The 57,176-nt window shown below is 73.0% G+C and carries 48 protein-coding genes and 1 pseudogene (1 of these 49 cut by a window edge); 28 read left to right on the top strand and 21 right to left on the bottom strand.

Going from position 1 to position 57,176, the window contains the following annotated elements:
- Positions 1–260 carry the final stretch of an alpha/beta fold hydrolase gene (locus tag ACFQ79_RS09995; RefSeq protein ID WP_383580925.1) on the top strand. 613 nt of this gene lie to the left of the window's left edge, so only the last 260 of its 873 coding nucleotides appear in the window; its start codon lies off the left edge, out of view; its stop codon occupies positions 258–260.
- Between the two features lie 12 nt (positions 261–272).
- Here ACFQ79_RS09995 and ACFQ79_RS09990 read toward each other — a convergent pair whose 3' ends face one another.
- The 6 genes and pseudogenes from ACFQ79_RS09990 to ACFQ79_RS09965 form a co-directional block, all read right to left on the bottom strand.
- Positions 273–1,031: an anti-sigma factor domain-containing protein gene (locus tag ACFQ79_RS09990; protein WP_383580923.1), complete on the bottom strand. Its 759-nt coding sequence runs from the start codon at positions 1,029–1,031 to the stop codon at positions 273–275.
- Positions 1,028–1,174 (bottom strand): annotated as a pseudogene (locus tag ACFQ79_RS09985) (sigma factor-like helix-turn-helix DNA-binding protein); the annotation flags it as partial. The pseudogene ACFQ79_RS09985 and the gene ACFQ79_RS09990, both read right to left, overlap by 4 nt.
- An 8-nt stretch (positions 1,175–1,182) precedes the next feature.
- The gene (locus tag ACFQ79_RS09980; protein WP_383580920.1) at positions 1,183–1,665 is read right to left on the bottom strand and encodes a helix-turn-helix domain-containing protein; all 483 of its coding nucleotides are present in this window, start codon (positions 1,663–1,665) and stop codon (positions 1,183–1,185) included.
- 86 nt (positions 1,666–1,751) lie between these two features.
- A complete protein-coding gene (locus ACFQ79_RS09975) occupies positions 1,752–2,111 on the bottom strand; it encodes an Asp23/Gls24 family envelope stress response protein (RefSeq protein WP_383580917.1) in 360 nt (119 codons plus the stop codon).
- Positions 2,108–2,782 (bottom strand): hypothetical protein, encoded by a 675-nt coding sequence (locus ACFQ79_RS09970; RefSeq protein WP_383580915.1) that lies wholly within the window; start codon positions 2,780–2,782, stop codon positions 2,108–2,110. Before ACFQ79_RS09970 ends, ACFQ79_RS09975 begins: the two co-directional genes overlap by 4 nt.
- Complete coding sequence (locus tag ACFQ79_RS09965; RefSeq protein ID WP_383580912.1) at positions 2,773–3,360, bottom strand: RNA polymerase sigma factor; 588 nt, start codon at positions 3,358–3,360, stop codon at positions 2,773–2,775. Before ACFQ79_RS09965 ends, ACFQ79_RS09970 begins: the two co-directional genes overlap by 10 nt.
- A gap of 306 nt (positions 3,361–3,666) precedes the next feature.
- Between ACFQ79_RS09965 and ACFQ79_RS09960 the strand changes: the two genes are divergently transcribed.
- The 4 genes from ACFQ79_RS09960 (at position 3,667) to ACFQ79_RS09945 (ending at position 6,017) form a co-directional block, all read left to right on the top strand.
- Positions 3,667–4,128, top strand: a complete 462-nt coding sequence (locus tag ACFQ79_RS09960) for an Asp23/Gls24 family envelope stress response protein (protein ID WP_383580970.1) — start codon at positions 3,667–3,669, stop codon at positions 4,126–4,128.
- Between the two features lie 73 nt (positions 4,129–4,201).
- Positions 4,202–4,387, top strand: coding sequence for a hypothetical protein (locus tag ACFQ79_RS09955; protein WP_383580909.1), 186 nt, complete (start codon positions 4,202–4,204; stop codon positions 4,385–4,387).
- The gene (locus ACFQ79_RS09950) at positions 4,384–5,469 is read left to right on the top strand and encodes a DUF6286 domain-containing Asp23/Gls24 family envelope stress response protein (protein WP_383580906.1); all 1,086 of its coding nucleotides are present in this window, start codon (positions 4,384–4,386) and stop codon (positions 5,467–5,469) included. Before ACFQ79_RS09955 ends, ACFQ79_RS09950 begins: the two co-directional genes overlap by 4 nt.
- Positions 5,466–6,017, top strand: a complete 552-nt coding sequence (locus ACFQ79_RS09945) for a hypothetical protein (protein ID WP_383580903.1) — start codon at positions 5,466–5,468, stop codon at positions 6,015–6,017. The genes ACFQ79_RS09950 and ACFQ79_RS09945 overlap by 4 nt, the downstream gene beginning before the upstream one ends.
- A gap of 86 nt (positions 6,018–6,103) precedes the next feature.
- Here ACFQ79_RS09945 and ACFQ79_RS09940 read toward each other — a convergent pair whose 3' ends face one another.
- The 3 genes from ACFQ79_RS09940 to sigK all read right to left on the bottom strand — a co-directional run bounded on the left by ACFQ79_RS09940 (position 6,104) and on the right by sigK (position 8,849).
- Positions 6,104–7,378: a class I SAM-dependent methyltransferase gene (locus tag ACFQ79_RS09940; RefSeq protein WP_383580900.1), complete on the bottom strand. Its 1,275-nt coding sequence runs from the start codon at positions 7,376–7,378 to the stop codon at positions 6,104–6,106.
- Between the two features lie 131 nt (positions 7,379–7,509).
- On the bottom strand, positions 7,510–8,259 hold the full coding sequence (locus ACFQ79_RS09935) for an anti-sigma factor domain-containing protein (RefSeq protein WP_383580897.1): 750 nt from the start codon (positions 8,257–8,259) through the stop codon (positions 7,510–7,512).
- The gene (sigK, locus tag ACFQ79_RS09930; protein WP_383580895.1) at positions 8,256–8,849 is read right to left on the bottom strand and encodes an ECF RNA polymerase sigma factor SigK; all 594 of its coding nucleotides are present in this window, start codon (positions 8,847–8,849) and stop codon (positions 8,256–8,258) included. Before sigK ends, ACFQ79_RS09935 begins: the two co-directional genes overlap by 4 nt.
- A gap of 372 nt (positions 8,850–9,221) precedes the next feature.
- Here sigK and ACFQ79_RS09925 point away from each other — a divergent pair, with 372 nt between their 5' ends.
- From ACFQ79_RS09925 to ACFQ79_RS09915, 3 genes are all read left to right on the top strand, one after another.
- On the top strand, positions 9,222–9,461 hold the full coding sequence (locus tag ACFQ79_RS09925) for a chaplin (protein WP_383580893.1): 240 nt from the start codon (positions 9,222–9,224) through the stop codon (positions 9,459–9,461).
- A 333-nt stretch (positions 9,462–9,794) separates the two neighbouring features.
- A complete protein-coding gene (locus ACFQ79_RS09920) occupies positions 9,795–11,378 on the top strand; it encodes a sulfite oxidase (protein ID WP_383580968.1) in 1,584 nt (527 codons plus the stop codon).
- Positions 11,379–11,463: 85 nt separating this feature from the next.
- Positions 11,464–12,111 (top strand): fasciclin domain-containing protein, encoded by a 648-nt coding sequence (locus ACFQ79_RS09915; protein WP_383580890.1) that lies wholly within the window; start codon positions 11,464–11,466, stop codon positions 12,109–12,111.
- A 156-nt stretch (positions 12,112–12,267) separates the two neighbouring features.
- Here the strand turns inward: ACFQ79_RS09915 and ACFQ79_RS09910 are convergent, their stop codons facing one another.
- Complete coding sequence (locus tag ACFQ79_RS09910; protein WP_383580887.1) at positions 12,268–13,137, bottom strand: DUF4394 domain-containing protein; 870 nt, start codon at positions 13,135–13,137, stop codon at positions 12,268–12,270.
- 436 nt (positions 13,138–13,573) lie between these two features.
- Between ACFQ79_RS09910 and ACFQ79_RS09905 the strand changes: the two genes are divergently transcribed.
- The 15 genes from ACFQ79_RS09905 to hypE all read left to right on the top strand — a co-directional run bounded on the left by ACFQ79_RS09905 (position 13,574) and on the right by hypE (position 28,474).
- On the top strand, positions 13,574–15,295 hold the full coding sequence (locus ACFQ79_RS09905) for a hydrogenase maturation protein (protein WP_383580885.1): 1,722 nt from the start codon (positions 13,574–13,576) through the stop codon (positions 15,293–15,295).
- 34 nt (positions 15,296–15,329) lie between these two features.
- Positions 15,330–16,412: a hydrogenase expression protein HypE gene (locus ACFQ79_RS09900; protein ID WP_383580883.1), complete on the top strand. Its 1,083-nt coding sequence runs from the start codon at positions 15,330–15,332 to the stop codon at positions 16,410–16,412.
- Positions 16,413–16,502: 90 nt separating this feature from the next.
- Positions 16,503–18,287 (top strand): nickel-dependent hydrogenase large subunit, encoded by a 1,785-nt coding sequence (locus ACFQ79_RS09895; protein ID WP_229315070.1) that lies wholly within the window; start codon positions 16,503–16,505, stop codon positions 18,285–18,287.
- Complete coding sequence (locus tag ACFQ79_RS09890) at positions 18,284–18,841, top strand: hypothetical protein (RefSeq protein ID WP_383580880.1); 558 nt, start codon at positions 18,284–18,286, stop codon at positions 18,839–18,841. Before ACFQ79_RS09895 ends, ACFQ79_RS09890 begins: the two co-directional genes overlap by 4 nt.
- Entirely contained in the window at positions 18,838–19,497 is a 660-nt protein-coding gene (locus ACFQ79_RS09885) for a DUF5947 family protein (RefSeq protein WP_383580878.1), read from the top strand. Before ACFQ79_RS09890 ends, ACFQ79_RS09885 begins: the two co-directional genes overlap by 4 nt.
- The gene (locus ACFQ79_RS09880; protein ID WP_383580875.1) at positions 19,494–20,132 is read left to right on the top strand and encodes a DUF6084 family protein; all 639 of its coding nucleotides are present in this window, start codon (positions 19,494–19,496) and stop codon (positions 20,130–20,132) included. The genes ACFQ79_RS09885 and ACFQ79_RS09880 overlap by 4 nt, the downstream gene beginning before the upstream one ends.
- Positions 20,129–21,526, top strand: a complete 1,398-nt coding sequence (locus ACFQ79_RS09875; RefSeq protein WP_383580872.1) for a hypothetical protein — start codon at positions 20,129–20,131, stop codon at positions 21,524–21,526. The genes ACFQ79_RS09880 and ACFQ79_RS09875 overlap by 4 nt, the downstream gene beginning before the upstream one ends.
- Positions 21,523–22,053 carry a hydrogenase maturation protease gene (locus ACFQ79_RS09870; protein ID WP_383580869.1) on the top strand — a complete coding sequence of 177 codons (531 nt, stop codon included), beginning with the start codon at positions 21,523–21,525 and terminating at the stop codon, positions 22,051–22,053. The genes ACFQ79_RS09875 and ACFQ79_RS09870 overlap by 4 nt, the downstream gene beginning before the upstream one ends.
- A complete protein-coding gene (locus tag ACFQ79_RS09865) occupies positions 22,050–22,190 on the top strand; it encodes a DUF6893 family small protein (protein ID WP_383580866.1) in 141 nt (46 codons plus the stop codon). The genes ACFQ79_RS09870 and ACFQ79_RS09865 overlap by 4 nt, the downstream gene beginning before the upstream one ends.
- Before the next feature lie 138 nt (positions 22,191–22,328).
- Positions 22,329–22,724: a hydrogenase maturation nickel metallochaperone HypA gene (locus ACFQ79_RS09860; RefSeq protein WP_383580863.1), complete on the top strand. Its 396-nt coding sequence runs from the start codon at positions 22,329–22,331 to the stop codon at positions 22,722–22,724.
- Between the two features lie 2 nt (positions 22,725–22,726).
- Entirely contained in the window at positions 22,727–23,422 is a 696-nt protein-coding gene (gene hypB, locus ACFQ79_RS09855) for a hydrogenase nickel incorporation protein HypB (RefSeq protein ID WP_383580860.1), read from the top strand.
- Positions 23,419–25,866, top strand: coding sequence for a carbamoyltransferase HypF (hypF, locus tag ACFQ79_RS09850; protein WP_383580857.1), 2,448 nt, complete (start codon positions 23,419–23,421; stop codon positions 25,864–25,866). Before hypB ends, hypF begins: the two co-directional genes overlap by 4 nt.
- Before the next feature lie 10 nt (positions 25,867–25,876).
- On the top strand, positions 25,877–26,194 hold the full coding sequence (locus tag ACFQ79_RS09845; RefSeq protein WP_383580854.1) for a HypC/HybG/HupF family hydrogenase formation chaperone: 318 nt from the start codon (positions 25,877–25,879) through the stop codon (positions 26,192–26,194).
- Positions 26,191–27,375 carry a hydrogenase formation protein HypD gene (hypD, locus tag ACFQ79_RS09840; RefSeq protein WP_383580848.1) on the top strand — a complete coding sequence of 395 codons (1,185 nt, stop codon included), beginning with the start codon at positions 26,191–26,193 and terminating at the stop codon, positions 27,373–27,375. Before ACFQ79_RS09845 ends, hypD begins: the two co-directional genes overlap by 4 nt.
- 58 nt (positions 27,376–27,433) lie before the next feature.
- Positions 27,434–28,474: a hydrogenase expression/formation protein HypE gene (hypE, locus tag ACFQ79_RS09835; RefSeq protein WP_383580966.1), complete on the top strand. Its 1,041-nt coding sequence runs from the start codon at positions 27,434–27,436 to the stop codon at positions 28,472–28,474.
- 216 nt (positions 28,475–28,690) lie between these two features.
- Here hypE and ACFQ79_RS09830 read toward each other — a convergent pair whose 3' ends face one another.
- Both ACFQ79_RS09830 and ACFQ79_RS09825 read right to left on the bottom strand, forming a co-directional pair.
- A complete protein-coding gene (locus ACFQ79_RS09830) occupies positions 28,691–28,948 on the bottom strand; it encodes a DUF6400 family protein (RefSeq protein ID WP_383580844.1) in 258 nt (85 codons plus the stop codon).
- A 277-nt stretch (positions 28,949–29,225) separates the two neighbouring features.
- Complete coding sequence (locus ACFQ79_RS09825; RefSeq protein WP_383580842.1) at positions 29,226–30,128, bottom strand: UbiA family prenyltransferase; 903 nt, start codon at positions 30,126–30,128, stop codon at positions 29,226–29,228.
- Between the two features lie 6 nt (positions 30,129–30,134).
- Here ACFQ79_RS09825 and ACFQ79_RS09820 point away from each other — a divergent pair, with 6 nt between their 5' ends.
- The 3 genes from ACFQ79_RS09820 to ACFQ79_RS09810 are packed head-to-tail and all read left to right on the top strand — an operon-like array spanning position 30,135 to position 32,849.
- Positions 30,135–31,292 (top strand): type III polyketide synthase, encoded by a 1,158-nt coding sequence (locus tag ACFQ79_RS09820; protein ID WP_383580840.1) that lies wholly within the window; start codon positions 30,135–30,137, stop codon positions 31,290–31,292.
- Between the two features lie 13 nt (positions 31,293–31,305).
- Complete coding sequence (locus ACFQ79_RS09815) at positions 31,306–31,821, top strand: isoprenylcysteine carboxyl methyltransferase family protein (RefSeq protein WP_383580838.1); 516 nt, start codon at positions 31,306–31,308, stop codon at positions 31,819–31,821.
- A complete protein-coding gene (locus tag ACFQ79_RS09810) occupies positions 31,818–32,849 on the top strand; it encodes an NAD(P)/FAD-dependent oxidoreductase (RefSeq protein WP_383580836.1) in 1,032 nt (343 codons plus the stop codon). The genes ACFQ79_RS09815 and ACFQ79_RS09810 overlap by 4 nt, the downstream gene beginning before the upstream one ends.
- A gap of 61 nt (positions 32,850–32,910) precedes the next feature.
- Here ACFQ79_RS09810 and ACFQ79_RS09805 read toward each other — a convergent pair whose 3' ends face one another.
- From ACFQ79_RS09805 to ACFQ79_RS09775, 7 genes are all read right to left on the bottom strand, one after another.
- Positions 32,911–34,533 carry a sulfatase-like hydrolase/transferase gene (locus ACFQ79_RS09805; protein ID WP_383580834.1) on the bottom strand — a complete coding sequence of 541 codons (1,623 nt, stop codon included), beginning with the start codon at positions 34,531–34,533 and terminating at the stop codon, positions 32,911–32,913.
- A 249-nt stretch (positions 34,534–34,782) separates the two neighbouring features.
- Positions 34,783–36,150 carry a pyridoxal phosphate-dependent decarboxylase family protein gene (locus ACFQ79_RS09800; RefSeq protein ID WP_383580832.1) on the bottom strand — a complete coding sequence of 456 codons (1,368 nt, stop codon included), beginning with the start codon at positions 36,148–36,150 and terminating at the stop codon, positions 34,783–34,785.
- A 154-nt stretch (positions 36,151–36,304) separates the two neighbouring features.
- The gene (locus ACFQ79_RS09795) at positions 36,305–37,453 is read right to left on the bottom strand and encodes a hypothetical protein (protein ID WP_383580830.1); all 1,149 of its coding nucleotides are present in this window, start codon (positions 37,451–37,453) and stop codon (positions 36,305–36,307) included.
- Positions 37,454–37,745: 292 nt separating this feature from the next.
- Complete coding sequence (locus ACFQ79_RS09790) at positions 37,746–38,345, bottom strand: pentapeptide repeat-containing protein (RefSeq protein ID WP_383580828.1); 600 nt, start codon at positions 38,343–38,345, stop codon at positions 37,746–37,748.
- Positions 38,346–38,373: 28 nt separating this feature from the next.
- A complete protein-coding gene (locus tag ACFQ79_RS09785; protein WP_383580826.1) occupies positions 38,374–43,086 on the bottom strand; it encodes a putative T7SS-secreted protein in 4,713 nt (1,570 codons plus the stop codon).
- 2 nt (positions 43,087–43,088) lie between these two features.
- Positions 43,089–43,733 (bottom strand): hypothetical protein, encoded by a 645-nt coding sequence (locus ACFQ79_RS09780; RefSeq protein WP_383580823.1) that lies wholly within the window; start codon positions 43,731–43,733, stop codon positions 43,089–43,091.
- Complete coding sequence (locus ACFQ79_RS09775; protein WP_383580821.1) at positions 43,730–44,218, bottom strand: hypothetical protein; 489 nt, start codon at positions 44,216–44,218, stop codon at positions 43,730–43,732. Before ACFQ79_RS09775 ends, ACFQ79_RS09780 begins: the two co-directional genes overlap by 4 nt.
- Positions 44,219–44,514: 296 nt before the next feature.
- On the opposite strand from ACFQ79_RS09775, the gene ACFQ79_RS09770 reads away from it, so the two are divergent.
- Positions 44,515–47,301 carry a DUF6603 domain-containing protein gene (locus ACFQ79_RS09770; RefSeq protein WP_383580819.1) on the top strand — a complete coding sequence of 929 codons (2,787 nt, stop codon included), beginning with the start codon at positions 44,515–44,517 and terminating at the stop codon, positions 47,299–47,301.
- On the top strand, positions 47,298–50,201 hold the full coding sequence (locus tag ACFQ79_RS09765; protein ID WP_383580817.1) for a hypothetical protein: 2,904 nt from the start codon (positions 47,298–47,300) through the stop codon (positions 50,199–50,201). Before ACFQ79_RS09770 ends, ACFQ79_RS09765 begins: the two co-directional genes overlap by 4 nt.
- A 134-nt stretch (positions 50,202–50,335) precedes the next feature.
- Here the strand turns inward: ACFQ79_RS09765 and ACFQ79_RS09760 are convergent, their stop codons facing one another.
- On the bottom strand, positions 50,336–51,946 hold the full coding sequence (locus ACFQ79_RS09760; RefSeq protein ID WP_383580815.1) for a hypothetical protein: 1,611 nt from the start codon (positions 51,944–51,946) through the stop codon (positions 50,336–50,338).
- Between the two features lie 3 nt (positions 51,947–51,949).
- Positions 51,950–57,121 carry a hypothetical protein gene (locus ACFQ79_RS09755; protein ID WP_383580813.1) on the bottom strand — a complete coding sequence of 1,724 codons (5,172 nt, stop codon included), beginning with the start codon at positions 57,119–57,121 and terminating at the stop codon, positions 51,950–51,952.
- Between the last annotated feature and the right edge of the window lie 55 nt (positions 57,122–57,176).

Here is a 57,176-nt window from a genome sequence, read left to right as displayed (position 1 = left end):
AGCACGACGCCTTCACCACCCCGGCGCAGTGTCGTCGCATGGCCGTGGCGTGCGGCAAGGGGTGGTTCGCGGAAGTCGCCGAGAGCGACCACATGCTCTTCCTGGAACGGCCGACGGAGATCATCGACCTGGTCACCCGCTTCCTGGCCGACGAGCCGCTGCACGGGCTGCCCTACTGCACGCGGGTCGAGCAGCTCTGGTCGAGCTCCCTCCCGGCGCCCCGGGCCGTGGGCCCGGGGCCAGTCGGGAGGACCGGCTGAGCGGACCGCGCGTCAGGCCGCCGGGAACGCGGCCAGCGCGATCGGCGGGCTGGTGGGCCGGGACGAGCCACCGGCCGGCTCGATCGTGATCCCCATGCCGGTCGCCCCGTCCACCGGCCCGTCCATGAGCGTCGCGGTCGTGGTGCGGTCCGGGTCGATCAGGCCGGCCGGGCGCATCGTCCCCCGGTCGTCGAACCACAGTTGGTAGACCTTGCCGTGGGGCGGCACGGTCAGGTCCGAGGCCGTGAAGACCGCCTGGTCGAGGCTCCTGGAGACGACGACGGCGCCTGTCGCACCCTGCGGAAGAGCCGTGGCCGTGAGCCGGGCGTCAGGCGCCGCCAGCACCGCGGCCACCTCGCCGGCCGCCTGCTGGACCCGCTGGGTCTCCCGCTCCGCGTCCTGTGCCAGTTGGTGCTGCACGACTGCCGTCCCGCCCAGCAGGACGGCGGAGGCGATGCTCGCGGCCAGGGCCCACAGCAGACCCCGACGGGCCCGGACGCCGGACGGCGCGGCCCGGGCGGGCGCGGTGGGGTCCGCCGGCGGAGCCTGCCGCACCTGGGTGATCCGGCGCAGCACGTCCTCCCTGAGCGACGGCGGGACGGGAGCCGACGCCGCGAGGCCGAGCCTCGCCGCGGTCTCCGAGAGCTCTGCCACCTCCTCGGCGCAGGACGCGCAGTCGGCCAGGTGCCGCTCGTACTCCCGGCGCTCCTCGTCGCTCAGCGCGTCCAAGGCGTAGGCGCCGGAAAGCATGTGCAGATCGTCGGTGTTCATGCTGTCACCCCCAGGCGGTTGCGCGACCGCATCAGACCCTCCCGCAACCGGGACTCGACCGTGCCCAGTGGCTCCGCGAGGTGCTCGGCCACCTCACGGTAGGTCAGCCCTTCGTAGGAGGCGAGCGTCACGGACCTGCCCTGCGACGCTCTCAGCCCGCGACGGGGACGGTGAGCAGGAGGTGGAGGACCAGGGACCAGCAGCCCCAGGCCGCGGCCGCGCTGCGCCACCTGCGGCGGCGGAGCCGCGATACCGGGTCGGGGCGGTGAGGCCCCACGGGCAGGCCGCTGGGCAGGGCCCGGATCACGCGCGGTGGCGGGGCGGCGGCCACGCGTGCCGGGGGCGGGACGACCGGGGCGGCGGGGGCCCGGCCCGGGCGCGGGACGGCGGGGGCGGAGGCGGCGAGGCCGGCCAGGAAGGCCGCGTAGGCCCGGCGGCGGGCACCGCGCGGCGACCTGCGGCCCGATTCCCAGGCGCCCACCGTGGCACTGGTGACCCCGAACGCCGCCGCGACCTGAGCGCGGGACAGACCCCAGGCCTCGCGGAGCCCGAGGCGTGTCTCCGGAGCGGGCAACTCGGGGACGCGGCGGGGCCGGAGGACGGGCGGGTGCGGAGTGGCGACAGAGAGGCTCATGCCCTGTATGACCATCACCTCGTGGGATCGTCATGTGACGGATCCGAATCTCACCCGGACGGCCGTTCCGGCCCGCTCCAGCCCCCTCAGACGATGCCGGTCACGATCACCGTCGCCGACACCTGGCCGCCGCCCGTTCCCTCCTCTCCTTCGACGAGCGGCCGCGTCGCCCCCTCGACCGCGAGGCGCACGGCGCGCGTGACATCCACCGCCCGGTGACCGCGCCGGACCGTGAGCCTGAGTTCCACGTCCCATGAGCCGTCCGCCGAGTTCCGGAGGGCCCGTACGCCCTCCGGAGGGGACGCGTACCGCGAACCCGTGGCCGACGTGGCCGCCGCACGCAGCAGACCGGTCAGGCCAGGCCGGAGGAAGGCGACTCCGGCGGTGGCGCGGGCGGCTGCGGCAGCCGCCCGTTCGAGCTCGGACCGGGCGATCCTCTCCGTCATCCCGCGCCCCCTTCCGGACCGTGGCCGCTACCGGTGCTCCTGCTGGTGCCGTCCGTGCCCACGTCCTCCTGCAGCACGTCGACGACGCGCACATCGATCTCCCTGACGTCCATGCCCAGCACCCGGTCGGCGACGGCGAACAGCGCACCGCGCACCGCTTCGGCGGCCGCGGGCAGCGCCTCCAACGTCGCCGCCACCTCCACGTGCACCCCCAGCGGACCACGTCCCCGGCCGACCTCACCCGCACCGCCGCCCAGCGGCCGGACACGGCAGCTCCCGGCGCGGATGCCCGGCAGACCGTCGGCCGCGGCCCGCAGTTCACGCGCGGCCGCCGCTTCGAAGATCCAGCCCGTGTCGTCGGGCCCCGAGCCCAGCGGCAGGGCGCGCCCCGGTCGCAGCTCCAGCCGTACGACATCCATGACGCGCGCGGTCAGGGCCTCGGCGCCGCCGGGCGGGTCGAGTTCGCGCGCTGCCGTCACCAACGCGTCGAGCGTGCGCAGGTCCGCGAGCGCCGCCGAGCAATGGGGGCAGGTCGCACGGTGCGCGGCCTCCGCCGCCGGGCTCCGCCCGCGCTCGACGGCACCGTCCCACACGGCCTCCAGGGATCGGCCACAGGGCAGCAGGCCGTCGTCCGCGCCGTCGACGGGCTGCCGGTCCGCGTTCAACGCCATTCGCTCATCGCCTCCGTCAAAAAGCGCCGGGCCCGAAAGATCCTGCCGCGTACCGCCGCGGGGCCGATCCCGACGGCCTCGGCGATCTCCTCGTACGACAGCAGGTGCAACTCCCGCAGCACCCAGCATGCTCGCTGCTCGGGCGAGAGCTCGGCCAGGGCCGCGGTCAGGTCCGCGAGGGCCGCGCTGGACTCGGCCGCGCGGGCGGGCGACCCCTCCTGCGGGGGAGCCGCGGGCTCGGGGAGGGCGTCGAGGTCCGTCGTGGGACGACGGGCGCGCAGCCGGTTCAAGCAACGGTTGGTGACGATCCTGTACATCCAGGTGAGGAACGCCGCGTCGCCCCGGAACTCCGGGAGCCGACGCCAGGCACTCACGAAGGCGTCCTGCACCGCGTCCTCCGCCTCCGCCGGGTCGCCCAGCATCCGGCTCGCGAGCCCCAGCAGGGTCGGCCCGTGCCGGCGGACCAACGCCGCGAAGGCCTCCTCGTCGCCCTCACGGGCCCGTGCCGACAGCAGGGCGTCGTCCGGCTCCGCCCTGCTCCCACTGAGCCCGGGGGCTCGGCTGTCAAGCCCTGGCACTCGCTGCTCCTTCCATGCGGGGCTCCGCGACCCCTGCGCCGCGCGCACCGTCGCCCTCGCGACGACGGATGCGGGAGTCCACCCACCGAGCGTTGGACACCGTGGCGGTCCGAACGTCACGCGATCGCGGCGTCGGGGGAGCCCTCTCCACGATTCCGGGTGTCCCGCCGACGACTTCGTGAGGAGGCCGTGACGAATCCCCGCTGCCCGTGTCCAACGAAGTGAGCCCGCACTTGTGTCGAGTACGAAGAGGGAATTTCCATGACGCAGACGACCGTGATCGACGAGACGAGCACCAGGGCACCGATGGAGACGAGGAAGAACCGCGAGAACTCCACGACGCTGACCGCGGGAGGCAGCGGCGTCACCGAGCCGGCGGGCAGCCGGGGCAGGACGTCCATCGCGGATCTGGTGGTGGTGAAGGTCGCCGGCATGGCGGCGCGGGAGATCCCTGGCGTGCACGACATGGGCGGGGGACTGTCGCGGACGATCGGGGCGGTCCGGGACCGTGTTCCGGGCGGGCGCCCGAACGTCGGCCGGGGCGTGAAGGTGGAGGTCGGCGAGCGCCAGACGGCCATCGACATCGACCTGGTCGTCGAGTACGGGGTTCCGATCACCGATGTCGCCCGCGACGTGCGGGAGAACGTCATCGCGGCGGTGGAGCGGACCACCGGGCTGGAGGTCGTCGAGGTCAACGTCGTGGTGAACGACGTGCACCTGCCCGACGAGGCGCCGGAACACCAGGCGGGCGAAGGCCGCGTCGAGTGACGGTCGAGGAGAGGCGTCCCCGGACGGGGCCGTAGCGATTTTCCGAGCGGGTCGCCCCCGAGTGAGGTGTGTGATGAGCAGATCCCTGGCAGGACTGGCAGTCGGCATGGCGTTGGGGTTCGCCGCGTGGTTCGGCGGGTTCGCCGCCTTCCTCCTCGTCGCGGCGCTGGGCGCGCTCGGTGGCGTGGTGGGTCACCTGTGGGACGAGCGAACAGACCCGAGGGATCTCGTCGCGCGCTGGACCAGGGAGCGGCGATGACCGTTCCGAGGCCCGCCTCCGCGACGCCCCGTGCCGAACGGGGAACCGTCACCGTCGCCGACCGGACGGTCCGCCGCATCGTCCGCCAGGCGGCCACCGAGGCCCTGGGCAGCGCGGGGACGGCGCGGGAGGTGTCCGTCGCTCGCAGGGGAGCGCGCGAAGCCCGGGTCCGCGTCGCGCTCGAACTCGCCTATCCCACCGACCTCGTGGCTCGGAGCGAACGGGTCCGGCGCCATGTGATGCACCGCGCAACGGCGTTGTCGGGCCTGGACATCTCCCGGGCGGACATCGCGATCACGAGCCTTTCGGCGGCCCACGGGAACGCTTCGGGCGTCCACGGCACCGCTTCGGACACCTCCGGCACGGCCCCGGGCACCCCCGGCACAGCCCCGGACCCTCCCGGCACAGCCCCGGACCCTCCCGGCACAGCCCCGGACCCTCCCGGCTCACGCGATGCCCCCGGTGGGCACGGGCCGCCGGTCGGCTCCGAGGAGGCGGTGACGGACGAGGGAGTGCCCGTCGAAGGAACCCCGGTGCCCCGTGGGCGGAGGCCGTGGTCCGGCCGACGCGTGTCCGCGGCCGCGACGGCCCTCGTCGTGGCCACGGCCGCCGGCGCGCTCCTGGTCCGGGTCGCGCGCGGTGGGCTCACCCCGCCCGCCGCGCTGCGGGGCGTACCCCTCACCGACGCGCGATGGATCGGGGCGGGAGCGGCGGTCGCGCTGCTCGGGGTGGTTCTGGTCGTGCTTGCCCTCATGCCCGGAATGCGCCGGTGGCTGCCGCTGGTCCGGCCGGACGGGGACACCCGGGCCGCCATCGACCGCTCGTCCGTCGGCCTGCTGCTGCGCGACGCCGCCATGAGCGTCGACGGTGTGAGCGGGGTCAAGGTGCGGTCCGGGCGCCGGCGGTTCCGGGTGCGCGTCTTCGTCGCCTACGGACCGGCCGACGGCGCGAGGCAGGCCGCCGAGTGGAGCGCGTCCGCCGCACTCGGCGGGATCGGGCTCGGACGCCCGGGCCGACTCTCCGTCACATCCGTTCCCGAGAAGCATTGGAGACCACCGACGCGCGAGGAGACCACGCCGTGACGGCCGCACGATCGAAGACGAACCGCTGCACCTTGGCCCTGGTAGGCGGTGCGGCCGTCCTGGCAGGGGGATGGACCGCCCTGACCGGTCTCGCCCGGCGCGGCACCGTGTCCTGGGCGCCGCCCGGTCACCCCGAGGAATGGCTGAGGCGGCACGAACCGTCGACGGCCTTCACCATGGGCCTGCTGGCGGCGGTGACGGCGGCGGCGCTGTGGTGGTGCCTGGCCCAGCTCCGCACCACCGGACCGTCCACCCTTGGACTGCCTGGCGCGGGAACGCGCGTCGGCCGCCGGAGCCTGGCCCGCGCCATCGCCGCCGACCTCGCCATGGTGCCGGGCGTCGACACGGCCCGGGTCGTCCTCCGGGGCACCACGGCGGACCTCCGGGCCACGGTCGGAATCAGACTGGCGACACACGCCGAACCCGCCGAAGTCGTCCGCCTCGTCACCCAGGGCCCTCTGTGCCGTGCGCGCACGGCGACAGGCTTCCGCCTCAGCGCAGACCTCCGTCTGACCACGCCCTCCCACCGTGCACGTCGGGCGCGCTGAACCGCGGTCGACACGACCGCTCTTCGGCCGGACCCCGCATCCGGGCCGGCCGAAGAGAACTCCAGGCGGTTCCGTTCACGCCGGGCTCACGGGGCGTACCAGTCGGCGGGGGTGGACGGCATGGCTGACGCGCCTTCGCGGGTGGGGCGTACGGCGAGGATCTGGTCGACGCCCATGCGGCGTTCGGAGAAGGCGAGCGAGGCACCGGCCAGGTACAGGCGCCACACCCGGGCGGTGGTGCGCCCGACCTGGTTCTCGATGGCGCTCCAGCGTCGTTCGAGGTTGGAACGCCAGGCGTCGATGGTGGCCGTGTAGTGCTCGCGGAGCGATTCGACGGAGCGGGCCTCCAGGCCCGCGGCCTCCAGCAGGTCCACGGTGCGGCCGACGGGGCGCATGTGCATGTCGGGGGCGATGTACGTCTCGATGAAGGCGCCTCCGCCGGGCGCGTGGGTGCCGCGGGACATCTGCTGGATGAGGAGCCGGCCTTCGGGGCGGAGCGCGCCGTGCAGCTTGGTGGCGAAGGCGGGGTACTCGGCGTCGCCGACGTGTTCGCCCATCTCGACGGCGGAGGCCGCGTCGTAGCCGCCTCCGTCGATGTCCCGCCAGTGCCGCAGCTGGACGTCCACGAGGTCGGTCAGTCCCTCGCGTACGGCACGTTCGGTGACGTGGTCGTGCTGCGCGCGGGAGAGGGTGACGGCGGTGACGCGGGCCTTGTGCTCGCGTGCCGCGTGGAGGGTGAGGGAGCCCCAGCCGCATCCGACGTCGAGGAGCCGGTCTCCCGGGCCGAGGGCGAGTTTGCGGCAGATCAGCTCGAGTTTGTCGTGCTGGGCGTCGGCCAGGGTGTACGTGGGGTCGTCGGGCCGGGTCCAGTAGGCGCAGGAGTACGCCATCGACGCGTCCAGGAGGAGGGCGTAGAAGTCATTGGAGAGGTCGTAGTGGTGGCTGATCCCCGCACGGTCCCGGGAGATGCTGTGCGGGCTGCCGGTCAGCCGCGCCCGCCCGTCGGGGCGCTTCGGGGGTGGGCCGACGACACCCAGGCGTACCGCGAGAGCGGTGGCCGCGGCCAGGCCCGCCGGTCCGGGGCGTGCCGAGGGCCGGTCGCGGACGCTTCGGCCGGCTTGGGAGAGCGCGCCGGCCACGTCGCCCTCGACGTCGAGGTCTCCGGTGACGTATGCCTCGGCGAGCCCGAGCTCGCCCGGCTGCCAGAGCAGGCGGCGCAGGGCGTCGGGCGCGCGGAGGACCACCAGGGGGGCGTCATGGGGGCCCGTCTCGCTGCCGTCCCAGGCGCGGATGCGGACGGGGAGCGGGCCGGGTAGAAAGTGGCCGAGGAGCTGTGCGAGTCGGTCGGCGGCGGGCTTCATCGGGGGGTTCCCTTCGGTGAGGAGGAGCCGGCGGACGTCCGGGTGGCGGGAGCGGATCCGGCTTCGGCCGCCGGGGTACGAGCACGGTGGCGCGGCGCGTCCAGGGGTGCCCTGCGGGTCCGGGTGCCCGGTCAGGCGGGAAGGGCCATCAAGAGCAGCGGGTCGGTGGTGGGTTGGGGGGATCCTCCGGTGGGTTCGAGGGTGAGGCCGACGGCTCCCGCGTCTGCGGGGTTGCCGGTGAGGACCACGGTGCCGTTGTGGTCGATGAGACCGGCCGGGCGCATGGTGCCGTTGTGGTCGAGCCACAGCTGGTAGGTCTTCCCGGCACCGGGTGCGGGCAGGTTGGCGGCGGTGAAAACCGCCGTGTCCCGCTGGTCGGAGGAGACGACAGTGGTCAGCGCTCCGTTGGCGGCCTTGCCGTGGACGGTGCGCGCATCCGGGGCCGCCAGCACGGCGCTGACCGCGTCGAGCTGCTGCCGGGCCTGGCGGGCCTCCTGCCGGAGGTCCTGTCCGTTCTGTGTCTGCCACACCGCCACGCCGCCCAGCGCGGCCGCGGCCACACTCGCGGCCAGCGCCAGAGATGCCGTCCGTCGGCGCAGGATGCCTCCGAGGGCGGGCGCCTGGCTGGGCGCGGGGATGCGCGGAGGCAGCTGGCGCACCCCGTCGATCGCGGCCAGCACCTGTGCCTTGGCTGCCGCCGGGGGCGTCTGGGAGACGGCCGCGGCGAGACGTGCCGTGGTGGCCTCGAACTCGGCTGCCTCCTGCCGGCATGCCTCGCACGACTGGAGGTGGGCGTCGAAGTCCTTGCGCTCGGCGTCGTCGAGTGCGCCGAGGGCGTAGGCGGCGGCGAGGGTGTGGGCGTCGGTGGCGTGGTGTTTCATGTGGTCACCCCCATGCAGTCGCGGAGCCGGATGAGCCCGTCGCGCATGCGTGTCTTGATGGTGGGAAGCGGTGTGCGCAGGGATGCGGCGACTTCTCGGTAGGTCAGTCCCTGGTAGTAGGCCAGGGTCACGGCCTGGCGCTGGAGTTCGGTCAGGCCGCGCAGGCAGCGGCGTACCTGCTCGGACTCCAGGCGCGTCTCGACCTGTTCGGCCACCTCGTCGAAGGCGGTGGTGTGCTCACGGGCGGCCTGGGCGTGCTCGCGGTCGGTGGCGGCCTGTGCGGAGCGGACCCGGTCCACGGCCCGACGGTGGGCGACGGTCGCGGCCCACGCGGTGACGGAGCCGGCGTCGGGGCGGTAGCGGGCGGCCTGACGCCACAGTTCGATCATGACCTCCTGGGCGACCTCCTCGGACTGCGCACGGTCGCGTACGACCTTGAGCACGATGCCGAAGACCAGGGGTGCGAGGGCGTCGTAGAGGGCGGAGAACGCCTCTTTGTCGCCGTGGGCGACCTGCTGCATGACGTCCGCGATGTCGTTGCGGTCGGTGTCGGCGGGGCGGCCGACGCCGAAGGGGATCGGTCGGTTCACGTGCGCCGCTCCGGCCGTGGGCAGAAGGTGAAGGGCCGGCCTGGGGCGGCCGTCGGGGGGCGGGGCGTCCATCGCATGCCGCTCCTTGTTTCGTCGTTCGTACGGGGCCGGGCGTTCCGGAGACGGTCCGGCGTGGGGAACCTGTTCGTGTGTCGGCTGTTCTTCGGAGCGGACGGGCCTGTGGATGGGAGGACTCTTCGTCAGCCTTGCCACCGGTGGTTGACCCCTTCGAGGGAATCGGCGGACCGGGGCCGAGCCGGTGGGCGACCAGTCACGAAGACGACGTGCGAGGGAGCTCCTCATCGGGAGGTTCCTCGTCGGTCGCGCGGGTCTTCCGGGCGGCCGGCCATCCTCACAGGAGGTAGTGAAGACATGGTTCTCGTACGACGAGGTCTGGCTGTGGCCCTGGCGGCCGGCGCGGTCGTGGTGGCGGGTGCGGCGGTCGCGTCCGCCGACGCCGGCGCCCAGGGCGTGGCCGCGTACTCGCCGGGCGTGGGCTCGGGCAACCTCATTCAGGTGCCCGTCCACATCCCGGTCAACGCCTGCGGCAACACCGTCAGTGTCATCGGGCTGCTCAACCCGTCCTTCGGCAACACCTGCGTCAACGCCTGACCGTCCGCCGCGGGAAGACCCCGGTCCGCCGCCGAGAAGTCGGGGCGGCGGGGGCCGGTGACCCGTCGGCCTCGCGGGAGGCGTCGACCGTGTCTCCCTCCGGCCGGGCGGGGGTGGTGGGGGGGGGGGGGGGCCGGGCCCCCCTCGGCCACGCGGGTGGCTTCGACCTGTACGCCCCCCGGCGGGGGGGTACGGCTGGGGGTGGCGGCGGCCCCCCACCCGCAGCACCCCGCCCAGAGCGCGGCCCCTGCGTGCCCACGCCATGACGGCGACACGGGCGAGCCGTTGAGTTCTTTCGGAGCTCGGACCAATCCGCCGGGCGAAGGTCGCCGAATACCGGGTGTGAGCAGCTTCCGCAGCAGACTCGTCCGCGCCGCACTCGGCGCCACGGCCGGCCTCCTGGCCGCCTTCACCGCTCTGGCCGTGGCCGAACTGGTGGCCGGACTGGTGAGGCCTGCGGCAGGGCCTGTGACCGTCGTGGGCGGTGCGGTGATCGACCGCACTCCAGCCGCCGTCAAGGACTTCGCGATCCGCACCTTCGGTGCGAACGACAAGACCGTCCTGCAGCTCGGGATCCTCGCGGTCCTCGCCCTCTTCGCCGTCGCCCTGGGCATCCTCGCCCTGTCCCATCGGCGCGCGGGCGCCGCCGGCGTGCTGCTGTTCGGGATCGTGGGGGCTTCAACCGCCCTCGGCCGGCCCGACACCAACGGCATCGGCGACGTACTTCCCTCTGCCGTCGGGGCAGTTGCGGGAGCCGTCGTCCTGTACGTCCTGGCGCGCCAAGCCGTACCGATGCCTGCCCCCTCCGGCCAGGACGGCGCCGGCGGCTGGAGCCGGCGCGGCTTCCTCACCGCGGCCGGTGTGACCGCCGTGGCGGCGACCTCAGCCGGTGCACTCGGCCGGTTCTTCAGCGCCAGGCAAGGGCAGGGCGCCGTCGCCTCCCGCGAGGGCCTGGTACTTCCGGCGCCTTCGTCACCGGCCCCGGCACTCCCGGCCGGCGTTCAGCTCAAGGCCCCCGGGATCACCACCTTCACCACCCCCAACTCCGACTTCTACCGCGTCGACACCGCACTGACCGTCCCCAGGATCGACGCCGGAACCTGGCGGCTGCGGATCCACGGCGAAGGGGTCGCCCAGCCGCGCACCTACACCCTCGACCAGCTCCTGGCCCGCCCCCTGATCGAACGCGACATCACCCTGACGTGTGTGTCGAACGAGGTGGGCGGCCCCTACGTCGGGAACGCCCGCTGGCTGGGCGTCCCCCTCGCCGACCTCCTCAAGGAAGCGGGCGTCCGGCCCCCTTCGAAGGGTGGCGGCGCCGACCAGCTGGTGGCGCGCTCGGTGGACGGCATGACGCTCGGCTCCCCGGTCGAGGACGTCATGGACGGCCGCGACGCGATGCTCGCCGTCGGCATGAACGGCGAGCCGCTCCCCTTCGACCACGGCTTCCCCGTCCGAATGATCGTCCCCGGCCTGTACGGCTACGTGTCGGCCTGCAAGTGGATCGAGTCCATCGAGCTCACCACCTTCGACGCCTACGACCCTTACTGGGTGAAGCGCAGGTGGGCCCGCAAGGCGCCGATCAAGACCCAGGCCCGCATCGACACCCCCAAACCCTTCGCCCGCCCGGCCGCCGGCACCGTCACCGTCGCCGGGGTCGCCTGGGCCCAGCGCCGCGGCATCACCCGCGTGCAGATCCGCATCGACGACGGGCCGTGGCAGGACGCCGACCTCGCCGCGCAGGCCGGCACGGACACCTGGCGCCAGTGGTCGTACCGCTGGAATGCCACCCCCGGCGGACACGACGTCACCGTCCGCGCCACCGACGGCACCGGCCAGGTCCAGACCGAACAGCGCGCCCGGACCATCCCCGACGGAGCGAGCGGCCGGCACGGCGTCTTCGTGACCGTCACCTAGACCACCCGGACGGCAGCAGGCCCCACCGGGCAGCACCACCACCACCATGCCGACACCCCGAGAAAACCCTTCCAAGGAGCCACTCATGACCAGCATGAAGATCCGTCGCACCGCCCTCGCCGTCGCCGCGGCAGCCCTGCTGCCGTTCTCGCTGGCCGCGTGCTCCGACTCCGACAGCGGCTCCAAGGCCGCCCCGTCCAGCGCGGCGGATGACGAGGCGAAGACCGGCGCGACGCCCACCGAGGACGCGATGACCGGCGACCAGCCCTTCGGCCCCGCGTGTTCCGGCGTACCGAAGGAGGGGGCGGGCTCCTTCGACGGCATGGCCAAGGACCCGGTCGCGACCGCCGCGTCCCACAACCCGGCCCTGTCGACCCTGGTCACCGCCGTCAAGAAGGCCGGCCTCGTCGACACCCTCAACAACGCGCAGAACATCACGGTGTTCGCGCCGACCAACGAGGCCTTCGCGAAGATCCCGAAGGCCGACCTCGACAAGGTCCTGGCCGACAAGGCCACGCTCACCAAGATCCTCACCTACCACGTGGTCGGCCAGAAGCTGACCCCGAAGCAGCTGGAGAACGGCAGCTTCGAGACCCTCCAGAAGGGCATGGTCACCACCAGCGGCTCCGGCGAGTCCTACAAGGTCAACGACACCACGAGCGTGGTCTGCGGCAACGTCAGGACCGCCAACGCCAACGTGTACATCGTCGACACCGTGCTCATGCCCAAGTAGCGCGGCCCTCCTGCCCGGCAACGGCCGTCGGCCCCGTGCCCCCTTCACGAGGAAGGGAGCACGGGGCCGACGCGATGACCGCACCTCGCCCGGGGCGGCACGCACCGGACCCGAGCCCGCGCGCCAGGACCGGGCGCGGGCTCGGCGAGGACGGGGCTACTTCTGGTCGATGGGCAGGGCCAGGTCGGTGACCTGGTACCTGGTGGGGAAGGCGCCCCTGCTCGTGGCCCTGCCCGTCAGCAGGTCGACGGAGTAGAGACGGTACGAGCCGCCGGCGGCGATGGTCGCGAAGCCGTGGTTCATGCCGGTGGCGGGGTCGTAGGAGATGTCGAAGCCGGCGTCCCTGGCGGCGTCCACTCCGAGGTTGCCCGTGGGCGCGAGGGTCCCGGCGTTGGCGGGTGACTGCAGGGAGATCCGGTCGGCCATCGTGTCCAGGTCGAACAGGGTCGTCGCGGTGGCGGCGTTCAGGTCGTTGTTCGTGTAGGCGGCGCCGGTGACGCCCATGGCGGTCGACGGCGGCATGGTCGGGTTGGTGAGGGTGCCGTCGACGGTCGTGGTCAGGGGAGCGGCCGCGTCGTCGATGTTGTGGCGCAGGTTCTGGCCGGTGTCGGAGATGACGCGGAGCCGGTTGGCGGCGGGGTTGAAGTCCACGCCGAACGCACTGCCGGCCAGTGCCACGGTCAGCTGGGAGACCTTCATGGCCCGGGCGTCGGTGGTGTTCAGGGTGTAGACGCCGCCCCTGTCCCCGACGCCGTACAGCTTCTCGTTCTGGACGCGGAAGTCGATCCCGACGAGCTTCGTGTCGCCGGACAGCCCGGAGACCCTGCCCAGCGACCACGTCTTGTTCGGCTTGTTCACGTCGAACTCGACGAGCCGCTGGTCGCCGGTCAGGCCGATCGCGTGCAGGGCCTTGTGGTGGGTCGCGGGCCGCGTCTGCGGTGCGGTACCGGGCGCGGCCAGCGCGGGCGCCGCGCACAGGGCGGCGAGCACGGCTGCGGATGCTGCGGTCATGGTGCGGTTGCGCATGTTCACTCCACTACCAGTGCCTCGGCCGAGGCGGCCGAGGGCTTGTGGGGGCTTCGTCACCACCGCCGCAGCGGACCGGTCCCCCCAGCGGATACCACCCGCATGGCGCAGCAGACGTCGCCCTCGTGCCGTTGGCAGGGGTTCCGTTCCTCCACGAGCCGCGTGGCGGGCCGCCTGGGCCCCGCTCCGCTCGGACCCGGGCCTCCTGGGCCTCCCTCCGCTCGGAGCGCCGCCTGGGCCCCGCTCCGCTCGGACGGGCCGCCGGCGGCGCGCCGTCCACGGGACGGGCAGCCAATCGGTCGGACGCGCGCCTCTAACGGGTGAGGTGAGGGCCCCGTCGCCCTCCTTCCCCGCCTGCGGTGTCCGAGGATCGCAGGCGGTCGGTGGACCGCCCTGCCAGGGCCGCTCCATCCACCGCAACCCGGAGGGTCCGTCCATGCGCATCCTGCTCGTCGCGAGCAGCTTCAACAGCCTGACCCAGCGCGTCCTGGCCGAGCTGGGCGACCGCGGGCACACCGTTCCCGTAGAGGTCACCCCCGACGGGGCCGCCGTGCGCGAGGCCGTGGCGCGGCAAGCGCCCGACCTGGTCGTGGCCCCCCTGCTGAAGGCCGTCGTGCCCCGTGACGTGTGGACGGCGCACCGTTGTCTGATCGTGCACCCGGGGCCCGTGGGCGACCGGGGCCCGTCCTCGCTGGACCACGCGATCCACGACGGGGCCGAGGAGTGGGGCGTCACCGTCCTCCAGGCCGACGAGGAGATGGACGCGGGCGACGTCTGGGCGACCGCCACCTTCCGTGTCCCCGAGGTCGGCAAGAGCGATCTGTACCGCAACGAGCTGTCCGACGCCGCCGTGGCCGCCGTGCTGCTGGCCGTCGAGAGGGTCGCCGCCGGGGCGACACCGCGGCCGCAGACCGGCGAGGTCCGCGTCCGTCCCGCGGTCCGCCAGGAGGAGCGTCGGATCTCGTGGGGCGAGGACACCACCGAGACCGTGCTGCGCATCCTGCGGGCCGCCGACTCGCAGCCCGGTGTGCCGGACCGGCTGCTCGGCGCCGAGTGGTTCCTGCACGGCGGCCACGCGGAGGACGGTCTGCACGGGCGGCCCGGTGCCCTGCTCGCGACCCGGGCGGGCGCGGTCTGCCGCGCCACCGTGGACGGCGCGGTGTGGATCCCCGAGCTCCGCGCCCGCACCGGCCGCGGCAGGCCGCGTGCCTGCAAGCTCCCGGCAACCCTGGCCCTCGCCGGCCGGCTGCCGGAGCTCCCCGAACTGCCGGCGCCCGCCGACCCGGCGCCGGGTCGGCGGACCTGGTCCGACATCCGGTACCGCGAGCAGGGACCGGTCGGCGTCCTGTCCTTCGCGTTCCCCGGCGGGGCGATGAGCACCGACCAGTGCCGCCGCCTGCTGGGCGCGTACGAGACCGCGCGCGGGCGTCCCACTTCCGTCCTGGTACTCGGCGGGCAGCGCGACTTCTTCTCCAACGGCATCCATCTGAACGTCATCGAGGCGGCCGCCGACCCTGCCGCAGAGTCCTGGGCCAACATCAACGCCATGAACGACCTGGTCGAGGCGGTTCTCACCACGACCGACCGGCTGGTCGTGAGCGCCATCGGCGGCAACGCCGCCGCCGGCGGGGTGATGCTCGCCCTCGCCGCCGACGAGGTCTGGTGCCGTTCGGGGTCGGTGCTCAATCCGCACTACCGGCGCATGGGTCTGTACGGATCGGAGTACTGGACTCGCACCCTGCCCGGAAAGGTGGGCGAGGCCCTGGCCGCGCGCCTCACCGAAGAGGCGCTGCCGGTGTCCGCCGCGGCCTCGCTGGACATGGGCCTGGTCGACCGGGTCGTCGACTGCGGACCCGGGGAGTTCACCGCCGAGATCACCCGATTGGCCCTTCGCACGGCATCCGGTAGCGGCCTTCAGCAGCGGATCGCGGCGAAGAAGGCGGAGCACGAGCGCCTGGAGTCCGTCGTTCCGCTCGCGGCCTGCCGTGAGCAGGAGCTCTCCCGGATGCGGTCGATCTTCGACGATCCCGCCGCGGGCTACCACGCACGGCGCCGGGCCTTCGTCCGGAAGGAGGCCCCCGGGGAGAGCTCGCGGACGGCCCGGGTGCGGGCGCGGGCGGATCGGCCGACTGTTGAGCAAGACCCAGGCCTGACATGAGGCCTTCGCCCCATCCCTCCTCAGGAGGCGACTCATGAGCGCAGTGAAGCCGGTCCCGGTCGAAGACCAGGGGCCCGCGCCCGGCAGTGAAGAGAAGCCGATCCACATCCTCTGGATCAACGCGGGTCTGAGCTGCGACGGCGACTCGGTGGCCCTGACCGCCGCCATGCAGCCCAGCATCGAGGAGATCGCCCTCGCGGGGCTGCCCGGGCTGCCCAGGATCGCGGTCCACTGGCCGCTGATCGACTTCGAGTGCGGTCCGGTGGGCGGCGCCGACACGTTCATCGAGTGGTTCTTCAAGGGGGAGCGGGGCGAGATCGACCCGTTCGTGCTGGTCGTCGAGGGATCCATCCCGAACGAGGCCATCAAGCAGGAGGGCTACTGGAGCGGCTTCGGCGACAACCCGGAGACCGGTCAGCCCATCACGACCAGCGAGTGGATCGACCGGCTGGCACCCAAGGCCCTCGCCGTGGTCGCGATCGGCACCTGCGCCACGTACGGCGGCATCCACGCCATGGCGGGCAACCCGACCGGTGCGATGGGCCTCCCGGACTATCTCGGCTGGGAATGGAAGTCGCAGGCCGGCATCCCCATCGTGTGCGTGCCCGGCTGCCCCATCCAGCCGGACAACTTCGCGGAGACGCTGACCTACCTGCTCTATCAGGCGGTCGGCTCCGCGCCCATGATCCCGCTGGACGACAAGCTCCGTCCGACCTGGTTGTTCGGGGCGACCGTGCACGAGGGCTGCGACCGGGCCGGCTACTACGAGCAGGGCCAGTTCGCCTCGACGTACGACTCACCCAAGTGCCTGGTCAAGCTCGGTTGCTGGGGCCCGGTCGTCAAGTGCAACGTCCCCAAGCGCGGCTGGATGAACGGCATCGGCGGCTGCCCGAACGTCGGCGGCATCTGCATCGCGTGCACGATGCCCGGATTCCCGGACAAGTTCATGCCGTTCATGGACGAACCTCCCGGCGGCAAGGTCTCCAGCACCGCCAGTGGCGTGTACGGCTCCGTCATCCGCCGGCTGCGGACCATCACGGCCAAGACCGTGGACAAGGAGCCGAAGTGGCGGCACACCGGCGAGCGCATCACCACCGGCTACCGGCCGCCCTGGTGACCGTGACGCCATCGCACCACTCCCGCAGGACCCCCCATCCAACCCACTGTTCGCGAAGTCGAAGAGTTGACGAAGGGCACCACAGCGACCATGGCATCTCCGGCGAAGACGACGGGTGACGGCTCCGGCCTCGTGGAGATGGCCTGGGATCCCATCACCCGGATCGTGGGCAGCCTCGGCATCCACACGAAGATCGATTTCAAGCAGAAGCGCGTCGCGGAGTGCTACAGCACGTCCTCCGTGTTCCGCGGCTACAGCGTCTTCATGCGGGGCAAGGACCCCCGCGACGCGCACTTCATCACCAGCCGCATCTGCGGCATCTGCGGTGACAACCACGCGACCTGCTCCGTGTACGCGCAGAACATGGCGTACGGCGTGAAGCCCCCGCACCTCGGTGAGTGGATCATCAACCTCGGCGAGTCCGCGGAGTACATGTTCGACCACAACATCTTCCAGGAGAACCTGGTCGGGGTCGACTACTGCGAGAAGATGGTCCGCGAGACCAACCCCGGCGTCCTGGAACTGGCCGAGCGCACCGAGGCGCCGCACGCCGCCGAGCACGGCTACCGGACGATCGCGGACATCATGCGCTCCCTCAACCCCCTCGAAGGGGAGTTCTACCGGGAGGCGCTCCAGGTCAGCCGCTACACCCGGGAGATGTTCTGTCTCATGGAGGGGCGGCACGTCCACCCCTCCACCCTCTACCCCGGCGGTGTCGGCACGGTCGCGTCCGTGCAGCTGTTCACCGACTACATGAGCCGCCTCATGCGGTACGTGGAGTTCATGAAGCGGGTCGTCCCGCTCCACGACGACCTCTTCGACTTCTTCTACGAGGCGCTGCCCGGCTACGAGGAGGTCGGCCGCCGCCGTGTGCTGCTCGGCTGCTGGGGTGCCCTCAACGACCCCGAGCACTGCGACTTCACCTACGCCAACATGAGCGACTGGGGCCGGCGGATGTTCGTCACCCCCGGTGTCGTCGTCGACGGCAAACTGGTGACCAACGACCTCACCGAGATCAACCTCGGCATCCGCATCCTGCTCGGCAGCTCGTACTACGAGGACTGGCAGGGCCAGGAACAGTTCGTCACCCACGATCCCCTCGGCAACCCGGTCGACCCGCGCCACCCGTGGAACCAGCACACGATCCCGGCCCCGCAGAAGCGGAACTTCGACGACAAGTACAGCTGGGTCATGTCCCCGCGCTGGTTCGACGGCAAGGACCACCTGGCACTGGACACCGGGGGCGGCCCCCTCGCGCGCCTGTGGTCCACCGCCCTCTCCGGCCTCGTCGACATCGGCTACATCAAGGCCACCGGGCACAGCGTCGTCATCAACCTCCCGAGGACGATGACGAAGCCGGAGACCACCTTCGAGTGGAACATCCCGAAGTGGAGCAACGCCCTGGAGCGCAACCGCGCCCGGACCTACTTCCAGGCGTACGCGGCCGCCGTCGCCCTGCACTGCGCCGAGAAGGGCCTGGAAGAGGTCCGCGCCGGACGCACGCAGACGTGGGAGAAGTTCGAAGTGCCGGACGAGTCCATCGGCGTCGGCTTCACCGAGGCCGTACGAGGCGTCCTCTCGCACCACATGGTCATCAGGGACGGAAAGATCGCCAACTACCACCCCTATCCGCCGACGCCGTGGAACGCCTCCACACGGGACACGTTCGGGACCCCCGGCCCGTACGAGGACGCGGTGCAGAACACCCCGATCTTCGAGGAGAACACGCCCGAGAACTTCAAGGGCATCGACATCATGCGCGCCGTGCGCAGCTTCGACCCCTGCCTGCCGTGCGGCGTCCACATGTACACGGGCAACGGCAGGACCGTGAAGCAGATGCACGTGCCCACCGGCCTGAGCGGTCTGGCCGGATGAGCACGACCACCGCCGAAGAGGCGGGCCGACGCGTCGAGGAGGTCCTGGACCGGCTGGCCGGGAACGGCGACGCCGCAGCCTCCGCGGCCGCGGAGGAAGTCGTCCGCGTCCTCATGGAGTTCTACGGCAGCGGCATCGCCCGCGTGGTCGAGCTCCTCGGCAGTCCCGCCGCCCGCCCGCCGGCCGACCCCCTGGACCCGCTGCTCGCGGACGAACTCGTCGCGAGCCTGCTGAACCTGCACGGACTGCACCCCGAGGACGCGCCGACCCGTATCGGCCGCGCCCTGTCCGCCCTGCCGCAGCCCGTGGAGAACACCGGGTTCGACCCGGCGACCGGCGTGCTGCGGTTGCGGGTCACCGCGTCGACCGGCTGCGGCTGCTCCGGCACCCAGGAGTCCGTCCGGCAGGCGGCCGTGGACGCCCTCGCCTGCTTCGCCCCCGAGGTCACCGGGGTGGAGCTGGAGACCGGCGCCCCGCGCGAACCGGCGCTGCTCCAGATCGGCACCCGTCCCTCCCTCGCCGGCGCGGACGGCCGCTCCTCGGCGGCCCGGTGAACGGGCCGCCGAACGGCGCCGTCCGGCCCCCGCGGCCCACGGGCCTGCGCCGGTTCACCACCCCGCGTCCGCCCCGCGAGGAACGGTGCGAACTGTGCGGGGCGGCACTTGCGGCCGAGGCGCGTCACCCGCACCTCGTCGACACGGACAAGCGGGCCCTGGTCTGCGCGTGCGGCCCGTGCGCGCAGCTGATGGACCGCTCCGCCGCCTCCCCGGGCCGCTTCCGGACGGTGCCCGGCCGCTTCCTGAGCGACCCGGGGCACCGGATCGACGACCAGGCGTGGGAGTCGCTGCGGATTCCGGTCTCCGTCGCGTTCTTCTTCCGCAACTCCGCCCTCGACCGTCCGGTGGCGCTCTACCCGAGCCCCGCCGGCGCCACCGAGAGCGAGCTGGAGGAGGACGCCTGGCGGTCCGTCCTCGACGCCACCCGGCTGGCCGCCCACCTCGAACCCGACGTGGAGGCCCTGCTGCTCCGCCGCCACGAGGGCCGTACCGAGTGCTTCCTCGTACCGATCGACCTCTGCTACGAACTGGTGGGCCGCATGCGACTGCGTTGGCAGGGGTTCGACGGGGGCGCGGAGGCGCGGGCCGACCTCGACGCCCTCTTCACGCACGTGCGCGGCCTGGCACGCGAGCCGCAGGGGAGCCGGCCGTGACCGAGTTCTCCTTCAGCTGCACCGACGTCCGCGCCGATCCCTACGCGGCCGGACCCACGCTCGTGTTCCGGCTGCGGATCACCGCCACCGGCGGCACCCGGGTCCACGCCATGGCCCTGCGCTGCCAGATGCGCGTCGAACCCGCCCGGCGCGGCTACGACGACCACGAGGCAGCGGCCCTGGGCGACCTCTTCGGCGAACGCTCCCGGTGGGGCAGCAGCCTCAACCCGGTGCAGTTCGCCCAGGCCTCCGTCATGGTGCCGGGCTTCACCGGCGAGATCGAGACCGACCTCGTCGTGCCGTGCACCTACGACACCGACATCGCCGCCTCCAGGTACTTCCGGGCGCTCTCCGACGGTGACGTCCCGCTGCTCCTGCTCTTCTCCGGCACCGCGTTCACCGGCGCCGGAGGCTTCCACGTCGAGCCCGTCCCCTGGGACAAGGAGGTCTCCCACCGCATGCCCGTGAAGGTGTGGCGCGAGATGATCGACCAGCACTTCCCCGGCTGCGGTTGGATCCGGCTCCCGGGCGACGCGATGGACGCCCTGCTCGCCTACCGCTCGCGCCGGGCCCTCCCGTCGTGGGAGGCCACCGTCGAGTCCCTGCTCGAAGCGGCGGGGGAGAGGACAGCATGACCACCGTCGCCTTCACTCCCGGCACCGAGGCCCGGTTCGCCGTCGCCCGGCACGTCGCCGACGCCGTCCTCTTCGAGGGGTACGTCCTCTACCCGTACCGTGCGTCCGCCGCGAAGAACCGGCTCCGCTGGCAGTTCGGCGTCCTGGTGCCGCCGTCCTGGAGCGCCGCCGCCGAGGAGCACGACTTCCAGCTCACCGAGTGCCTCATGGAGCCCAGGACCGGCGCCGAACTCGCCGTGGAGGTCCGCTTCCTGCGCGCCCAGCGGCGTACCGTCGAGGAGCTGCGCGGGGACGGGACCTTCGCTCCGACCGGCGAACTCCACCTGCCCGACCGGGTTCTGATGGCCTGGGACGAGGGCGTCGAGGAGCGCGTCACCCTCGTCGTCCCCGTCGCCGGACTGCGGGGCGACGGCCTCGCGCTGCCCTTCGCCCGCCCTGCCGCCGAGGAGACGGAGGAGGTCGCCGACCCCGACGGACGCGTCCTCGGCCGACTCGTACGCCGCCGCGAGGAGATCAGCGGCACGGTACGGATCTCGGCGGCCGAACTCGACGGCCCGTACCGCGTCGAACGCCTCTCGGTCACGGTGGAGAACACCAGCACCTGGACCGCCGAGCCGGACACCGACCGTCATGCGGCACTGCCGTACTCCCTCGTCGCCACCCACACCCTGCTCCGCCTCGACGGAGGTGCGTTCCTGTCGATGACCGACCCGCCGGAATGGGCCAGGGGCGCCGTCGCCGCCTGCCGCAACCTGCACACCTGGCCCGTCCTGGCCGGTGAACCCGGCCGTGACGACCTGATGCTGTCCTCGCCGATCATCCTGGAGGACCATCCGGCCATCGCGCCCGAGAGCCCCGGCGCCCTCTACGACGCGACCGAGATCGACGAGATCCTCGCCCTGCGCACGGCGGCCCTCACCGACGAGGAGAAGCGCGAGGCCAGAGGGACCGACGCCCGCGCGGCGGCGGTGATCGAACTGGCGGACACCATGCCGCCCGAAGTCCTCGAACGTCTGCATGGAGCGGTCCGGAGCCTCCAGAGCGTCACCGGGTCCCCGAAGCCGGCCGGCAACGTCCTCCAACCGGACACGCCCTGGTGGGACCCGGGCGGCGACACCGGCGTCGACCCGGGCAGCGACCATGTGCTCGTCGACGGGCGCGCCGTCCGCGCGGGCAGCAGGGTCGTCCTGCGCCCGCGGCTCCGCCGCACGGACGCCCAGGACCTGTTCCTCGACGGGCGCAGCGCTCTGGTCGAGGCGGTCCTCCACGACGTCGACGGCGGAGTCCACATCGCGGTCACCGTCGAGGACGACCCGGGAGCCGACATCCGCCGCGAACAGGGCCGGTTCCTCTACTTCCAGCCCGACGAGGTCGAAGCCCTGGAGGACAGGTGAACGGCCCGGCGCACGAGGCCCCGGTGCCCGGTACGGCCCGCACCCTCGTGGCCGGGGTGGGCAACATCTTCCTCGGCGACGACGGATTCGGCGTGGAGACCCTGAAGCGGCTCACCCGCGAGGAACTCCCCGCCTCCGTCGAGCTGGCCGACGTCGGCGTCCGGGGCGTCCACCTCGCCTACGAACTCCTCGACGGCTGGGACACCCTCGTCCTCCTCGACGTCACGGCCCGCGGCGGTGCACCGGGGACGCTCTATCTGATCGACGCCTCGGCGGCCGGCGACCGGGGCAGCGGTACGGGGCCCGCGCCGCTCGACGGCCACCGGATGACGCCCGACGCCGTCCTCGCCCTGCTCGACACCCTGTGCGCGGGAACCGGAGCCGCGCCACCACGGCGGATCCTCGTCGTCGGCTGCGAACCGGCCTGCCTCGACGAGGGCATCGGGCTCAGCCCGCAGGTCGCCGCGGCCGTTCCCGAGGCCGTGCGCATGGTGAGCGAACTGGTCCGTCAGGAAGCCGTCGTATGAAGACCGAAACGGAGAGCACCATGCCCAGGAACGTCCTCGGCGCCGCAGCCGCCGCCATCGCCGCCCTGGCCGTCGCGGCCGTCGTCGTCGGAGTCCTCCCCGACCTCCGGCGCTACCTGCGCATCAGCCGCATGTGACCCGCCGCCCGCTCGGTGGTGGCGGCTGAACCGAATGGACGACACGGCCGTCCGGTCCCGGCGCGCCGGGCGTCGGCCCGCCACCCCCCGTTCTCTAATGGCGCCCGGGACCCACCCCGGCGCCCAGGACGGAGACCGATGCACGAGATGTCCCTCGCGGTCGCCGTCGTCGACCAGGTGGAGACCGCGGCGAAGGCCCGTGGGGCCGTCGGCGTCAGCAGCATCGAGCTGGACGTGGGCGAACTGGCCGGCGTCGTCGCCGACGCCCTCGCCTTCTGCTTCGAACTCGCCTGCGCCGGAACCGTCGTCGAGGGCGCCGAGCTGATCACCCGTACTGTCCCGGGCACCGCGCGCTGCGCGGCGTGCGCCGAGGACTGGGCCGTCGGCATGCCGCCCCGGCTGCTCTGCCCCGGCTGCGGCGCCGCAGCCGACGGACTCGTCTCCGGCCGCGAACTCCAGATCCGGGAGGTCCGCTGGGCCGGCCCGGAGGCACCGCGCGGGGACCACCGCCAACCGATCACCGAGGAGAGCTGAGCATGTGCCGAGCCGTCGATCTCCAGCGCGCCGTCCTCGCCAAGAACGAGGCCGCGGCACACATCCTGCGCACCGAGCTGAACGCCCGCGGCACCACCGTGATCAACCTGCTCTCCAGCCCCGGCAGCGGCAAGACCGCCCTGCTCGAGCGCGAACTGCGCCTCGCCGGCGAACGGGGCGTCAGCACCGCCGCGCTCACCGCCGACCTCGCCACCGAGAACGACGCCCGCCGGCTGGCCCGCTCGGGCGTCCCCGTCAAGCAGGTGCTCACCGACGGCCTCTGCCATCTGGAGGCCGACATGGTCGCCCGGCACCTGCACGACTGGCTGCCGGAGTCCACCCGGCTGCTGTTCGTCGAGAACGTGGGCAACCTCGTCTGCCCCGCAGGCTACGACCTGGGGGAGTCCCTCCGCGTCGTGCTCGCCTCGGTCACCGAGGGGGAGGACAAGCCGCTCAAGTACCCCACCGCATTCGGTCTCGCCCAGCTGGTGATCGTCACCAAGACCGACATGGCCGAGGCCGCGGAGTTCGACGAGACGGCGTTCCGCGCCAACGTGCAGCAGGTCAACCCCGGCGTCGAGGTCGTTCTCAGCTCGGTACGTGACAGCCGAGGAGCCGGCGCCCTCCTCGACCGGGCCCTCGCGACTGCCGAGGGCAACCGAGTCCACACCCCGGTGATGGCCCAGGCCGGCGCGTGACCACGGCGCGGCCCGGACCCGTCCCAGCCGTGGCCCCGCGGCGCAGCCGAGTGGTCGTCCGCGGCGTCGTGCAGGGCGTGGGCTTCCGGCCCTTCGTCTACGCCCTCGCCACCGGGCTGCGCCTGTCCGGCCACGTCACCAACACGGCGGACGGAGTCGTCGCGGAGGTCGAGGGAGACCCCGCGGACGTCGCGTCCTTCTGCGCCCGCCTCGCGCCCGACGCCCCACCGCTGGCCCGGGTGGAGTCGGTCGAGGCGGCCGAGGTGACCGCGGGCGGCGGCAGCGGCTTCACCATCGTGCCCTCCCGCCAGGGCGGCGCCGTCCGCACTCTCGTCCCGCCGGACACCGCCACCTGCGACGACTGCCTCGCGGAGCTCGCGGACCCGGCCGACCGGCGGTATCTGCACCCCTTCATCACCTGCACCCACTGCGGCCCGCGGTTCACCATCGTCACGGGATTGCCCTACGACCGGGTCCACACCACCATGGCCGGCTTCCCGATGTGCCCCGACTGTGCCCGGGAGTACGAGGACCCCGCCGACCGGCGCTTCCACGCGCAGCCCGTCGCCTGCCCCCACTGCGGCCCCCGGCTGCGGCTGGTCACGGCGCCCGGCCGCCCCGCGCTTCCCGGTGCCGGCCCCGAACCCGATCGGACCGGACGCTGCCCCGAACCCGGTGGCGACCCGGTCGCCGCCGCACGCGGGATGCTCGCCTCCGGCGCGATCCTCGCCGTGAAAGGCCTCGGCGGCTACCACCTGGCCTGCGACGCGACGAACCCCGACGCGGTGGCCGAACTGCGCCGCCGCAAGGCGCGCGGTGACAAACCGTTCGCGATGATGGCCGCGGACCTCGCCGACATCGAACCCCTCGTGCACCTCGGCACGCTCGAACGCGAACTCCTCACCGGCGGCGCCCGGCCCGTCGTCCTGCTGCGCCGCCGCGACGACGCCCGCCCGCGCCACGGGGCCGCGCCGGCACGGGCGGTGGCGCCGGGCAGCCCGGACCTCGGCTTCATGCTCCCGTACACCCCGGTGCACCATCTCCTCCTCGGCCTCGGCACGGTGGACGGGGACGGGCCCCGGCTGCTCGTGATGACCAGCGGCAATCTCGCGGGCGAGCCCATCGTCACGGACGACGAGGAGGCACTGACCAGACTCACCGGTCTGGCGGACGCCTGGCTCCTGCACGACCGGCCGATCCACGTCCCCTGCGACGACTCCGTCGTCCGCGTCTGCGACGGCGAGCAGCTGACGCTGCGCCGCTCCCGTGGCCATGCGCCGCTGCCGGTCGCGCTGCCCGTGGAGGTCGCCCCCGCCCTCGCCGTCGGAGGGGACCTGAAGAACACCTTCTGCCTCGGCGACGGACACCAGGCCTGGCTCTCGGCCCACATCGGCGACATGGACGACCTCGCCACCCAGCTCGCCCTCGCCTCCGCCGAACGGCAGCTGGAGTCCGTCACGGGAGTACGGCCCGAACTCATCGCCACCGACCGCCACCCCGCCTACCGGTCCACCCGCTGGGCCCGCGGACACGCTTCGGGACGGCCCGTCGTCCCCGTACAGCACCACCACGCGCACGTCGCGGCGGCGATGGCCGAGAACGGCCTCGACGGCACGGATCCCGTGATCGGCGTCGCCTTCGACGGCACCGGCTACGGTCTCGACGGCGCCGTGTGGGGCGGTGAGTTCCTGCTCGCGGACTACGCCGGGTTCGAGCGGTTCGCACACCTCGCCTACGTACCCCTGCCGGGCGGCGACGCGGCCGTACGACGGCCCTACCGCATGGCTCTGGCCCATCTGCGGGCCGCGGGCCTTGACGTCGACCGCGCCCTGCCCTGCGCGCGAGCCTGCGAACCCGGAGAACTGCCCCTGTTGGAAAGGCAGTTGGAGCGCGAGCTGAACTGCGTCCCCACGTCCAGCATGGGGCGCCTCTTCGACGCCGTCTCCTCCCTTGCGGGGATCCGCCACCACGCGGGATACGAGGCCCAGGCCGCGATCGAGCTGGAGGCCGCGGCCCTGCGCGCACCCGGCGTGGCGGAGGACGAACGCTATGTCTTCCGGCTCGGTCCGCCGGCGTCCGGCGCCCCGCTCACCGCAGACCCCGCACCCCTTCTGACGGCGGTGGTCGCCGACGTGCTGGCCGGGACCCCGGCGGCCGTCGTCGCGGCGCGGTTCCACCATGCCGTGGCCCGACTGGTGCGCACGGTCTGCCTCGCCGCCCGCGGCGGGACCGGCGTGGAGACCGTGGCCCTGACCGGGGGAGTGTTCGCCAACACGGTGCTCTCCTCGGCCTGTGCCGCAGGGCTGCGGGACGAGGGCTTCACCGTGCTGCGCCACCGACTGATCCCGCCGAACGACGGCGGTCTGGCCCTCGGCCAACTCGTCGTGGCCGCCCGGACGACGGACCGGGCGACCCCCGCCCCGCCGCGACGACAGCGACTGTGAGGAGACACCCATGTGCCTGGCGGTACCCGGAAGAGTGCTGGACGTCGAGGACCGGGACGGCACCCGGATGGCCACGGTCGACTTCGGAGGAGTGGTCAAGGAGGTGTGCCTGGAGTACCTCCCGGACCTGAAACCCGGCGAGTACGCCATCGTGCACGTGGGCTTCGCCCTCCAGAGGCTCGACGAGGAGTCGGCCAAGCGGACGCTTGAGCTGTTCGAGACCCTCGGCCTGCTCCAGGAGGAGTTCGGGGACCCGTGGGAGGCCGCCGAGGCCGCGGTGAGCGAGTGGCAGACGCAGGACGACGTCCACGGGGAGGCACGGCCGTGAAGTACATCGACGAGTTCCAGAACCCTGACCTGGCACGTCGGCTGCTCGACGAGATCCGGGCGACGGTGACCCGCCCCTGGGCCCTGATGGAGGTGTGCGGCGGCCAGACCCACAGCATCATCCGGCACGGCGTCGACCAGCTTCTGCCCCCGGAGATCGAGTTGATCCACGGCCCGGGCTGTCCGGTCTGCGTCACCCCGCTGGAGATGATCGACAAGGCCCTGGAGATCGCCTCCCGGCCGGGGGTGATCTTCTGCTCGTTCGGCGACATGCTGCGCGTCCCCGGCACCGGCCGCGACCTGTTCCAGGTCCGCGGGCAGGGCGGCGACGTCCGGGTGGTCTACTCCCCGCTGGACGCGCTGCGGATCGCCGAGCAGAACCCGGACCGGGAGGTGGTCTTCTTCGGCATCGGCTTCGAGACCACGGCCCCGCCCAACGCGATGACGGTCCATCAGGCGCGCAAACGGAACATCCGCAACTTCAGTCTCCTCGTGTCCCACGTCCGCGTCCCCCCGGCGATCGACGCGATCATGCGGTCCCCGGACTGCCGCGTCCAGGGATTCCTCGCGGCCGGCCACGTCTGCAGCGTGATGGGCACGGCCGAGTACCCCGAGCTCGCACAACGCCACCGGGTGCCGATCGTGGTCACCGGTTTCGAGCCGCTGGACATCCTGGAAGGCGTACGCAGGACCGTGCTTCAGCTGGAGCGGGGCGAGCACACGGTCGAGAACGCCTATCAGCGCGCCGTGACGGCCGAGGGCAATCCGGCGGCGCAGGCGATGCTGAGCGATGTCTTCGAGATCACCGACCGGGCCTGGCGCGGCATCGGCGTCATCCCGGACAGCGGTTGGCGCCTGTCCGAACGCTACCGTGACCACGACGCCGAGCACCGCTTCTCCGTCGAGGGCATCGACACCCGCGAGCCCGCCGAGTGCCGCAGCGGCGAAGTCCTCCAGGGCCTGCTGAAACCGAACGCATGCGAGGCGTTCGGCACCACCTGCACACCCCGCTCCCCGCTCGGCGCCACGATGGTGTCCAGCGAGGGCGCCTGCGCCGCCTACTACCTCTACCGGCGGCTCGACGGCGGAACCCCGGGACAGCGGCCCCCCGCGGCGGCCCGCGTGGCCTCCGGAACCCCGTCCCCGGTCACCGCACCTCTGGAGGGCAGCACCCGTGCCTGACACCGTCAGCACCACCCCGGCGGTCGACGCCGCCGACCCCGCACGGCCCGCACCCGACATGCTCGCCTGGACCTGCCCGGCGCCACTGCGCGACCACACGCGCATCGTCATGGGCCACGGCGGCGGAGGCGCGCTGTCCGCCGAGCTGATCGAGCACGTCTTCGCGCCCGCCTACGGCGGACCGGCCCTCGCGCACACCGCCGACGCGGCCGAGATCCGCATCGGCGGCGCCCGCTTGGCGTTCTCCACCGACTCCTTCGTGGTGCGCCCCCTGTTCTTCCCCGGCGGAAGCATCGGCGACCTCGCCGTCAACGGCACGGTGAACGACCTCGCCATGAGCGGCGCCCGGGCGAGCCACCTCTCCTGCGGGTTCATCCTGGAGGAAGGCGTCGAGACCCAGGTGGTCGCCCGGGTAGCCCAGGCCCTCGGCGCGGCGGCGCGCGTGGCGGGCGTCCAGGTCGTCACCGGCGACACCAAGGTCGTGGAGGCCGGTCACGGCGACGGCATCTACATCAACACCTCGGGGGTGGGGCTGATCCCCGACGGCGTCGACCTGCGCCCGCAAAGGGTGGTGCCCGGGGACGTGGTGATCGTGAGCGGCCCGATCGGCATGCACGGCGTGGCGATCATGAGCGTGCGGGAGGGCCTCGAATTCGGCGTCGAGATCACCAGCGACTGCGCACCGCTCGGCGGCCTCGTGGAGGCGATGCTCGCCGTCACACGGGACCTGCACGTGCTGCGCGACCCCACACGCGGGGGCCTGGCCGCCGCGCTCAACGAGATCGCGGCGGCGTCGGGCACGGGCGTCGTCATCCAGGAGCGTGCCGTTCCGGTCCCCGAAGCGGTCGGAAACGCCTGCGCGGTGCTCGGACTGGACCCCATGTACGTGGCGAACGAGGGCAAGCTCGTCGCCTTTGTCCCGCGGGCCCACGCGGACGCCGTACTGGCCGCGATGCGAGCCCACCCCTCGGGTGCCGGGGCAGCGGTGATCGGCGAGGCGGTCGAGGCCCATCCGGGCATGGTGGTGGCTCGTACCGGGCTCGGCGGCACCCGCGTCGTGGACATGCCGCTCGGAGAGCAGCTGCCGCGGATCTGCTGAGGTCAGGCCCGGCGGCCGTGACGCTCACGGGAGGTGTCGAGGGTCCACATGTGAGTGCAGCGCGGACACTGCAGGTGGACCCGGGGCCCGCTGTTCCCGATCAGGTAGCGCCAGTGGCTCCGGCAGTTCCGGCGCTCGAGGCAGGTCCCGCAGTCGCGGGCGTCGTCGCAGCCGGGGCACGCGACCCAGGCCCGCCGAGCCGGGTCGGCGTGGGGATCAAGCGGAAGACGCACGGCCGGGCCCCTCCCCGGGCAGCACACCGGCCGCCACCAGCATCGCGTGCAGCCGCTGCTGCTCCTCGTCCAGGCCCGAGTACAGCAGGGCGTGCGCCGCCTCCTCCTCGCGCAAGACGGCCAGGGGATCCCAGTCGGGCCCGAGGGCTGCCACGACTTCGGCACGCCGACGTGCCTCCTCGACGGTGAGGTCGATACTGAAGTCGATCAAGGTGGAACGGGGGCCGGGGCCGTGGTTCATGGCGGGAGCCTTCGGGATGAATCGAACACGTATGCCGTCACGTCTACCAGAGACGTCACCGCGTACGGAAGCGCCCGACCTGCCTTCCACGCTCGCTGTGGCGCACCTCATCCCGAGCACGGCGTCCGCCGGCCCGCCTCGCCGGGGTCGCGGAGCGGGGCCGCACGGGGAGCCGGCACGCCCGGCGCGGAACGCGAGCGCCGTACCTCGCCGGGACCTGGAAATCACCGACGAACGCCGCCGCGGAACGTGAACGCGGCCACTCCGCGATCCGGCCTCAGACGATGACAGAGCCCCGTGACAGCAGCTGCACGACGGCCAGCCCCGCAACCACGATCGCCGCCCGGAACGGCCACCGGCTGCCCTCGCGCCACTTCGGGACGGTACCGATGGCCGCGGCACATCCCGCCGCTGTCGCACACGCCCAGCCTGTTGCCCCTGCCGTCCCCGGCGGGCACACGGTGACGATCGCGACCGCGGCCAGCATCGTGACCAGGGAGAGCCGGCGACAGGCCACGGGGCCGAGGCGTTGAGGCAGACCGCGGACGCCCGTCGCGAGATCGTCCGCGATGTCCGGCAGCGCGTTCACCCAGTGGGCGCCGACCCCGAGCAGCGCACTCGTGACCACGGCCCACCAGGCGGGCCAGGCGTGCGCCGGCGGGCCGAGCGTCACGAACGCCGGCAGGGACGCGAACCCGACGGCGTACGGCACGGGGGAGACCGCGGTTCCCTTCAGGGCCAGGTTGTACGCCCACCCGCCGGCGATCACGCCCGTGAGGTGGACGGCCGCGGCGGCGAGGCCGCTGAGCAAGGAGAGCGGCACGCAGGCGACGAGCGCCACCACGGCGGCCACTGCGGCCGTCCGTGGGCGCAGAGCCCCGGCCGCGATCGGCTTGTCGCGCCGGCCGCTGGCGGTGTCCCGGCCCGCGTCCACCGCGTCGTTGCACCAGCCGATCGAGAGCTGACCGGCGAGCACCGCCGCTCCGACCGCCACGACATCCCCCGGTCCCCGCCCCGACGTGGCGGCCAGAGCGGTGACGAACACCGTCACGGCGAGTGCCGGCTCCGGGTGGCACGAGTGGAGCAGCGTCGCGAGCCGGTGTGTCGCTCGCACCGGAGGAGCAGGGAGGTATAGAGACACGGGAGCAAGGTAATCGCGCCGTCGGTCGTGAGGAGACATCCCGGAATGCGTGTCCCCACAGTCGACCTGGCCGCCCCCGTCACGCCTCCGGCGGTGCATGCCGGCGGCGCCGCCGATGCGCGGCCCGATCCCGAAGGGTGGCAGAGCGTCGTCGCCGCCGTCCGTACGGCCCTGCCGGAGCACCGGTACGCCCAGGACGAACTCACCGAGCTGATCGGCGACCTCTGCCTGGCCCCCGGGGCGGACCGCACGGTGCTGCGCCGCCTGCACGGGGCCGCCGGGGTGCGGACCCGTCATCTCGCCCTCCCCATCGACCGGTACGCGGCTCTGGGGGACTTCGGCGAGACGAACGCGGCATGGATGACGGCCGGTCTGGAACTCGGGGAACGGGCTCTGACGTCCGCGCTCGAAGCCGCCGGGCTGTCACCGTCGGAACTGGACCTGTTGGTGTGCACCTCCATCACCGGCATCGCCGCGCCCTCGCTCGACGCCCGGCTCGCCTCGCGCATGGGCATGCGGCCGGACGTGAAGCGGATTCCCGTGTTCGGGCTCGGCTGCGTTGCGGGAGCGGCCGGTCTCGCCCGGCTCCACGACTACCTGCGCGGCCACCAGGGCGAGGTGGCCGCGCTGCTCAGTGTGGAGCTGTGCTCGCTCACCCTGCAGCAGCGTGACGACTCCCCGGCCAACCTCGTCGCCGGTGCCCTGTTCGGCGACGGTGCGGCGGCGGTCGTCGCGCGTGCCGCGCAGGCCGGCGACCACCGGTCCGGTCGCCCGGCGGTGGTGGCCACCCGCAGTCTCCTCTACCCGGACACCGAGCACCTGCTGGGCTGGACGATCGGCGCCGGCGGGTTCCGACCGGTGGTGGACGCCGCCATCCCCGATGTCGTGGGAGCCCGGATCGGTCCCGACCTCCAGGCCTTCCTCGACGTCCACGGCCTGGATCCGGGAGACATCGGGACCTGGATCTGCCACCCCGGGGGACCGCGGATCCTCACCGCGGTGGCACACGCCCTGGACCTTCCCGACGGTGCCCTCGAATCCGCTCACCGGGCCCTGGCCGTGTCGGGGAACATGTCCTCCGCCTCGGTCCTGCGGATCCTGGAGGACGTCACCACCAACGCCCCTCCGTCGCCGGGCTCGTGGGGCCTGATGATGGCCATGGGTCCCGGCTTCTGTGTCGAGTTCGTCCTCCTGCGCTGGTGAGGAATCACGGATCATGCTCTGGTACACGCTTCTCCTGGCGGCCGTCGCCGCGGAACGCCTCGTCGAACTCCTCGTGGCGCGACGCAACGCGGCCTGGACCCTGGCCCGCCTCGGGGTCGAGTCCGGTCGCGGTCACTACCCCGTCATGGTGGCCCTGCACACCGCACTGCTCGCGAGCTGTCTGACCGAGGCCTGGCTGGCCCACCGGCCGTTCCTGCCCGTACTCGGCTGGACCATGCTGACCGTCGTCGTCCTCGCCCAGGCGCTGCGCTGGTGGTGTGTCACGACCCTTGGCCCGTACTGGAACACACGGGTCATCGTGGTCCCCGGAGCCCGTCTCGTGCGGGCGGGACCGTACCGCTTCGCGCGCCACCCGAACTACGTCGCGGTCGTGGCGGAGATCGTGGCACTGCCGCTGGTGCACTCCGCGTGGCTGACCGCGACCTTCTTCACCGTGGCCAACGCGGCGCTGCTCGCCGTCCGCATCCGGTGCGAGAACACCGCCCTGGGGCGGGTGAGCGTGGCGTGAGCCGCACGCACGATCTGCTGATCGCGGGCGGCGGCCCCGCGGGTCTCGCCACCGCGCTGTACGCGGCGCGGGCGGGATGGGACGTCGTTCTGGCGGAACCGCGAGGCCTGCCCCTCGACAAGGCATGCGGAGAGGGGCTGATGCCCGGGGCGGTCAGGGAACTGAACGCGCTGGGACTCGACGTGCCCGGCAGGCCGATCCTCGGCATCCGCTACCGGCAGGGGCGGCACCACGCCCAGGCGGAGTTCCGGCACGGCCCCGGCCTCGGAGTGCGGCGGACCGTCCTGCACGCCGCCCTGCACGCGGCCGTCGTCGCCGCCGGAGTCCCCGTCCTGCCGGTACGCGTCCGGGACGTGCGCCAGGACGCCGTGGGCGTCTCCGACAGCGCCACGGGCGTGCGCGCCAGGTGGCTCGTCGCCGCGGACGGACTGCACTCGCCGGTGCGACGTTCGCTGGGGCTCGGCATGCCCGGCGGGGGAGTCCCGCGTTACGGGCTGCGCCGGCACTACGCCGTGGCGCCGCCCTCCCCGTACGTCGAGGTCCATTGGGGTCCCCACGGCGAGGCGTACGTGACCCCACTCGGGTCACACCTCCTGGGCGTGGCGCTCCTGACCTCACAGCGTGCGCCGTTCGACGAACAGCTGGCCGCCTTCCCCGAACTCGCGGCCGCTCTGCCCCGCCGGGCCGCGGTCGGTGCCGTGCGGGGTGCGGGTCCCCTCCGCCAGAAGGTCCGCTCGCGCGTCCAGGGGCGGGTCCTGCTGGTGGGCGATGCCGCCGGCTACATCGACGCGCTGACCGGCGAGGGCGTCTCACTGGCTCTCGCCGGTGCCAGGGTCCTGGTCGATCAGCTGCGCCGCGGCTCACCCGGCGCGTACGAGGCCGCGTGGAAGCAGGAGACCCGCCGGCACCGGCTCCTGACCGACTGCCTGGTGCGAGCTCGGCAACGCCCCCGACTGGCAGACAGGATCGTGCCGACCGCGGCGCGGCTTCCCCGGGCCTTCGCCCTCGCGGTGAACGCCCTCGCCTGAGCGTCATCCCCGCCCACCGACCCCGTCCGTGCCCGATCGGTGGGCGTGCCGTCGGTTCGGGCTAGCTGCTGGAGGTGCCTGCCGTCGTGGCCGGCTGGTCGGTGTCGCCGTGCCAGGTGGGCCAGCCGAGGAGCCGGGGCCGCTCGGTCACCCACGCGCGGGTGTCCGTGCCGATCTCGGCGTCGATCAGGGCCTCCAGCCGGCGGGAGCAGTCCAGGACGAGGTCCTGGTGGGCGGGGTCGGCCGCGAGGTTGCGGGTCTCGGCCGGGTCCTCCCTGCGGTCGTAGAGCACCACGTCGTTGTCGGCGAACAGTGCCTTCAGGTCCGCGGGGCGGTTGGGGTTCAGGGGGGAGAAGTACCGGCCGAAGGTGTAGCGGGCGTCGGTGTAGCCACGGAGGAAACCGCGCTTGGTCCAGTCAGGGCGCAGGGTGCCGCTCTGGACGCGTGCCGGGGCTTCGGGGTCGGCGAACTCGAACCAGAACGAGGCGTCCAGGGTCACGAGCGACTCGACGGCGGTCAGGACCCCTTCGCGTACCGCCGATCCGTTCAGGGCCGGCATGAGGGAGTGGCCCTTGAGCGCGGGGAAGCGGGTGGCGGTTTCCGCCGGGGCGATGCCCGCGCATTCGAGCAGCGTCGGGGCGAGGTCGACCGCCGACGCGAGGGCGCCGGTGCGCGTGCCGCCGGTGACGTCGGGGTGGCAGAGGATGAACGGGACGTGGAAGTTCTCGTCGTAGACGAGGTTGCCCTTCTGCCGTAGACCGTGGGACCCCGCCATCTCTCCGTGGTCGGCGGTGAAGACGACGATCGTGTGGTCCGCCTGCCCGGAGGCTTCCAGCGCGTCGAGCACCAGCTCGACGCTGCGGTCCACGTCGCGCAGGGCGTTGAGATAGAAGTTCAGGCCGTCGTACCAGTGCGCGTCGTCGGCGACGGGCCCGAAGACGGTGTCGAGCATCCGTGCGTACTCGGCCACGGCGGGAGCCGCGCCGGACAGATCGTCGTGCAGGCTCTCGGGGAGCGGGAAGTCCCAGCGCTTCCGATACACCGGAATGTCGGCCGCCGCCTTGCTCACCACCGCGTGAGCGAGACCGAACGGCAGCTCGACCTGGGGGGACCCGCCGTAGTCGAAGCTCATGATGTCGTGCGGGTTCACGAAGTTGACCGCCATGAACCAGGGCTGGTCCTCCCCGACGACGGGCGCCCTGTTGCGCAGCCAGCCCACGGCCTGGCCGGCGATCACCGGGTCGATCTTGAGCCCTGCCCATGCTCCGCCGTCGATGTCGCCCCAGTCGTTGAACTCGCTGAATCCGTAGGGCTCCAGCGCGTCCGTCGTCGGCGCGGGGCGCTCCGGCGTGACGTAGGCGTTCGAGAGATGCCACTTCCCCTGATAGGTGCAGTAGTAGCCGGCCGAGCGGAGCATCGTGCCCAGTGTGCCGAGGCCCGGGTCGAGCGGGCGGATGTACGGCATGTTGTCGTTGTCGTAGATCTCGGTGGCGGGCAGGTGCCGGCCGGTGTAGAGCACGGACCGGGCGGAGCTGCACATCGCGGACGCCGAGTAGAACCGGTCGAAGACCGTGCCCTGCGCGGCCAACCGCTCCCGTGCCGGCAGGGAGAAGCCGTCGGGGCGGGGGATCGCCGCCCGCTCCTCGTCCGTGACGATCAGCAGAATGTTGGGGCGACGTGTCATGGCCATTCCCTTCGACATGCTGCACCTGCGGTGGCGCCGCACCGTGCGGGGCGCACGCGAAAGGTGCGCCCCGCCCGAATCTAGGCCGCGCAGGCCCGTGCCGCTGAGGAGGAGGCGACGACGTGAATCCGTCCAGGTGACGGACGTGCCGCCTATCAGACGCAGTCGCGCCCCCGGAACGCCCCGTCAGGGAGCGGGAGCTCGGACCGCTGTCGGTGCGGAGACCAAGGACGCGTGGTGCGACGGTCGTCAGGCCTCGGCGGCCGCGCGCCGGATCGCGTCGAGCGTGCGCGCCACGTCGTCGTCGGTGGTCGACCAGTTGCTCACCGAGATCCTCATGACGCGTCCGCCGTGCCAGGTGGAGCCGCTGATCCAGGCCGTGCCGTCGTCGAGCAGCCGGGCGAGCACCCGGTCGGTGCGTTCGTCGCTCCCGAACTCGGCGCAGACCTGAGTGAACGCGACCTCGTTGAGAACGGTCGCGCCGTCGATCCCGGCGATGCCGGCGGCGAACGCCGAGGCGTGGCGGCACAGCCGGTCGACGAGGTCGGAGACGCCTGACCGGCCGAGGGACCTGAGGACGGCCCACACGGTGAACGCCCGTCCGCGCCGCGAGAGTTCGGGCACCTTGTCGATGGGGTCGCCGTGCTCGTGCTGGATGAGGTAGTCGCCACGCCGGCCCATCGCCGCCCGGACCGCGGACGCGTCGCGCACGATCGCGAGTCCGCAGTCGTAGGGGACGTTCAACGTCTTGTGGGCGTCCGTCGCCCAGGAGTCCGCGTCCGCGCAGCCCGCCGTCAGGTGGGCGCGGCGCGGCGAGGCGGCCGCCCACAGTCCGAACGCGCCGTCGACATGGACCCAGGCGTCTGCCTCGCGCGCCGCGCGGATGCTCGCGGCGAAGGGATCGAAGGCGCCGGAATGGATGTCGCCGGCCTGGAGGATCACGATCGTGGGGCGCTGTCCGCCGGCCGTCAGCGCCGTCCGCAGGGCCTCGGGCTCGATGCGTCCCTGATCGTCCGCCGCGACCAGGTCGGGCCCACCGAGCCCGAGGTAGCGCAGGGCCAGGTCGATGGCCATGTGCCGGGACTCGCCCGCGACGACACGCAGGGGCGGGCCACCCGCGAGGCCGTCGCGGGCGACGTTCCAGCCGGTGCGCCGCAGCACCGTGTCCCGCGCGGCGGCGAGGCACGTGAAGTTCGCCATCGTCGCGCCCGTGGTGAAGCCCACGGAGCTGTCCCTCGGCAGGCCGAGCAGATCGACCAACCAGGCGCCGGCGATCTCCTCCGCCGCCGCGTACGCGGGCGAGACGGTGCGCATCACACAGTTCTGGTCCCAGGCGCTGACCAGCCAGTCGGCGGCCAGCGCGGCCGGTTCTGTGCCGCCCACCACGAACCCGTAGAAGCGGCCGCTGGGGAACGCGGTGAGCCCCGGCTCACAGGCCGTGGCCAGCAGGTCGACGACGTCGGCGGGCGTGCCGGGCCCGGCAGGCAGTTCGGCACCGAGCGCGCTCACGATCTCGTCGACCGAGGCGCGGGCGGGAATCCGACGATCGGACAGGCTCGCCAGCCACCGGACAGCATGGTCGTACGCCTGTCGGAGCGCTGCCTCACGCGCGTCCATACCTCGGACTATGCGACCGTCGCCGCCGCCCCGCAAGCCGACCGCGGTCGGGGTCCCCCGCGGGATCCGGAGGGAGCGTCCGGATGCGTTCCGGCTGCCGTGTTCCTCCGGACGGGGCGACGGATTCGCTCCACGGCCCACGACCCTGCCGAGCTCAGCCCTCCCGTCGGTGGAGACCCCAGACGTGGAGGACGTCACGGGTCTCGGACAGCGTCGACCAGACACCGCCTCCCAGCGCGGTCGGCTCGGAGGAGACCGGCGAGGGGTAGTCGATCGGCACGAAACCGTGCCGTCCGGTCGTGTCCACCAGCCAGTGCCGGCCCTGCCCCCACTCCTCGTCGCACTCGGCAGTCGAGGCGACCAGGGTCGTCTCGTCGAGGAAACCGCCGGCCCAGTCCCAGCAGACGTCCAGCTCCGCCTCGTCCTCATCCTCGGCGGCGTCGGAGTCCGTGGCGGCGGGAGCGTCCGGGTGCCGGGGGATCGCTGCCTCGGCGTTCCAGTCGAGCGCGTCGACGACGGCGCCGCGAGAGTCCCGTACGGCGAGGGAGTCCTGGTCGTGGGAGACGGTCATGAGCCGGTCGCCCGAGGGGCTGAGGCCCAGCAGGCACAGATCGCCGTCCAGGCAGTCCACGGTCAGTTCCCTCCCGTCCCAGCGGCCCCACCGCAGCGGTGCGCCGTCCTGTCCTTCGCCGATGCTCAGCCCCATCTGACGAGGATCGGTCGGGTGGGGAAGGTGAATGCTGCCGGCGGCTGCCGCTTCGGCGTCCGCCCGCGCGAGCACGCGACCGTCCGCTGCGTCGATGAGCAGCCACTCGTCGGCCGTGTCGGGGCTCAGCTCGCCCTCGGACAACGGGCCGCGCACGTGCGCCCAGACGAGCCTGCCGTCCGCCGAGAAGCCGACCGAGCCGCTCTCGGGGTACCGGTGGTTCTGCCGATCCGCGTACTCGTCGTACGCCTCGTGCATCTCCCGGCACGCGCCGTACCAGCACCCGTGGCGGACCTCCCAACGCGTCGCTCCCGACGGATCCACCGCGCGCACGGCGTGGACCCCGGCGAAGACGGCCAGACTCGCGTCCGGCGCCACTTCCCACGTTCCGCGACTCCGGGGCCAGGGCGCGGGGAAGCCGACACGTCCCCCAGCGCGTGCGACGAAGGCGTCGTCCAGCGGCTGGGCCACGATCTCGTCGTCGCTCCGCTGGACGAGCAACCTGCGCCCGGGCAGCCCCGTGATCTCCGGCGGACCGGCCTGCGAGGAGGGCATGGGAGCGGGAACGGTGGCACGGAGCCGAGCGTGAACGGACAAGCGGGTCTCCCGGGGCAGTCGAACTCCGGGAAGGGTACGACGGGCCTCGGACACCGGCCGCGAAGGGGGTGTGGTCGGCGGCCGCGAAGGAGGTGTGGTCTGCGGTCGCGAAGGGGTGTGGTCTGCGGTCGCGAAGGGGTGTGGTCTGCGGTCGGCCTCACGGCGCCAGGCGACTGAGGCGCCCGCGGCGCGGGCTGACTGCTGATCAGCAGGGGGGCCGCCGCCTTCGCGGCAGCCCCCGTGACCGGTGAGGGGAGCGTCGTGCCGTCGTGGCACGTCGACAGCCGAGGCTCTACGGCCTCAGGGAGCCGCGGCGGGTCCCCTCCAGGCGTGCGCCGTCCAGGATCGTGTCCGCCGTCCTGGCCGCGACCATCACGGCGTCCGACAGGTCCGCGTCCGAGAAGTCCGCGTCGCCGAGTTCGGCCGCGACGAACTTCACCCGGCGCAGGGAGGCGCCGGACAGCCGGGTGCCGACGAGGCGGGCGCGGGAGAACACGGCGTCGTCCGCGTTCGCGCCGCTCAGGTCGGCGCCGCTGAGGTCGCAGAGCCCGGCGTTGACGCGGGTGAGGGTCGCGTTCACCAGCGTGGCCTCGCGCAGGTCGGTGCCCGTCAGGAACGCGTCGGTGAGGTCGCAGCCGCTCAGGTCGCAGCCACGCAGGTCGGCGTAGCTGAGGATGACCTCCGTCAGGTCCACGCCGCCGAGGCCCACCCCGGCGAGCGGAATGCCCGCCAAATCGTTCTCGGTGCCCCAGGGCAGGGTCCACTCGCGCACGAGCGCGCGCCAGTCGCCACCGCCGGCGAGGGCGGCGCGGATGCCGTCGAGGGCGGGGGCGTTCTCCGGGCGGGCCCACCGCTCGCGTACCTCGGTGGCGTGGCTGTTCTCGTCGGTCATGGGCGCACTGTTCCGTTTCTGGGGTCGGTCACGGCTGCTGCTTGATCTGGTGCAGGAAGCCTTTCACACGGTCCAGGTGGTAGACGGTCTCGTCGTGCTTCTTGAGGAGCACTTCGAGCCCGCGCTCGGTCATGCCGTCCGGCAGCTTCTCCATCTCCTTCCAGAGGGCCTTGCGGACGTTCTCAAGGCCGTTCGCGGCCTGTGTGAGGTCCTGGACGTGGTCGAACGGGGTGCCGTCCGGCTTGCGGGCCACCACCTCGCCGCCCGCCTCGCGCCGCGCCGCCGAGTAGTGGTTGTGGTTGGGCTCGGAGTTGATGCGGCCGATCGGGTCGGCCTTGATGTTCTCCAGCTTCTGGATGGCGTTCATCGCCTCGTCGCTGAGGCCGAGCCCGCGGTAGGGGGAAAGGCCGAGCGGGTCGGACCAGGTGACCGGGTTGTGGACGTAGGAAGCCGGGTTGGGGGCGGGGAGGAGCCCCAGCGGGTCGGGAGTGAGGTAGCGGGCGGTCTCCGGGTCGTACTGACGGAAGTAGTTGTGGTGGAGACCGGTCTCGGGGTCGAAGTACTGACCGGGGAACCGGAGCGGGGTGTAGGCGGTGGCGCCGCTGTTCCACGTGGTGGTGCCCCAGAGCGTGGCGCGGCTGTGCCAGGCCACCCGGCCGGTCTCGTCGACGAGTTCGGTGGGGGTGCCGACGAGGTCGGTGGCGATGGCGAAGAAGCGCTCGTCGACGGCCTCCTGGGAGGCCTCGGCACCGAGGACGCGTTCCGTCTGGGCCAGCGGCTTGGCGTGCCGGTGGTCCCAGGTGAGGGCGACGGGGCGGGGCAGCTCGGGCGCGGTCGTGACCTGTTCGCACAGGGTCGGGCCGTCCCAGGTGAACAGGGTCTCCTCGACCACCGTCTCGCCGTCGTGGGCGAGCCGCTGCTTCGCGGTGCGGCGGCCGAGCGGGTCGTACCGGTAGCGCCAGCGCGTCCCGTCGGGAGTGGTGACGGCGGTGAGGCGGCTCTCGGCGTCCCAGGTGAACCGCCAGAGGTCCGCCTTTCCGGAGAGCGTGGCCCGGCGGCGCAGGGTGATCCGGCCGCCGGCGTCGTGCTCGTACCGGACGGCCCCGGCGCGGGTGAGGGTGGTTCCGGTGTAGCTGCGGGGGCCCGTGGCGTCCTGGCCGGGGTGGCCGCCGGGCCAGGACGCGGAGGTCTGGTTGCCGGACGCGTCGTAGGCGTACGACTCCTTCCAGCCCGCGGCGGTGACCGTGGTGACGCGTCCGGTGGTGTCGAGCCCGTAGCGGAAGGAGCCGCGCAGGGTGTCGTCGAGCGCGGTGAGGTGGCCGTCGGCGCGATAGGTGTAGGCGCGGCGGTTGACGGTGCGGCCGCCCGCGGTCAGGTGCTGGCCGGCGGTCCGCCCGGACCCGTCCCAGGACGTGGTGAGCGTGAGGGTGTCGCCGAAGGCGCGGCGCAGTTCCCTCCCCGCCGTGTCGTGGGCGAAGGAGATCCGCCGGGTGCCGCTGGTGAGCCGGGCGAGCCGGCCGGTGGTGTCGTACGCGTAGCCGGTGACGTGTCCGGTGGGGGTGATGCGGCGGGAGAGGCGTCCGGTGTCGTCGTAGGCGTAGGTGAGCGGGCGGCCGTCGACGAGTTCGGCCTTGAGTTCGCCGCGGCGGTCGTACTGCCGGACGAGTTCGCTGTCGGGGCCTTCGGCGCGGACCATCCGGCCTGCGGCGTCGTACGTGTAGGTGGTGGCGGCTCCGGCCGCGTCCTTGCGGACGACCCGGTCGAGCGCGTCCCGCTCGTAGCGGATGGTCTGGCCGGTGGGGGTGGTGCGGGCGGTGACCTGCCCGACCGCGTTCAGTTCGTAGGCGACGGTCCGCCCGTCGAAGTCGGTCTCGGCGACCGTGCGGCCGGCCCGGTCGTACGTGTAGTCCCAGGTGAGTCCCTGGGGGTCGGTGACCCGGGTGAGGCGGAGGGCCGCGTCGTGCTCGAAGGCGTGGCGCGCGCCGTCCGGGCCGGTGCGGGCGGCGAGCAGGTCGAAGTGGGTGTACTCGAAGCGGGTCGTGAGGCCGTTCGGATCGGTGTACGCGGTGCAGTTGCCCTCTCCGTCGTAGGCCCATGCCTCGACGGTGCCGTCCGGGCGGGCCCGCCGGGCGAGTTCGCCGTCCTCGGTCCACTCCAGGGTGGTGACGGCGCCCAGCGGGTCGGTGACGCGGACGAGCCGGCCGTGGGCGTCGCGCTCGCACCGCGTGGTGCCGCCGAGGGGATCGCCGACCTCCAGGGGGAGTCCGGCGGGGTCGCAGCGGAAGGTGGTGACGGCACCTGAGGGGTCGGTGGTGGTGGAGAGGTGGCCCCGGTCGTCGTAGGCGTAGCGCGTGGTGTGGCCGGCGGGGTCCGTGACGGCGGTGAGGTTGCCGAGGACGTCGAACTCCTGGCGGGTCCGGCCGCCGTCGGCGTCGGTGAACTCCACGGGCAGGCCCCGGTCGTCACGGACGGTGGAGAGCCGGCTGCCGTCCGCCCGGAGGACCGTGAGGAGCCGGCCCTCCTCGTCGTACGAGAAGGCGGTCGTCCGGCCGAGGGCGTCGGTGCGGGTGAGGAGGTTCCCGCGGGCGTCGTGGCCGAGCCGGGTGGTGTGGCCGAGCGGGTCGACGGTGGCGAGGACGTGGCAGGCGCCGTCGATCAGATGGCGGGTGACCCGTCCGTCGGCGGTGGTGAGGGTGGTGGTGCGGTGGCCGGTGGCCGGATCGGGGTGGCCGTAGGCGAGGGTGAGCTGGACGTGGCCGTCCTCGCCGCCCTCGCCGATGACCCGGTCGAACTCGTCGTAGGCGTAGTCGTAACGGCTGCCGTTGGAGTCGGTCCAGGTGATCACCCGGTGCCGCTCGTCGTAGGCGAGGGCGAGGGTGGCGCCGGAGGGCTTGGTGACCGCCGTCAGGTCGCCGTCGGTGTGGCCGTAGCGGACGAGTTCCTGTCCGGTGCCGTCGGGAAGGCGCAGGGCGAGGCGTGTCACCCGGCCGTTCTCGGTCGAGACGTCGACGTGGTAGCCGGCCGAGTGGACGAGGGCGAGCGGGGTTCCGTCCTCGGCGCGGTCGATGGTGACGGTGTGGCCGTTGCGGTCCACCGTCCGTACGAGCCATGCCTCTCCGTCGCCGCCCGGTTCGGTGCCGGCGGGCGCGGCGAAGTGCCGGGTCAGACCGGTGTCCGGATCGGTGAGCGTGTAGTCGCCGGACTCGTCGCGGGCCAGCGGCCGGCGGCCGGTGCCGGACTCGGGGAGCGTGGGCAGGCCGGGCACGGGATGCGGGTAGGGGAGCAGGAGGCCGTCGTCCGTGACGTGGACGACCCCCTGCGCGTCGATCTCCAGGTGCTCGTCGACGGTGGAGGACCACGAGGGGCCGAAGAAGCGTCCGGCGGTGTAGCCGGACTCGACGCGCCGGGTGAAGGTGAGCGGGAGGGTGCCGGGGAGGGAGACGTCGGTCTGGGGCAGGAACATCCGGCCCGAGGCGAGGTCCACCGGGTCGGTCTCGTCCACGAGCCGGTGGGCGTCGGGGCGGTTGTGGGTGCCGTTCGGCGATCCGTCGATCAGGCGGCGGGCGCGGTTGGCGTCGGACGCCAGGTCCGCTCCCTCGGCCGCGACCCGGACGCCCTTGACGGCCGCGCCGCCGCCGGCGGTGGCGGCGGTGAGCAGCAGGTCGGGGACGAGCCGGCCGAAGCCTTCGGCCGGGTCCTTCATGAAGTTGTCGATCATCTGCTTGCCCGTGCCCCACGGGTCGTTGGCCATGAGCACGAGGCCGGAGGCGAGGCTGTTGAGCTGGGTGAGGTACTCGGCGGGGTGGGTGAGGTTGTACGGGTCGGTGGGGTTGACGCTCCGGACGAAACTGAGCAGCCCTGCCGTGCCCTTGACGATGCCGCCGCCGAAGTGGGTCTGCATCACCTGGAGTTCTTCGAGCCCGTCCATGGCCTGGTCGGCGTACGAGGGCTTGGGCGGGGCCGCGTCCCGGGCGGCCCGGACGGCGGTGCGGGCCGTCTCGGCGGCGGCGTTGCGCTGCTTGCGGGCCTCGGCGAGGATCTCCTGCGCCTCCTGCATGCCCGCCTTGCCGGGGTCGGTGAAGGCGCCCGGCCTGGGCGGCAGGGAGGCCGGGTTCCGTTTGTCGGCAGGCTGGGCGTTGTAGCCGTCGACGGCCTTGTTGTAGTCGTCGACGCTCTTGTTGTGCGCGTCGGCCGCGTCGGCGGATGCCTTGGTGCCCGCCTTCCACTTGTCGATGGCGGTCTGGGCCTGCCCCTGGGCCCACTCGACGGTGAGGCCGAAGCCCGCCAGGGCGTCGGCGGCCTTGCCGAAGGCGTCCGCGCCCTTGAACCACTTGGGCGGCTCGACCGCGACCTTCTCCCGGAACGCGTCGGCGGCCTCGCCCTTCACGGCGGACGCGTCGAGGCCCTTCAGTCCCTGGCCGACCTTCTCGAAAGAGGCCTGGAGATCCCGCAGATGGGAGGCGGTGTCCCGCAGCTTGGAGGGACTGCCGTAGATCAGCTTGGTCTTGTCCTCGGTCTGCCCGAGGTCCATCTCGTCGACCTCGGCGCCCATCCGGTTCGCCAGCGAACGCGACTGCTCGCGCACCCAGTCGGCGCCGGACTCCCAGCCGACGTCGTCCAGCCGGTCCGCGGTCCAGTTCCCGGCGTCCTCGACCCGGTTGCCGGCCCACTCGACGCCGTCCTCGACCGCGTCCTCGACGACATCCGGAGTGATGTCGCTGATGAAGTCCCCGATACCCACGGTCAGTTCCCCCCGGTGTCCTGCTGCTGCGCCCGCTGTTCGGGGGACGGACCGAACGTCTCGTCCACGGCCCGGTCGAAGTCGCCCTGGTCCACCCCGAGGAGCTCGTTGAGGATCCGCGCCCGGCTCCCGCCCTGACCCTCCGTGAGGACCGCCCGCCCGGTGTCCTTCCAGGTCTGAGCGGCCTCGTCCCCGGCGCGCTGGAAGGACTCGGGACTCCAGTCGGGGTTCAGGTAGTCCGGGGTGAACACGTCGCCCCAGTCCTGCTTGACGATGTCGGCCTCGGAGGCGTGCGGGTTGCCCACGGCCGAGTTCACGGCGATCTTGAAGGTGCCCTGGAGGTACTGGTCCTCCTCCCAGACGAGTCCGGCGGCGAGGCCCAGCGCCGCGGCGAGGGTGTTGGCGTCCTGGATCTGCGCCCGTACGCCCCATTCCCAGCGCTCGCAGTAGTCCTCGAAGTCCACCGAGAGACCGTGGTGCCCGGCTTCCATGCCGGTCATCGAGAGGTCGGAGAAGCCCTTGCCGAGCACGGCCCCCGTGCCCGTGCCGATGTCCCGGAGCTCGGCCGTGGCCGCGCGGATCCCCTCGGTGATCTTCTTGATGCTCTCCGCGTCGAACCGCAGGTTCTCCTGCCCGCCCCCGCTCACCGGGCGTCACCGCCGGCGGTCGGCCCCGAGGCCACGGCCGGCCCGCCGGGCGGAGAGGGCGTCGGCGGGCCGTCCGGGGCATCGATCGCCACGTCGTCGGGCACGATGCCCCGGACCGGCGGAAAGGCCATCGCCCCCTCAGGATCGGCGATGTCGACGGCCACCCCGGCGGGGACGCCCAGAGCGGGGACGATCTCGTCGAGCAGCCGCGCCCCGCGCAGCTCCGCGAACTCCCACGCACCGCCCGCCTCGCGCCCGGTGTCCCCGCCGGCCGCGTCCCGGGCCCGGGCGAACCGGGCGAGCGCCGACTCGTCGGTGAAGGCGCAGATCCAGCGCACCCCGCCGAACTCCGCCGTCCACAGACCCCCGGAGTCCACCGGGACGAGGACGAGGGCGCGCCGCAGCTCCCCCACCAGTTCCCTGGGGTCACCGAGCCCGGCCCGCCGCTCGGCGATCCGTTCCGCAAGTACCGTCGCTCCGCCCACCGACCCGCCTCCCCGACGTCGTACCGGGGGCCTCCCCCGTTTCTCGGGTGTACACGCCTGCCCTCCCCGCACGGTTCCCCGGATCGACCGTACGAGCGATCGCCCGGCGGATCCGCCAGGAGTCGCCATCTCCATTGGCCGGGCCTACGGTTGAAGAACCGGGGTTCCCCCGTCGCGTCGAGCCGGATCACCTGCCGCCGCGCGCATCGCAGGGTCGCCGTCACCGGGAGAAGCCTCGCGATCACCGACGGTCGTGGCCGTCGTCGGCCTCCGACCGCAAGGAGGCGTCCGTACCGATGGACCCGAACACGCTCCTGACGAAGGCGGCGTCCCTGCTGTGGGGTCTCGCCGACGACGCCGTCGGCTCCCTGGCGAACCCGCTGGCCGGACTCAGCGCCCTCGACGGGGAGGGCGAGGGCCTGCAGGGCAGGCTCCTCGAACCGCTCACGGACCTCCCGGACGGGCACGCGCTGCTCGGCCTGCTGCGCGACCTGTTCGGCGACGTCACCTCGGACACGGGCCCCGTCCACGCACACGGGTGGCAGCGGGCGCCCGCACCCGGGTCGACCAGAGGTCTGGCCCTCGTCCTCGGAGCGACCGGCTCACGCGCCGTCCTCGCGATCACCCCGGGCCCGGACGGCCAGGGACCGACCGTCGACGTCGTCGTCGCCCCCGGTGCCGCCTTCAACCACACGCTCGGCGACGCGGGCTCGGACTGGCTGGTGACCCTCGACGTCCGGTCCGACCAGCTCTGGAACGCGACCTACTCACCCGGCTCCGCACCGGTCCCTCCGGCCGGCACCGCGACGATCACCGCCACCCGCCAGGGGGAGCTGACCGGCGGCCCCGCCGAAGGCCCGCACGTCTCCACGGACGGCATCGCCGTGGGCATCGCCGTGACGCCCGACGCGCCCGTCGTCGCCACCCTGGGGGTCGACGACTTCCAGGTCGCGGTGCTCCCGTCCGCGCTCGGCTCGTTCCTCGGGGACGGCGGAGGCGCCACCACGGAGAAGACCGACCTCCGGATCGAGGCCAGCCGGGCCGACGGCCTCCGGTTCAAGGAGGGCGGTGTGCGGCTCCAGCGGCCGGTGAACATCAGCCTGCCCGGCGTCACCACACGGTCGTTCGCGGTGGAACTGGACCAGGACGAGAACGGACTGCTGCTCAGGCCCACCCTCTCCGTGCTGGCGAAACCGCCCGTCCTGCCGCTGACCGCGGCGCTCGACGGACTCGGTCTGGAGGTGCCGGTCAACCTCCTCGGCGACGGCATCGGGATCGACACCGACCGCATCGCGGCAGCCTTCCCCACCGGTATGGCCCTCGGGCTCCAACTGGGCGCGGTCGGCGGCGGCGGCGCGGTCCAGCAGCGCGGCGCACCCGGCGGCGGCGCCTACGCGGGAGCCCTGGACATCGACCTCGGCTTCGTACGGGTCCAGGCCTTCGGCCTGCTGCAACTACCCGTCGACGGAAAGCAGTTGTCCTTCCTGGTCCTGCTCGGGGCGGAGTTCGGCTACCCCGGGATCCAGCTGGGCTTCGGCTTCGCCCTGGACGCGGTCGGCGGCCTGGTGGGCCTCAACCGACGCGTGGACGAGAACCGGCTGCGCGACCTCGTCCTCGCGGGAAACGCCGACCGGATCCTCTTCCCCGGCAACGTCGTCGCACGCGCCGACGAGATCGCCGGCTCCCTGGAGGCCTGCTTCCCCGTCGCCCGCGACAGGTTCGTCGTCGGACCGATGCTCCGCATCACCTGGGGCGGCCGCATCGTCAGCCTCTCCGCCGCCCTCGTCATGGACCTGCCCGCACCGGTACGCACCCTGCTCCTGGGCCGGCTCCTCGTCGCCGTACCCGACCCCGTCCTGCCGCTCGTCCGGATCCAGGCCAACGTCTTCGGCTCGATCGACCCCTCCGTACCGGCCGTCGAACTGCTCGCCACACTGACCGGCTCCACGATCGTCGGCACCCCGGTCAGCGGCGAGTGCTACCTCCTCTTCCGCGGCGGCAGGGACGCGGCGTTCGTCCTGTCCGCGGGCGGCTTCCACCCCCGCTTCGTACGCCCCCCGGGCGTGCCCGCGCTGCGCCGGCTCGCGATGGAGCTCGGCGGGCCCGTCCTGCGCCTGCGGGCGGAGGCCTATCTGGCGCTGACCTCCAACTCGCTGCAGTTCGGCGCACAGCTGAGCCTGGACGCGACGATCGCCGGATGCGGCGTCGAGGGGTACCTCGGCCTCGACGCCCTCTTCGTGTGGGAGCCGACCCTGTCGTTCGCCGTGCACATCTTCGCCGGCGTCGCCGTGCTCGCCTTCGGAGAGCGACTGGCCAGCGTCGGCCTCGACTTCACCCTGGAGGGGCCCGCCCCCTGGCACGCGTTCGGCACGGGAAGCATCTCCGTGCTCTTCTGGGACGTCTCCCTCGACTTCGACGAGCGCTGGGGCGACGACCCGGCGCTCGCGCAGAAGGCCGAGGACATCCTTCCGCTCCTGCGGGACGCGCTCACCCGGCCCGACGCCTGGACGGCGGAGCCCCCGGCGGCCCAGCGGTCCGGCGTCCGCTTCACCGAAGGGGCGAACGCGGCACTGGCCAAGGGCGATGTGGCCCTGCCCGACGCGACCTTCCGGCTGAGCCAGCGGGTCGTTCCGCTCGACACCCCCGTCCAGCGCTTCCACCGGCTCGGCGTCCCCGCGCAGTCCTGGCAGCTCACCCCCGTGGAACGCGCCTCCGGCGCACGACTCCCCACGTTCGGGCCGGTCACCGAACGCTTCGTACCCGGCGAGTACTTCGCCCTCACCGACGAGCAGCAGCTCACGAGCAACGCGTTCGAGGACCTGCCGAGCGGCGTACGGCTGGCCGGCGATGACGTCCGCCCCGGCGAGCGCCATCTCGTCGACGACGGCTACGAGACCGGATACAAGGTCGAACCCGAATGGTTCACCGGATTCGCGGTGCCGGACGACGGCAAGCCCCTGCCCGGCGCCGGTCTGTTCGCCCTCGAGAGCTTCGCCCGTCCCGTGGGCGCCGCCGAGCGGGCCGACCGCTGGCGGGCGGCCCAGCGGCCGATGGGGACCACACGAGTGGAGATCCACACATGAGCCGACGCTGGTTCCTCGCATCCGTCGCACTCGGAGCCTCGGCCGACGCCACCTCGGCCCAGGACGCACGGCCCCGGTTCACCCCGGCCGTCGAGATCACCAGAACGGTCGACGGAAGCCCCGCCGAGACGTTCCCCGACCGCCCGGGCCCCAGCCTCCAACTGCTCGGCCCCGGCGACGCCCTCGGCTTCGACCGGTCGGTCGTCGTGCGCAGCGAGCCGCCCGACGGCGCGACGGACGCGGTGCCGGAGTACTTCGCGCACGTCGAGTTCTCGGACGCGAGCCTCCCCTGGCTGCTCAGCCTCCCGGCGACTCGCCGTCTGCCCTGGCTGACGCTGCTCGTGCTCCGCGACGACGAGGGCGACCTGGCACCCGGCCCCTTCTCGCCCGTCGTCACGGCACCCGGCAGCGCCCTTCCCGACCTTGCCGAATCATGGGCCTGGGCGCACGTGGAAGCGCGGGTCGAGGACGGCGAGGCACCGCAGGACGCCGTCGCCCGCGACGTACGCAGCGGTGTCGACGACGTGGTCTCCCGCCTGGTCTGTCCGCGCCGGCTCGACCCGGATCGCGGCTGGCTGGCCTGCGTGGTCCCCGCGACGAAGGCCGGCCGCGCCGCCGGGCTGAACGAAGCGGCGCCCGCGGACGGCGGCGCGCCGGCCTGGTCGCCCGGCCAGAACCAGGTCACCCTGCCCGTCTACCACGCGTGGCGGTTCCGCACTGGGGCCGAGGGCACCTCCTTCGAAGACCTGGCCCGCAGGATCGATCCCGTGCCGACCGCCACGCTCGCGGGCCTCGGCTTCGGCTCCCGCACCGTCGACGTCCGCCACCCGTGGCCGCACGCCGACCTCCTCGCGGGCATCGCCCCCGCCCAGGTCACCGTCCCCGTCCACGGCGCCCTCACCCTCCCCGGCACCGAGACCGCGGACGAGACGTGGACCCATCGGCCCAGCATGGACAAGTTCCGCGAACTCGTCGTCGACCACCTCGACGCCCCCGGGACGCGACGCCTGCCCGACCACGTCGGCTCCCTGCCCGACCGGGACGAGAAGGCCGTGGCGGCGCCCCTCTACGGCAGCCACCACAGCGGCGTGCAGACGGTGCCGCCGGGCGGCTGGATGCGCCAGCTGAACATCCAGGTGAAGTACCGGATCGCCGCGGCGATCGGAGCCCGGTACGTCCAGCTGGAACAGGAGTTCCTGATGGCGCGTGCCTGGGAGCAGATCGGCCAGGCCGACGAGGCGAACCAGGCACTCGCCGCCGGAGAGCTCGCCGCCGCGGCCGCCGAGGCCGCCCAGGCCAAGCATCTGAGCACGATGAAGACGGCCGCGCTGACGGAACTCGCCACGCTCTACCGCGACGCCGTGGACGGGTCCGCCGGGGAAGCCGAACCCGTGGAGACGCTCCTCGCCCCGTCCGCGGTCCCTCGGGGCGCGGCGTCGACGGCGTTCGTACGGCTCACCCGGCCCGGCGGGGCGCTCCGCCGCCGCACCGGGCGGACGACGGCGAAACTGGACGTCGGCGACGTGATGCCGACCGCCGCCTTCCTCAGCGAGGCGATGGACGCCACCAGGACCTGCCTGCCGGTCACCTGGCTCGCCGGCGTGAAGGAAGAGGCCCTGCAGGCGGCCACCGGGACGGTCCAGGGTCCGCTGACCCCGCAGACGGTCTTCGGCGACCCGGCCGCCGCGTTCTCGACCCGGACCCTCGGCCGGTTCATCTACACGATGTGGATGGTGTCGGTCGACTACCTCGAGACGGACAGCGGCGGACTGCGGATGTTCCCCGAGTTCGGCAACCCCAGGGACCGACTGACGGCCCTCTCCAACCAGGCCACGCAGGTCGCGGTCGACCGCAGACCGCGGACCACGTCGCAGCCCGTGCTCGTGCGCGGAATCCGCCGAGTGATCAGCGCCGAGGACGAGTCCGCACCCCTCCTCGCCGACACCGGCCTCGGCATGACCGGCGGCGAACTCGTCGGCCGCATCCGGAAGCGCGTGCGCCCCGTACCGCGGACCATGGACCGCATGACGACGCTCCTCGGCGAGACGGTGATGTCCGGCCGCACCGCCGACGACCCGCGTCCGCTGCGCCCGCTCATGCGGCACCCGGAGTTCGGCTTCCCGATCGCCGCCGAACTGCTCGCCCGCTGGCCGGAATGGGCGGTGCCGGGGATCACGGACTTCCCCGACGACTCCTCGGCCCTCCTCGAACCCAATCCGGCGTTCGTGGAGGCCCTCCTGGTCGGACTGAACCAGGAGTTCAACCGGGAGCTGCGCTGGCGGGAGTACCCCACGGACGAGGCGGGCACCCCGTTCTCGCGGTTCTGGCCACCCGGCGGCGTCGCCCCCGGGTACGGTGAGATCGCCCGGTGGGGGCCCGCGGACCAGCTCGGCGACCACGACCCGAGCGCCGACTCGAAGCTGCTGGTCGTCCTGGTCCGCGCCGAGGTGCTCCGTCGCTATCCGGGCACCATCGTGCTCGCGGCGAAGTCCGTGAACCGGACCGTGGAGGGCGCCGGGGTCGAGTGGCGGGAGCCGAGGTTCGTCCTGCCCGTGGACGAGCGCACCAACCTCTACGGCTTCGAGGACCTGACCGCGGCCCAGGCCGTCGCCGAGCACTGGATGTTCGTCGTACGCGAACCCATGCGCGCCGCGCAGTTCGGCTTCGACAAGCCGACGGACGACTCACCGCCGTTCGCCTCCTGGCCCGACCTGACGTGGGACAAGGTGCCGAAGGTGAACGGCTTCGTCGTACCGCGCGTGGTCGACGGACTGCCGCCGACGATCGCCACGCCGCTTGACCCGCCCCGGTGGGACGGTCTCGACGCCGCCGACTTCGCGCGGATCCTGTTCCAGCGACCGTTCCAGGTGGCGTTCTCGGCGAAGAAGATGACGGGGTAGCGACTGCCCCCCGTGCCCGGTGTCAGGCCCCTGCGCCCGCGCCCGGTGTCAGGCCCCCTGGCTCACGGCCAGGGGGCCTGACACGGACTTGCGGCCACGTCTCCGAACGGCTTGCGGCCAGGTCTCCGACGGGCTTACGGCCAGGTCTCCGACGGCCGCACGATGTCGAAGTGCAGACCGCTGGAGCTCTCGCCGCCGCCCGGGTTCTTCTCCCGCCGTACCCACACGTGCCAGGAGCCGTCGAACCACCGCGCCAGCACCGGCCGCCGTACGACCAGCGCGCCCTCGCGCGGCACCTCCTCCTCGTGCACCCAGTGGTCCGGGTGCAGCAGCCGGCCGATCGGCCTCGACTCCGCGCCCGGCTGCACCAGGGGAACCAGCGCGAACCGGATCGCCTGCTCGCTCAGGGCGTGCGGTACGAGCGGGAGCCAGTAGTCCGGAACGATGGTCTGGACGGCGTACGAGCCGATGTCGTCGGGCGGCGGCCCTTCGGGGGCGATACGGAGCCAGCGCTCCCTGCGGTCGACGAGCTCGCCGCTGAGCGTGACCGTCTTCTCGATGGCCCAGGCGAGGTTGGCGAGTTCGTCCCGCGCGAGCGCCACGGACTCCAGGGACTCGCCGACGGCGCCCCGCCCGGACGGCATCATCAGCAGTCCGTCGTCGGAACCGGTGAGGGTGAAGACGTTCCAGCGGGGATCGTCGCGCCCGGCCCGTTCGACGGTGTGGGTGTCGTTGAAGGAGTCGGTGACCACGATGCTGTCGAGCGTGGTGATCGAGCCGACCGGAACCTCCAGAGGGAACAGGAACCAGTCGTTCCCGTAGACCTCGGCGAACGAGATGAGCAGCAGCCGGCCGGTGTCCAGGCTCGACACGTCCGTCGCACCCAGGTCGATCTGCGCGTCCTCCATCTCCCAGAAGCGGTCCGCCGGGATCCCTCCGAAGCGCACGGTCGACGGGATCACCTCCTGGGCGAAGGTACGCACGGGCGCCGGCGCCGCGGCCGTGGCCGACGGGTCGACATCGACGCTGTACCAGTCCAGGCCGTCGCCGAGGTACTCCTCGGCGTGCAGCACCCGGTCGCCGAAGGAGAAGTCCGAGCGGTACTCGAAGCGGTGCGGATCGAACGCGTCCGTCCCGGGTGTCTCCGGGGGCGCGACCTCGCGCCACCAGTCGAGCCAGCGTCCTCCGACGGCCGCGAGGCCCGGGACCCGCAGACCGCCGCCGGTCAGATCCCCGGCCAGCTCGCGGGCGTCGGGGACCCGCGGTGCGAGCAGGGCGACCAGCCCCGCGGTCCCGGCCGGCATCGGATCGAAGCGGTACTCGGCCAACACCTGGGGCAGCTTGGCCGACAGTCCGGCCTCGTGCAGCAGACGCACGAAATGGGCCCCTCCCTCGACCCGCTGGTACGCGTCGGGGCCCGTGCCGTCCTCCGACTCGACCACCGCGTCGAGCGGGCCCGCCGCCGGGTCGTACGGCACCCAGGGGGCGACCGCCGCCGGGTCGACGCCGCCGTCGCCGCTCGCCGGGCGCCACGCCGACACGAGGGTGCTGTGGCCCTCGATCCTGGCCACGACGGGTGAGCCGGCGTCCTGGCCGGCGAACTCGCCGAACTGCCACTGGCGGGCGAGGGCCCAGGCCGGATCGTGCACCCGCGCCGAGACCCCGGAGGCCACCTCGTTCGTACGGGACAGGGGTTCCAGACGGAACCGGAAGGATCCGCTGTGCTCGAAGGTCCTGCGAGGCATCGGTCACTCCTCAGCCAGTTCGATCCAGTGGTCCCGGATCATGGAGGCCAGGGCCGTCGTCCCGAACTCGCCCACCCGTATCCCGGGGAGCACGTCGGAGAGCAGGGGCAGGTCGGCCAGGTCGACGGCGCGCATCTTGGCGAGCTCCAGGGTGTCGCGCAGCACCAGCGCGAGGCCGTCCGCCGTCCAGCCGCGCACCGGATGCGGCGGTACGGCGACGAGGACGGCGTGCGGCGCCTTGGCGTCCGGCCGGTCGAAGTGGAACGAGACGCCGGTCAGTTCCGACTCGGCGGGGAAGCCGTCGATCCCCGCCCTGTTCGCGGCCAGGGCGTCCGCCCCGGGCAGCACCTCGACCCACTCGTCGCACACGATGCCCGCGAGCCGCTGGGCGCCGGTCGGGGCCACGGGCGTGTGGCAGACCAGATGGCGGCGGGCGGGCGGTCGCGCGAGCGGTTCGAAGGAGCCGCCGATCCACCCGCCGCCCGCCGGAGTCTGGGAGGCGGTCAGACGGCTCGGCCGGCCGGCGCGCGTCTCCGCGAGCAGCAACGTCTCGTACCAGGTCCGTACGGTCGGCCGGACCGAACCGAAGCGGCGCACCCAGTCGGCCACGTCCGCGCCGCTCACGCCGGGGGCGGACGGCGGCAGGGACACCCCGGGGAGCGGCGGCGCGAGGGGCACGCCGCTGCCGAGGAACTCCGCGAGCACGCGCGTGGCCTCGCTCAGCCAGCCGGGGCTCGACGCGTCGCCTGACAGCTCGGCCAGGCGCGCGGGATCGGCGTCGATCCCCAGGGCCCGGCGCCGCTCCGGGTCGGTCACCGCAGTGACGAAACCGGCGACCCGTGCGCGTACGTCCTCGACGTCGGGTGCCGGGAGCGCGTCCCCCTCGTCGAGCACATGGGCCGGGAGCAGCGGTGCCGCGCCGACCAGCAGGCCCTGGATCCGGCCGGTGACCGCGCGCAGTTCGTCCCATCCCTCACGGATGCCGACCGCGGCTCCCGGGACTCCCGCGAGCTCGCCGATCCTGCGGTGCAGTCGGCGGTGGACGCTTCCCGCCACGTCGAGCACCAGGCCCAGCGCGCTGAAGCCGACCTCGTCCAGGGTCACGTCGAAGGGCCGCGGCGGGGCCTCCCCGGCCTTGGCGGCGCCCGTCAGCCGCCAGCCGGCCGCGGGGCCGAGCAGATGGGCCACCCACGCGTCCACCCGGGGTTCGAGCGCGGAGAACGGGTCCGTTCCCCATCCGGCGGGCCGCGAGGACGCGGGGGGCAGCACGGCCGCGATCCGGTGCGTCACGGCCCGGCCCCGCTGCGGAGTGCGCAGGAAGTCGAACCGGTCCGGCACATGCCGACCCGCGCCCAGGGAGTCCGCGGACAGACCCGCCCGCAGCGGGTTGCCACCGACGAGCTGGTGCACGCTCTCCGCCAGCAGCAGGTCGCTCACCGCGTCGAGGGCGTCCACCAGGTCGTCGAGCGCGGGCCTGACCCGGGGGTCGGCCGGAGGCAGACCCCGGCCGGCCAGCACCGTGTCGACAGTGCCGGCCGTGACCGCCCGCGCGAGCGCGATGCCGTCGACGACGTTCCCCGCGGCGATCGCCTCGGCACTGCGCTGCCACAGCTCCGGCTCGGGCTCGCCCGCCGTGGGCTCATGCGCCACGGGCGCGGGGAAGGCACGACGGAACGGGGCCTTCTGCACATCGAGCCCCGCGTCGTGGAGCGCGCGCTCGAAGCGGTACCCGAGGAGCGTGCCCAGACTCTGGCCGCGCCTGACCCCGCCGAGGAGCCAGCGGGCGGTCCGCGCACGGCGCGAGGTCAGGTCGACGGCCAGCGGCGAGGTCGCCTCCGCGGCGTCCGGGGACCCCGCGTCGCGATGGGCGAGGAACCCGGACCGCAGCACGGCCGCGGTCGCCGCGTGGTGCAGGGACGGGGCGTGGATGAACCCGTCCGACGGCAGCGCCGAACCCGGGTAGAGGTTCTCCACCCAGCCGTATCCGCCGAGCCGTATCCCGGACGTACCCGCCGTCCGGGTCTCGCTCAGCCGCTTGGCGGCCAGGGAGGTGGCCCAGGCGTCCCACCGGTGCGAGCAGACGTCGAAGAGCTCGAAGGCCAGCGGCAGGAATCCGTCCGCCGGCACCCCGGCGAGCGCGTGCAGACCGTTCGTCAGCGCACCCGCGGACGGCAGCGCCTCACGCGCGCGCTCCAGGACCGCGGCCGCCGACGCGCTCGCCGCGCCCTCCTGCAGGCGCTTCCGGATCGCCAGGTCCACGGCGTTCGGGATGTCGAAGGCGAGGTCGAAGCCGTCACCGATGAAGCCGTCGGCATGGGTGAGGAAGACGTCCCTGCCGTCGCCGTTCACCATCAGGGGTACGAGGTCGGTGGCCCGCTCGGGGGTACCGAAGCGGAAGTGCCCGAAGATCGTCGGCCGGCGTTCGGGAGAGGGGTCCCCGGTACTCGTCATCGGCCAGCGCGCCAGATACTGCTCCTGCGTCAGCTCGCCGCGGAGGAACGCCGCGGCGTCGGCGAGCCGGCGCCGGCTGTCTTCGAACAGGACGCCGTACTCGGCCGCGTTCGGCGCGAGGCGCTCCGGTACGAGGTGGTAGTCGGGCTCGGTCGTGTTCGACGTCCAGGCGAGATTGCTGGTCTCCTCCGACGGAACCGTCCAGCGCAGTCCCGAGTGGACGCCGGCGAGCGCGATCGCCGGGCTCGGGGCCCGCTTGTGGATCGCGTCGAACCTCTCCCGCCCGCCCCTCGACGTGGACTCGCGCCGGATCACCAGGTCGTTGGAGACGGGAAGCCGGGTGAGGATGTCCGTGGCCAGCCAGTCGGCCGGCGTCCCGTCGGTCACCCTCGGGACCCAGCCCGGTGTGAGCGCGGCCCGCCAGTGGTGCCGCAGGCGTTGCAGCCAGGGGAGCAGCAGCGCGTCGACGCCGTCGTCCCGGTCCGGCACCCACTCGTCGAGTGCCGTCACCGGCAGGATCCCGTACGGCTGGCGCCCGACACGCACGGTCGGCAGCGGACCGCGGCTGCGGACGTGATCCGCCAGGTGGTTCCTGACCGCCACCCACCGCTCATGGGCGGCCCGGCGCTCGGCGTCCGAGGGCGGCACACCCGAGTCGGGCATGACCGCCTCGCTCTGCATCTCGTACAGCACCGACCACCAGCTCAGCAGCGACAGCGCGGCGACCGGGCCGTCACCGTCGTGCGCGGAGCCCGCGCACTCCGCGAGGAAGCCCGCGTCGCTCAGCCCCAGCGCCCTGGCCAGGCGGGACGCGTCGGTACGGGCCGCCAGGACCGGGGGAGGACCGGGAGGCATCGGGGTGGGACGCGAGGACCAGGCCGACGTGGTCTCGGGCGTGTTGTTCGTCGGAGTCCCCGGGGCGAGGAAACCGAACCCGCCGCCGAACGCGTGACCGTGGAGACACCGGCGCAGCTCGTCCGCCCCGTCCTCGGGGGACAGCTCGCTCACCCCGATGACGAAGAGCTCGTCGAGATGGTCGAACTCCGCCGGCAGGGTCAGCACGGTGCCCATCCCGGCCGCCAGAGCGGCGTCGAAGTCGATGGCCCACTCCGCGTGCTCGTGATCGGTCGCGGACTCGTCGGCCGCGAGCAGACCGAGCGGCAGCGGGGCCGGAATGTCGGCACCCGTCCTGTCGACCGCCACCGTCCCGTCGACCAGCCCCAGGAAGCGCCAGCGTGCGGGCAGCGTCGACACCCGCGGGGCACGCCGCCGCCGCGGGTCACGCATCCGCGGCGGGGGAGCGCCCGGTCGCGCGGCCCGGGTCGCCCACGCCGCCCTGGGCGCGCTGAGCTTGCCGAGGAGCACCTGCCAGGCGGCCTCACCGGGGTCGGCCCAGTAGACGCGGGCGGCCTCCAGCTCGGCGGGGGTCAGCGCCGGTTCGAACGCGTCGATGTGGATGTCGTCGGGATAGACGCGCACCTTGAGGGAACGGGCGTCGTCCGTCCACTTCGTCTCGATGCGAACGGGCAACAAGGCGATGGGAGCCGCGTTCGCCGAGGCGAAGAGCGGCTCCTCCCCGTCGAGGGCGGCGGCCAACCGCTGACCCGTGCTCACCAACTCTGCCCGCAACCCCTCGAGTTCCGCCAGCCGCTCCTGCTGGTTCTCCTCCGCGGAACGCACCACCGCACGTGGCGTGGGGCCCGGCTCGAAGGGCTGGAACGGCCCGGCGGACCACGTGAGGATGCGAGCGAGCGTGACCGCTCGCGCGTCCACGTCGGCCTGCTTGGCGTCGTGCTCCAGCCGGGCCTCGTCGAGCGCGCGACGCAACGCGAAGGGATTCTCCCGAGGCACCGCGGCACCGGAAAGGAAGATGAGCAGCCCGTCGGGCCCGGCGGCGATCACCACCGTGCCGTCCGTACCGACACTGAACAGGACCTGAACACCCGCGACTCCGGCGCCGCTCATGAGGTACTGCGCCGAAGGCATCAGGGTCAGCCGATGGGCACCGGCCCGCGACAGAGCACCCGCGGTCCACCCCAGCAACTCCGGCATGAGGTCATGCGACAGTGCCCGCCCGTCGACCGTGATCTCGTACCCGTGGAGGGTCAGCGTGCGCCAGGCGACCGTCGCGAAGCCGGAGAACCGGGGAGCGACGGTGATCTGACCGTCGACGGTGAGGGCGTAGTGGAAGTCGGCGAGACCTCGGGCGAGGAAGAACATGTACTGCTTGCTGGGGATGAGGGTGAGCTCGTGCGTGCTGGCGCGAGAGAGAGCCCCGGCGGTCCAGCCGAGCAACTCGGGCGTGAGGTCATGGGACAGCGCCCGCGCGTTCAAGGTGACGGTGAACCCGTGAAGGGTGAGCGTACGGCTCCTGGACTCCGCGAAGGCGGCGAACTTGGGGGGGATGGTGAGTTGGCCGTCGCGGGTGAGGGCGTAGTGGAAGTCGGCGAGTCCTCGGGCGAGGAAGAACATGTATTGCTGGCTGGGGATGAGGGTGAGTTGGTGGGTGCTCGCGCGCGGCAGGGCTCCCGCGGTCCAGCCCAGTAGCTCCGGGGTGAGGTCGTGCGAGAGCGCTCGGGCGTCGAGAGTGACTTTGAATCCGCGGATGGTGAGGGTGCGGTCGGTGATGTCGGCGAAGGTGTTGCAGTCGGTGGGGATGGTGAGTTGGCCGTCGCGGGTGAGTGCGTAGTGGAAGTCGGCGAGTCCTCGGGCGAGGAAGAACATGTACTGCTGGCTGGGGATGAGGGTGAGTTGGTGGGTGGTGGCGCGGGGTAGGGCG

Origin of the sequence: Streptomyces sp. NPDC056480 (assembly GCF_042795405.1) — a bacterium.
Taxonomy (GTDB): Bacteria; Actinomycetota; Actinomycetes; order Streptomycetales; family Streptomycetaceae; genus Streptomyces.
The sequence above is the reverse complement of the archived record's forward strand: the minus strand, read 5'-3'. Positions and strand labels throughout refer to the sequence as shown.

Bases quoted from the DNA above. Each gene is read 5' to 3' on its own strand.
- ACFQ79_RS09990 (WP_383580923.1), bottom strand. From the start codon at position 1,031: ATGAACACCGACGATCTGCACATGCTTTCCGGCGCCTACGCCTTGGAC.
- ACFQ79_RS09980 (WP_383580920.1), bottom strand. From the start codon at position 1,665: ATGAGCCTCTCTGTCGCCACTCCGCACCCGCCCGTCCTCCGGCCCCGC.
- ACFQ79_RS09975 (WP_383580917.1), bottom strand. From the start codon at position 2,111: ATGACGGAGAGGATCGCCCGGTCCGAGCTCGAACGGGCGGCTGCCGCA.
- ACFQ79_RS09970 (WP_383580915.1), bottom strand. From the start codon at position 2,782: ATGGCGTTGAACGCGGACCGGCAGCCCGTCGACGGCGCGGACGACGGC.
- ACFQ79_RS09960 (WP_383580970.1), top strand. From the start codon at position 3,667: ATGGAGACGAGGAAGAACCGCGAGAACTCCACGACGCTGACCGCGGGA.
- ACFQ79_RS09955 (WP_383580909.1), top strand. From the start codon at position 4,202: ATGAGCAGATCCCTGGCAGGACTGGCAGTCGGCATGGCGTTGGGGTTC.
- ACFQ79_RS09950 (WP_383580906.1), top strand. From the start codon at position 4,384: ATGACCGTTCCGAGGCCCGCCTCCGCGACGCCCCGTGCCGAACGGGGA.
- ACFQ79_RS09940 (WP_383580900.1), bottom strand. From the start codon at position 7,378: ATGAAGCCCGCCGCCGACCGACTCGCACAGCTCCTCGGCCACTTTCTA.
- ACFQ79_RS09935 (WP_383580897.1), bottom strand. From the start codon at position 8,259: ATGAAACACCACGCCACCGACGCCCACACCCTCGCCGCCGCCTACGCC.
- ACFQ79_RS09925 (WP_383580893.1), top strand. From the start codon at position 9,222: ATGGTTCTCGTACGACGAGGTCTGGCTGTGGCCCTGGCGGCCGGCGCG.
- ACFQ79_RS09915 (WP_383580890.1), top strand. From the start codon at position 11,464: ATGACCAGCATGAAGATCCGTCGCACCGCCCTCGCCGTCGCCGCGGCA.
- ACFQ79_RS09910 (WP_383580887.1), bottom strand. From the start codon at position 13,137: ATGCGCAACCGCACCATGACCGCAGCATCCGCAGCCGTGCTCGCCGCC.
- ACFQ79_RS09905 (WP_383580885.1), top strand. From the start codon at position 13,574: ATGCGCATCCTGCTCGTCGCGAGCAGCTTCAACAGCCTGACCCAGCGC.
- ACFQ79_RS09900 (WP_383580883.1), top strand. From the start codon at position 15,330: ATGAGCGCAGTGAAGCCGGTCCCGGTCGAAGACCAGGGGCCCGCGCCC.
- ACFQ79_RS09895 (WP_229315070.1), top strand. From the start codon at position 16,503: ATGGCATCTCCGGCGAAGACGACGGGTGACGGCTCCGGCCTCGTGGAG.
- ACFQ79_RS09890 (WP_383580880.1), top strand. From the start codon at position 18,284: ATGAGCACGACCACCGCCGAAGAGGCGGGCCGACGCGTCGAGGAGGTC.
- ACFQ79_RS09875 (WP_383580872.1), top strand. From the start codon at position 20,129: ATGACCACCGTCGCCTTCACTCCCGGCACCGAGGCCCGGTTCGCCGTC.
- ACFQ79_RS09865 (WP_383580866.1), top strand. From the start codon at position 22,050: ATGAAGACCGAAACGGAGAGCACCATGCCCAGGAACGTCCTCGGCGCC.
- ACFQ79_RS09860 (WP_383580863.1), top strand. From the start codon at position 22,329: ATGCACGAGATGTCCCTCGCGGTCGCCGTCGTCGACCAGGTGGAGACC.
- hypB (WP_383580860.1), top strand. From the start codon at position 22,727: ATGTGCCGAGCCGTCGATCTCCAGCGCGCCGTCCTCGCCAAGAACGAG.
- ACFQ79_RS09845 (WP_383580854.1), top strand. From the start codon at position 25,877: ATGTGCCTGGCGGTACCCGGAAGAGTGCTGGACGTCGAGGACCGGGAC.
- hypE (WP_383580966.1), top strand. From the start codon at position 27,434: ATGCTCGCCTGGACCTGCCCGGCGCCACTGCGCGACCACACGCGCATC.
- ACFQ79_RS09830 (WP_383580844.1), bottom strand. From the start codon at position 28,948: ATGAACCACGGCCCCGGCCCCCGTTCCACCTTGATCGACTTCAGTATC.
- ACFQ79_RS09825 (WP_383580842.1), bottom strand. From the start codon at position 30,128: ATGTCTCCTCACGACCGACGGCGCGATTACCTTGCTCCCGTGTCTCTA.
- ACFQ79_RS09820 (WP_383580840.1), top strand. From the start codon at position 30,135: ATGCGTGTCCCCACAGTCGACCTGGCCGCCCCCGTCACGCCTCCGGCG.
- ACFQ79_RS09815 (WP_383580838.1), top strand. From the start codon at position 31,306: ATGCTCTGGTACACGCTTCTCCTGGCGGCCGTCGCCGCGGAACGCCTC.
- ACFQ79_RS09805 (WP_383580834.1), bottom strand. From the start codon at position 34,533: ATGACACGTCGCCCCAACATTCTGCTGATCGTCACGGACGAGGAGCGG.
- ACFQ79_RS09800 (WP_383580832.1), bottom strand. From the start codon at position 36,150: ATGGACGCGCGTGAGGCAGCGCTCCGACAGGCGTACGACCATGCTGTC.
- ACFQ79_RS09790 (WP_383580828.1), bottom strand. From the start codon at position 38,345: ATGACCGACGAGAACAGCCACGCCACCGAGGTACGCGAGCGGTGGGCC.
- ACFQ79_RS09770 (WP_383580819.1), top strand. From the start codon at position 44,515: ATGGACCCGAACACGCTCCTGACGAAGGCGGCGTCCCTGCTGTGGGGT.
- ACFQ79_RS09765 (WP_383580817.1), top strand. From the start codon at position 47,298: ATGAGCCGACGCTGGTTCCTCGCATCCGTCGCACTCGGAGCCTCGGCC.
- ACFQ79_RS09760 (WP_383580815.1), bottom strand. From the start codon at position 51,946: ATGCCTCGCAGGACCTTCGAGCACAGCGGATCCTTCCGGTTCCGTCTG.
- ACFQ79_RS09755 (WP_383580813.1), bottom strand. From the start codon at position 57,121: ATGTTCTTCCTCGCCCGAGGACTCGCCGACTTCCACTACGCACTCACC.